Origin of the sequence: Enterovibrio paralichthyis, assembly GCF_019209835.1 — a bacterium.
In the GTDB taxonomy this organism is placed as follows: Bacteria; Pseudomonadota; Gammaproteobacteria; order Enterobacterales; family Vibrionaceae; genus Enterovibrio; species Enterovibrio paralichthyis.
The window spans coordinates 1-46,526 of sequence record NZ_JAHUTS010000031.1 but is presented as its reverse complement, the minus strand read 5'-3'; the positions used below and the strand labels follow the sequence as shown (position 1 = coordinate 46,526).

At 53.0% G+C, this 46,526-nt stretch carries 42 protein-coding genes; 28 read left to right on the top strand and 14 right to left on the bottom strand.

Going from position 1 to position 46,526, the window contains the following annotated elements:
* The coding region (locus tag KU854_RS22310; RefSeq protein ID WP_218360507.1) for a hypothetical protein at positions 1–200 on the top strand (200 nt) is incomplete at its 5' end.
* Between the two features lie 403 nt (positions 201–603).
* On the opposite strand, the gene groL is transcribed toward KU854_RS22310, so the two are convergent.
* Both groL and KU854_RS22300 read right to left on the bottom strand, forming a co-directional pair.
* Positions 604–2,238 carry a chaperonin GroEL gene (gene groL, locus KU854_RS22305; RefSeq protein ID WP_054780181.1) on the bottom strand — a complete coding sequence of 545 codons (1,635 nt, stop codon included), beginning with the start codon at positions 2,236–2,238 and terminating at the stop codon, positions 604–606.
* A 42-nt stretch (positions 2,239–2,280) separates the two neighbouring features.
* Positions 2,281–2,571, bottom strand: a complete 291-nt coding sequence (locus tag KU854_RS22300; RefSeq protein WP_218360506.1) for a co-chaperone GroES — start codon at positions 2,569–2,571, stop codon at positions 2,281–2,283.
* A 307-nt stretch (positions 2,572–2,878) separates the two neighbouring features.
* Here KU854_RS22300 and KU854_RS22295 point away from each other — a divergent pair, with 307 nt between their 5' ends.
* Positions 2,879–4,234 carry an MATE family efflux transporter gene (locus tag KU854_RS22295; protein ID WP_218360505.1) on the top strand — a complete coding sequence of 452 codons (1,356 nt, stop codon included), beginning with the start codon at positions 2,879–2,881 and terminating at the stop codon, positions 4,232–4,234.
* Here KU854_RS22295 and KU854_RS22290 read toward each other — a convergent pair.
* The 4 genes from KU854_RS22290 to KU854_RS22275 are packed head-to-tail and all read right to left on the bottom strand — an operon-like array spanning position 4,228 to position 7,560.
* Positions 4,228–4,692 carry a MarR family winged helix-turn-helix transcriptional regulator gene (locus KU854_RS22290; RefSeq protein WP_054780182.1) on the bottom strand — a complete coding sequence of 155 codons (465 nt, stop codon included), beginning with the start codon at positions 4,690–4,692 and terminating at the stop codon, positions 4,228–4,230. The genes KU854_RS22295 and KU854_RS22290 overlap by 7 nt on opposite strands.
* Before the next feature lie 29 nt (positions 4,693–4,721).
* On the bottom strand, positions 4,722–6,023 hold the full coding sequence (locus KU854_RS22285; protein WP_218360504.1) for a TRAP transporter large permease: 1,302 nt from the start codon (positions 6,021–6,023) through the stop codon (positions 4,722–4,724).
* Positions 6,023–6,526, bottom strand: a complete 504-nt coding sequence (locus KU854_RS22280; protein ID WP_218360503.1) for a TRAP transporter small permease — start codon at positions 6,524–6,526, stop codon at positions 6,023–6,025. Before KU854_RS22280 ends, KU854_RS22285 begins: the two co-directional genes overlap by 1 nt.
* Positions 6,527–6,531: 5 nt before the next feature.
* Positions 6,532–7,560: a TRAP transporter substrate-binding protein gene (locus KU854_RS22275; protein ID WP_218360502.1), complete on the bottom strand. Its 1,029-nt coding sequence runs from the start codon at positions 7,558–7,560 to the stop codon at positions 6,532–6,534.
* Between the two features lie 253 nt (positions 7,561–7,813).
* Between KU854_RS22275 and KU854_RS22270 the strand changes: the two genes are divergently transcribed.
* From KU854_RS22270 to KU854_RS22255, 4 genes are read left to right on the top strand one after another with little or no spacing between them, the layout of a single operon-like run.
* Entirely contained in the window at positions 7,814–8,950 is a 1,137-nt protein-coding gene (locus KU854_RS22270) for a homogentisate 1,2-dioxygenase (protein ID WP_218360501.1), read from the top strand.
* Between the two features lie 31 nt (positions 8,951–8,981).
* The gene (locus KU854_RS22265; protein ID WP_218360500.1) at positions 8,982–9,965 is read left to right on the top strand and encodes a fumarylacetoacetate hydrolase family protein; all 984 of its coding nucleotides are present in this window, start codon (positions 8,982–8,984) and stop codon (positions 9,963–9,965) included.
* Positions 9,966–9,994: 29 nt separating this feature from the next.
* A complete protein-coding gene (gene maiA, locus KU854_RS22260) occupies positions 9,995–10,615 on the top strand; it encodes a maleylacetoacetate isomerase (protein ID WP_218360499.1) in 621 nt (206 codons plus the stop codon).
* An 8-nt stretch (positions 10,616–10,623) separates the two neighbouring features.
* The gene (locus tag KU854_RS22255; protein WP_218360498.1) at positions 10,624–12,579 is read left to right on the top strand and encodes an acetoacetate--CoA ligase; all 1,956 of its coding nucleotides are present in this window, start codon (positions 10,624–10,626) and stop codon (positions 12,577–12,579) included.
* Positions 12,580–12,644: 65 nt separating this feature from the next.
* Here KU854_RS22255 and KU854_RS22250 read toward each other — a convergent pair whose 3' ends face one another.
* Complete coding sequence (locus tag KU854_RS22250) at positions 12,645–13,145, bottom strand: FxsA family protein (protein WP_218360497.1); 501 nt, start codon at positions 13,143–13,145, stop codon at positions 12,645–12,647.
* A 416-nt stretch (positions 13,146–13,561) separates the two neighbouring features.
* On the opposite strand from KU854_RS22250, the gene aspA reads away from it, so the two are divergent.
* From aspA to KU854_RS22215, 7 genes are all read left to right on the top strand, one after another.
* Positions 13,562–15,022 (top strand): aspartate ammonia-lyase, encoded by a 1,461-nt coding sequence (gene aspA / locus KU854_RS22245; RefSeq protein ID WP_218360496.1) that lies wholly within the window; start codon positions 13,562–13,564, stop codon positions 15,020–15,022.
* Between the two features lie 183 nt (positions 15,023–15,205).
* Positions 15,206–16,513: an anaerobic C4-dicarboxylate transporter gene (locus KU854_RS22240; protein ID WP_054780185.1), complete on the top strand. Its 1,308-nt coding sequence runs from the start codon at positions 15,206–15,208 to the stop codon at positions 16,511–16,513.
* Between the two features lie 138 nt (positions 16,514–16,651).
* Positions 16,652–18,481: a protein-disulfide reductase DsbD gene (locus tag KU854_RS22235; protein WP_218360495.1), complete on the top strand. Its 1,830-nt coding sequence runs from the start codon at positions 16,652–16,654 to the stop codon at positions 18,479–18,481.
* Positions 18,482–18,625: 144 nt separating this feature from the next.
* Complete coding sequence (locus tag KU854_RS22230) at positions 18,626–19,264, top strand: response regulator transcription factor (RefSeq protein WP_218360494.1); 639 nt, start codon at positions 18,626–18,628, stop codon at positions 19,262–19,264.
* Positions 19,265–19,592: 328 nt separating this feature from the next.
* Positions 19,593–19,865, top strand: coding sequence for a DUF4212 domain-containing protein (locus tag KU854_RS22225; RefSeq protein ID WP_218360493.1), 273 nt, complete (start codon positions 19,593–19,595; stop codon positions 19,863–19,865).
* Between the two features lie 12 nt (positions 19,866–19,877).
* Positions 19,878–21,605 carry a sodium:solute symporter family protein gene (locus KU854_RS22220; protein ID WP_218360492.1) on the top strand — a complete coding sequence of 576 codons (1,728 nt, stop codon included), beginning with the start codon at positions 19,878–19,880 and terminating at the stop codon, positions 21,603–21,605.
* A 140-nt stretch (positions 21,606–21,745) separates the two neighbouring features.
* Complete coding sequence (locus KU854_RS22215) at positions 21,746–22,231, top strand: hypothetical protein (RefSeq protein WP_218360491.1); 486 nt, start codon at positions 21,746–21,748, stop codon at positions 22,229–22,231.
* A gap of 30 nt (positions 22,232–22,261) precedes the next feature.
* Here KU854_RS22215 and KU854_RS22210 read toward each other — a convergent pair whose 3' ends face one another.
* The 3 genes from KU854_RS22210 to KU854_RS22200 all read right to left on the bottom strand — a co-directional run bounded on the left by KU854_RS22210 (position 22,262) and on the right by KU854_RS22200 (position 27,251).
* Positions 22,262–22,480, bottom strand: a complete 219-nt coding sequence (locus tag KU854_RS22210) for a hypothetical protein (RefSeq protein ID WP_218360490.1) — start codon at positions 22,478–22,480, stop codon at positions 22,262–22,264.
* 2 nt (positions 22,481–22,482) lie between these two features.
* Entirely contained in the window at positions 22,483–25,932 is a 3,450-nt protein-coding gene (locus KU854_RS22205) for a PAS domain-containing hybrid sensor histidine kinase/response regulator (protein ID WP_218360489.1), read from the bottom strand.
* Positions 25,933–26,096: 164 nt separating this feature from the next.
* The gene (locus KU854_RS22200) at positions 26,097–27,251 is read right to left on the bottom strand and encodes a 3-phenylpropionate MFS transporter (RefSeq protein WP_218360488.1); all 1,155 of its coding nucleotides are present in this window, start codon (positions 27,249–27,251) and stop codon (positions 26,097–26,099) included.
* 189 nt (positions 27,252–27,440) lie between these two features.
* Here KU854_RS22200 and KU854_RS22195 point away from each other — a divergent pair, with 189 nt between their 5' ends.
* The 11 genes from KU854_RS22195 to fis all read left to right on the top strand — a co-directional run bounded on the left by KU854_RS22195 (position 27,441) and on the right by fis (position 39,121).
* A complete protein-coding gene (locus tag KU854_RS22195) occupies positions 27,441–29,243 on the top strand; it encodes a DUF294 nucleotidyltransferase-like domain-containing protein (RefSeq protein ID WP_218360487.1) in 1,803 nt (600 codons plus the stop codon).
* Position 29,244: 1 nt separating this feature from the next.
* Positions 29,245–29,868 (top strand): 3'-5' exonuclease, encoded by a 624-nt coding sequence (locus tag KU854_RS22190; protein ID WP_218360486.1) that lies wholly within the window; start codon positions 29,245–29,247, stop codon positions 29,866–29,868.
* 246 nt (positions 29,869–30,114) lie between these two features.
* The gene (gene acs, locus KU854_RS22185; RefSeq protein WP_218360485.1) at positions 30,115–32,064 is read left to right on the top strand and encodes an acetate--CoA ligase; all 1,950 of its coding nucleotides are present in this window, start codon (positions 30,115–30,117) and stop codon (positions 32,062–32,064) included.
* A 402-nt stretch (positions 32,065–32,466) separates the two neighbouring features.
* The gene (aroQ, locus tag KU854_RS22180; protein ID WP_218360484.1) at positions 32,467–32,922 is read left to right on the top strand and encodes a type II 3-dehydroquinate dehydratase; all 456 of its coding nucleotides are present in this window, start codon (positions 32,467–32,469) and stop codon (positions 32,920–32,922) included.
* Positions 32,923–32,948: 26 nt separating this feature from the next.
* Positions 32,949–33,413 (top strand): acetyl-CoA carboxylase biotin carboxyl carrier protein, encoded by a 465-nt coding sequence (accB, locus tag KU854_RS22175; RefSeq protein ID WP_218360483.1) that lies wholly within the window; start codon positions 32,949–32,951, stop codon positions 33,411–33,413.
* Between the two features lie 12 nt (positions 33,414–33,425).
* Entirely contained in the window at positions 33,426–34,772 is a 1,347-nt protein-coding gene (gene accC, locus KU854_RS22170; RefSeq protein ID WP_218360482.1) for an acetyl-CoA carboxylase biotin carboxylase subunit, read from the top strand.
* Between the two features lie 171 nt (positions 34,773–34,943).
* The gene (locus tag KU854_RS22165; protein WP_218360481.1) at positions 34,944–35,222 is read left to right on the top strand and encodes a YhdT family protein; all 279 of its coding nucleotides are present in this window, start codon (positions 34,944–34,946) and stop codon (positions 35,220–35,222) included.
* Entirely contained in the window at positions 35,215–36,669 is a 1,455-nt protein-coding gene (panF, locus tag KU854_RS22160) for a sodium/pantothenate symporter (RefSeq protein WP_218360480.1), read from the top strand. Before KU854_RS22165 ends, panF begins: the two co-directional genes overlap by 8 nt.
* A 135-nt stretch (positions 36,670–36,804) precedes the next feature.
* Entirely contained in the window at positions 36,805–37,689 is an 885-nt protein-coding gene (gene prmA, locus KU854_RS22155) for a 50S ribosomal protein L11 methyltransferase (protein ID WP_054780189.1), read from the top strand.
* Positions 37,690–37,836: 147 nt separating this feature from the next.
* Positions 37,837–38,802, top strand: a complete 966-nt coding sequence (gene dusB / locus KU854_RS22150; RefSeq protein WP_218360509.1) for a tRNA dihydrouridine synthase DusB — start codon at positions 37,837–37,839, stop codon at positions 38,800–38,802.
* A gap of 22 nt (positions 38,803–38,824) precedes the next feature.
* Positions 38,825–39,121, top strand: a complete 297-nt coding sequence (gene fis, locus KU854_RS22145; RefSeq protein ID WP_002542007.1) for a DNA-binding transcriptional regulator Fis — start codon at positions 38,825–38,827, stop codon at positions 39,119–39,121.
* A gap of 170 nt (positions 39,122–39,291) precedes the next feature.
* On the opposite strand, the gene ppnP is transcribed toward fis, so the two are convergent.
* Positions 39,292–39,570 carry a pyrimidine/purine nucleoside phosphorylase gene (ppnP, locus tag KU854_RS22140; protein WP_218360479.1) on the bottom strand — a complete coding sequence of 93 codons (279 nt, stop codon included), beginning with the start codon at positions 39,568–39,570 and terminating at the stop codon, positions 39,292–39,294.
* Between the two features lie 254 nt (positions 39,571–39,824).
* Here ppnP and tpx point away from each other — a divergent pair, with 254 nt between their 5' ends.
* Entirely contained in the window at positions 39,825–40,328 is a 504-nt protein-coding gene (gene tpx / locus KU854_RS22135) for a thiol peroxidase (protein WP_218360478.1), read from the top strand.
* 21 nt (positions 40,329–40,349) lie between these two features.
* Here tpx and zntR read toward each other — a convergent pair whose 3' ends face one another.
* Positions 40,350–40,769: a Zn(2+)-responsive transcriptional regulator gene (zntR, locus tag KU854_RS22130; protein ID WP_218360477.1), complete on the bottom strand. Its 420-nt coding sequence runs from the start codon at positions 40,767–40,769 to the stop codon at positions 40,350–40,352.
* A gap of 180 nt (positions 40,770–40,949) precedes the next feature.
* Here zntR and purH point away from each other — a divergent pair, with 180 nt between their 5' ends.
* Both purH and purD read left to right on the top strand, forming a co-directional pair.
* A complete protein-coding gene (gene purH / locus KU854_RS22125) occupies positions 40,950–42,542 on the top strand; it encodes a bifunctional phosphoribosylaminoimidazolecarboxamide formyltransferase/IMP cyclohydrolase (protein ID WP_218360508.1) in 1,593 nt (530 codons plus the stop codon).
* A 53-nt stretch (positions 42,543–42,595) separates the two neighbouring features.
* Positions 42,596–43,885: a phosphoribosylamine--glycine ligase gene (purD, locus tag KU854_RS22120; RefSeq protein WP_218360476.1), complete on the top strand. Its 1,290-nt coding sequence runs from the start codon at positions 42,596–42,598 to the stop codon at positions 43,883–43,885.
* Between the two features lie 66 nt (positions 43,886–43,951).
* Here purD and KU854_RS22115 read toward each other — a convergent pair whose 3' ends face one another.
* Entirely contained in the window at positions 43,952–44,569 is a 618-nt protein-coding gene (locus KU854_RS22115) for a DUF1481 domain-containing protein (RefSeq protein ID WP_255555689.1), read from the bottom strand.
* 112 nt (positions 44,570–44,681) lie between these two features.
* Entirely contained in the window at positions 44,682–44,954 is a 273-nt protein-coding gene (gene hupA, locus KU854_RS22110; protein ID WP_002542017.1) for a nucleoid-associated protein HU-alpha, read from the bottom strand.
* Positions 44,955–45,189: 235 nt separating this feature from the next.
* Here hupA and KU854_RS22105 point away from each other — a divergent pair, with 235 nt between their 5' ends.
* Positions 45,190–46,371: a hemolysin family protein gene (locus KU854_RS22105; RefSeq protein ID WP_218360474.1), complete on the top strand. Its 1,182-nt coding sequence runs from the start codon at positions 45,190–45,192 to the stop codon at positions 46,369–46,371.
* Positions 46,372–46,526 lie beyond the last annotated feature (155 nt).

The window sequence follows — 46,526 nt, the reverse complement described above, 5'->3', positions numbered from 1 at the left end:
ACTCTTCAATTAGAATTTTGGCTCAACGAATACTGTTTTGTTTTGTCTCCGCTTTTAAAAAAGCAGAAGCAAAACGAATTGACTGTGCCGATAACTCCGAAGAGTTTCGTTTGGTCACTCAGTTCGTCGATAAATCTTTTTGTCTATCAATGACGAGTGCCCACACAGATTGCATTGGTCAAATTGTTAAAGAACGTTGACTTGGTTCGCTTGCTTCGTGAGCCGCTTGCCGTGTCGATGTGGCGCAGTATAGGGACTTCGAGATTTGGCACAAGTGCTTTTTTGAAAAAAATCACACTTTCGCGTTCAAGTGTTCAAATAACACTCAAAACCTGCGTTTTTGGCTATTTTGCCTACAGAGAAAGTGATGATCATTGTCGATCAAGATCCCATGCTTGGATCCAAAACTTGCTAGATAGAAGTCTTCGCGCCGTTTAAATCCCACAAGACTATTGAGTAAAGCACATCTCCACACATTCGTATGATTATTTTTGCGCCATCATTGCTACTCGCTAGCCCAATAAATTTGGCGGATCTAATAACCCTTTATTTAGATACAAAAAAGCCCGCTTGCGCGGGCTTCTTCTTTTTTACGTGGGATGATTACATCATACCCATACCGCCCATGCCGCCCATATCAGGCATTGCAGGACCGTCTTGTTTTGGCAGCTCAGTCACCATAGCTTCTGTAGTGATCATCAGACCTGCTACAGATGCTGCGAACTGAAGTGCTGAACGGGTAACTTTGGTTGGATCCAGGATACCCATCTCAATCATGTCACCGTATTCACCGGTCGCTGCGTTGTAACCGTAGTTACCTTCGCCAGATTTAACCTGGTTTGCCACTACAGAATCTTCGTCGCCAGCGTTCAGTGCGATTTGACGGATTGGTGCTTCCATAGCGCGCAGTGCAACGCGGATACCAACGTTTTGCTCTTCGTTGTCACCTTTCAGGTCTACAACTTTGCTTGCCGCGCGGATCAGTGCAACACCACCACCAGCAACCACGCCTTCTTCAACTGCTGCGCGAGTCGCGTGCAGTGCGTCTTCTACGCGGTCTTTCTTCTCTTTCATTTCAACTTCAGTTGCTGCGCCAACTTTGATTACCGCAACACCGCCTGCCAGTTTCGCAACGCGCTCTTGCAGTTTCTCTTTGTCGTAGTCTGAAGTTGCATCTTCGATTTGCTGACGGATTTGAGCAACACGGCCTTGGATAGATGCTTCGTCACCCGCGCCATCGATGATGGTGGTGTTTTCTTTAGTAATAGAAACACGCTTCGCTTGACCCAGATCTTCCAGCGTCACTTTCTCCAGTTCCATACCGATCTCTTCAGAGATAACAGTACCTGCAGTCAGTGTCGCGATGTCTTGCAGCATCGCTTTACGACGGTCACCGAAACCTGGTGCTTTAACAGCAGCCACTTTCACGATGCCACGCATGTTGTTCACCACCAGCGTTGCCAGTGCTTCACCTTCTACGTCTTCTGCAATGATCAGCAGTGGACGAGAAGATTTCGCTACTGCTTCCAGCGTAGGCAGCAGTTCGCGGATGTTAGAGATTTTCTTATCAACCAGCAGGATGAATGGGCTTTCCAGATCAACAGAACCAGACTCTTGGTTGTTGATGAAGTATGGAGACAGGTAGCCACGGTCAAACTGCATACCTTCAACCACATCCAGCTCGTCTTGCAGAGACTGACCTTCTTCAACAGTGATGACACCGTCGCGGCCTACTTTTTCCATCGCTTCTGCAATGATGTTACCTACGGTTTCATCAGAGTTTGCAGAGATAGTACCAACCTGCGCGATAGCTTTGGTGTCGTTACACTCAACAGACAGCGCTTTCAGTTGCTCAACCGCAGCAACCACTGCTTTGTCGATACCACGCTTCAGATCCATTGGGTTCATACCCGCAGCCACTGCTTTCAGACCTTCAGTAATGATTGCCTGAGCCAGTACAGTTGCGGTAGTGGTACCGTCACCCGCTGCGTCGTTTGCTTTAGACGCAACTTCTTTCACCATCTGTGCGCCCATGTTCTGGAATTTGTCTTCCAGTTCAATTTCACGCGCAACAGACACACCGTCTTTGGTGATAGTTGGTGCACCGAACGATTTGTCCAGAACCACGTTGCGGCCTTTAGGGCCCAGAGTCACTTTTACCGCGTTTGCCAGAACGTTTACACCTTCCAGCATTTTTGTGCGTGCATCATTGCCAAACTTAACGTCTTTAGCTGCCATTTCTCTCTTCCTTTTTAAATCTGTTTTTCAGTGAAATAGAAATTACTCAACGATAGCCATGATGTCGTTTTCAGACAGGATCAGGACTTCTTTACCGTCAATTTTTTCGGTCTTGGTGCCGTAGCCTTCTGAGAAGATAACAGTGTCGCCAACTTTAACGTCCAGTGGCTGCACATTGCCGTTTTCAAGAATACGGCCTTTACCTACCGCCAGCACAACGCCACGGGTAGATTTCTCTGCAGCTGAACCAGTCAAAACGATGCCGCCAGCAGATTTAGATTCAACTTGTTGGCGCTCAACGATTACTCGATCATGTAATGGACGAATGTTCATCGGTCGTCTCCTGATAAATGTAGTGATCCGTGTGATAAAGGAATTGGAACTTGCCACACAAAGCAGGTTCCGAAGTTTTGAATCCCTGAAAGACGCGTCATTTCAAGGTTCAAGTTGATTTGCGTATAACGTGGGGATGGGTTATCTCAATCCCAAGGGGCGGAACGCAAATTTTTTCTTTTTTTTGCTCAATACCTTTTGCCCCATCACATTCTATGAATTAGGGTAGCGCTGCCTTTGCAATTAACACGATATGCAACTTTGCATCTTCGTCGTCTTCCCAGCAGTACCTCTTATCGAGATTGGAATGAAGGATAAACACGGCCTGCTCTCCGGCCCTATCGATCAAACGCTGAAAAACATGACCATCCCTATGGTGTTTGGCCTTGTGGCGATCCTGGCGTTTAACCTCGTCGATACCTTCTTTATTTCCCTGTTGGGAACCGATGCACTGGCTGCTGTCAGTTTTACCTTTCCCATCACCTTTGCAGTGAACTGCATCACCATGGGAATTGGCGTTGGGATCTCGACCGGCGTTGCACGTCTTCTCGGGCAGAATGCCCAAATCAACGCGGCGCGGCTCTCAGGTCATGGTCTTTTGCTGGCTGTGATACTGGTGATTGGTGCTAGCGCATTAGGTCTTGCCACCATCGACCCACTTTTCCGTCTGCTCGGCGCGCAGGACAACCTGCTGCCTTTAATCCATGACTATATGTCAGTCTGGTATCTCACCATTCCGCTATTGGTGATCCCGATGGCGGGCAACTCGGCCATCCGTGCCACGGGCGATACCAAGACGCCAGCCAAAATCATGGTTGTCGCCGGCTTTATTAATGGCCTTCTCGACCCATTACTGATTTTCGGCTTGGGCCCAGTTCCCGCCCTTGGTGTGAAAGGCGCCGCTATTGCAAGCGCGATTAGCTGGGCGGGCGCCTTGGTCTGCTCGCTGTACGTGTTAATAAGAAGGGAAAAACTGCTGGCCTGGCCTTCGCCGGGCAAGATAGCGCAGGACTGGAAAGACATTCTGGCTATCGGCACCCCGGCTGCATTGTCCAATGCACTTAACCCGATTTCCGGTGCGATATTGATGGCGATGCTGGCCGCGCAAGGTACCGCAGCAGTTGCAGCTTATGGCGCAGCGCAGCGTGTTGAGTCATTGCTGTTAATTGTGATGATGGCGCTGACATCAGCCCTCACGCCTTTGATGGCGCAAAACTTTGGAGCTGATAACCCATCGCGGGCTTTTGAAGGCCTGTTCCGCGCAATGCGTTTTTCCATTTTGTTTCAGTTCATCGTGTTTATCGCCATGGTGCCACTCAGCCTGCCGATTGCCGCACTGTTCAGCCAAGAACCTGCGGTGCAGGATAAACTCTGGCACTACCTGATTGTGGTACCGGTGAGTTATGGCACGCAGGGCGTGATGATGATGCTGGTCAGTGCATTGAACGCGATGAAAAAACCGGTTCATGCTTTTGCCATGAACCTGGTGCGCCTGTTTGTATTGCTGCTACCTATGGCCTGGATCGGCCGTTATCTGGATGGCACGGAAGGGATGTTTATCGGCATCGCAGTCGCCAACGGGATTGCCGGTGTCTTGGCCTATCTCTACGCACTCTCACTTCGGCGCAGCATCCCGCTGCTCGCCCAGAAAGCCGGTCAGTAGTCCAGACCATCATCTGCCAGTTGGCGCGTTCGCAGTTGCAGCGCATCAAGAGCCTGATACAAATCACGGTACTGAGAGCCCGTCAGGCCATCCAGCATGGAACGCTCCCACTCCAATACCCGCGGCACAATACGGTCGTAAAGCGCCTTGCCGTCATCGGTCAACCGAACCAGTGCCGCACGCTGATCGGTAGCATGCGCTTCCCGACTAACCCAGCCGCGCTCTTCCAGCTTGGATAAAATGCGCGATACCTTCACTTTATCCAGGCTGGTTTCGCGGGCTAAATCCCTCGACATCACCCCATCCCGCGCGCCCAGAGACGCGAGTATGCGCCATTCCGGCCGGGATATTCCAAACTCATTCTCATAAATGGCCGCCATGCTGTCAGCCACCTTTTCCGCGGTTTGCACCAGCTTATAAGGAAGGAAATTATCAAGAGAAAGATCAGGCTTAACCATGTGAATCCTTTTACTGCATTAACGCGGGGTCAGGCATAAAGCCAGTGAGGAAGCGCGAGGGAAATCGCCGGTATAAAGGCGATAAGCGCCAGCCTGACCATGTCTGCCACCCAAAACGGGACGATACCACGAAAGATAGTTTTGGTGCTGATGTCCTTGATCACCCCTGAGAGCACAAACACATTCATCCCCACCGGCGGGGTGATAAGGCTGATTTCCGTCACCACCACGACCAGAATGCCAAACCAAATCAGGTCAAAACCCAGACTCTGCACCAGTGGAAAGAAAATCGGCACGGTAAGCAGCAACATCGACATACTTTCAAACACACAGCCGAGCAGCAGGTAAACCAGAATGATAATGCCCATCACCGCAAAGGGTGACAACTCCATGCCTGTTACCCACATCAGGAGTTCATCAGTAAACCCGGCGCGGTTGATAAAGTTGGAAAAAATCAGGGCTGAAATCACCACGCTGAACAATACCGAAGAGGTAATGGCCGTATCGACCAATACTTCTTTTAGTACCGGCAGGCTGAGCTGTCGCTTAAGCAAAGCAATGACAAATGCACCCGCCGCACCAATACCCGCCGCTTCTGTGGGCGTAAATACCCCGGCATAGATACCGCCCATCACCAGAACAAACAGCACCAATGTCGACAACACGCCTTTGAGCGCCGCAAATCGCTCCGGCCAACTCAATGCTTTCAACGGAGGGGCACTTTCCGGATCGCGGGAGACCGCCCATTTCACAGCCAGTAAGTAGAGGACGACCCCAAGCAAACCGGGAATTAACCCTGCCGCGAACAGCTCGCGGATACTGCTTTCAGTCAGCAAGCCATACACCACCAGCATCACACTGGGGGGAATAAGGATACCCAGCGTGCCGCCAGCGGCAATCGAAGCCGATGCCAGAGAGTCGCGGTAGCCGTACTGGCGCATTGGGGGCATCGCGACTTTCGACATGGTCGCCGCTGTTGCCAGACTAGAACCGCAAATGGCCGAAAAACCGCCACAGGCCAGAATGGTCGCCATCGACAAACCACCCTTGCGATGACCGACAAAGGCATTGGAGGCACGGTAAAGCTCACTGGAAATACCGGCCTTGTTCACCAGGTTTCCCATCAGGATAAATAGCGGGATCACTGACAGGCTGTAGTCCTGCCCGGTATCCACAATGCGGCGCGCCGCCATAGACAAGGTGGCATTCCAGTTAAAATCAATCAGCCAGGCAAAGCCGACAAATCCCACGATCCCCATGCTGTAAGCCAGCGGAAACCGTGCGAGCACCAAAAGAAGAAGGACTGCAAATCCAATCAGGGTTTCCGTCATCAGTTATGCTCCGAAGGTGAAGGGGAAACAGCAGGATGGCGAAGCACTAAGGCGACAACCAACCCCAAAGCGGCCAGCATAGAAAACCAGCTCATCGCTGAAATGAAATAGACCAGATAGGCAGTGGGAATGGCCAGCACATCGGTTTCATCACCGTAACCCAGAGCGCGGTCAGCAAGCAGCCAAACTTTATTCGCCACCAGCCCAAGAGCTGCCGCACTGACAAGGTTAATCACCACTTCACGCCAGCGCACCCAACTGTCCGGCACATAGTCATCCAGCAAATCGACACAGATATGCGCGCGCCGCCAGGTCACCAGGGGATAGGCACCAAACACCACCACGGCCAGTGTCAGTTCAATGATCTCCACCCCGCCGCTCAGCGGGGCATTGAAAAAGTAGCGGCCGACAACATCCACTGTCGTGGCAACCATCATCAGCATCAGCGCCAGGGCGATAATACCTTCCAGCAGAAGGCCGCTAAAACGAATCAAAGCAGTCATGATGCTCACTGCCCATTAAACGATGAGACTTGTTCGCGGTAGTAATCGAGGGCTGCCTGGGGATCTTTTATGCGCCCGTCGGCCTGTTTCAGCCATTGCGCTTCGATACCCTCAGCCAAAGTTTTCGCTTCAGCCACCATCTGAGCATCCGCTTCAACCACAGGTGTGCCTTTAGCGAGGTTGTCGGCGACGCCGGCAGCGTCAGCCTCATCCATCATCTGGCCAAAAAGTTGGGACAGTTTTTCACCGGATACGCTCAGCACCGCTTCCCTGTCTTGATCTGACAAACTGTCCAGGGTGTCGCGGTTCATCAGGATACTGAAGCTGCCGCGGTATAAGCCGCCAGGGAATGACACCGTATACGGTGCCACTTCGTTTAAACGGAAGCTTTTCAGGGTTTCCAGCGTAAAGAACGCGCCATCCACTACCCCTTGCGACAACGCTTCATACACCTTGTTGGGTGGCAGTGCGACAGGCACAACGCCCATGCGTTCAGCCAACGTGGTCATCACATCCCCGGCCACACGCATCTTTTTGCCTTTCAGATCAGCAAAGCTGTTTATGGGTTCGCGGGAGATAATGGCACCCGGGCCATGAACGCCCACCGCCAGCACTTCCAATCCTTTATGTTCCTTACCTTTTTTCAGGTATTTATCAAAGGTGCGCCAGTAAGCTACTGAGGCATCTTCCGAAGAAAGTGTGTTATCAAAAGTGGGAATTTCAGGGAGTTTGGTCAGCTCAAAACGTCCTGGCTTAAACCCATGGAAGAACCAGGTGACATCCGCCACGCCATCTAACACCAAATCAGCCTGAGCCGGTGGTGGGCCCATGTTGTATTCCACTTTGACATCGACCCGTCCGTCGGTCGCTTCTTCTACCCACTTGCCCCAAGTCGGCCACACCTTGGCGTTAATACCATGGTTGGGTGATGCCCAGGAGCTGATGCGAAGAGTTGTCTCGGCAGCCTGAAGGGTGAAGGAGAAACTGAGAACGACAGCGGCCAAAGACCAGGAAATTGCTTCACGTTTCCACATGTTAACGACTCCATATTTGTTTCAAATGCAACCAAAAGGTTACACAGAAGGTTCCTGTATCCGATGCACACGAAAGCCGTGCGCCTTAGAAATACAAGCATGAGAATGGGATGATGGCAACATATTTTTAACATTAAGGTAAATTTATTGTTGCAATGAGAGAGATTATGTCGATACTAAAACGACAATTTAGTTTCAATTGAAACGATATTGCTGTTTCAGTTGATACCATTTTCATACTCAGGAGTGAGCTATGCGTAAGTGGTTTTCATTTCCCATCACCGAAGGGAAAGCATCCAGACAGGCACATTGTGATTTACCCGAAGGGACGTACGAGCGTGAATGCGGTAAGGAAGGTTTTTTCGGGCCTGCGACCCACATGTACCACCAAAATGCCCCAACAGGCTGGACAGAATGGGAAGGTGACCTCCGTCCCCACGCCTTTGATACCAACCGGATTGAAGAGGCGGGCGACAACCCGTTAACCGCCGCATTATTGATGTCCAACGCCAACATCAAAGTGCGCTTGTGGCGCTGTGATACCGCCATGGATTATTTGGTCCGCAATGGCGATGGCGATGAATGCCTGTTTATCCATGAGGGCACCGGGTCACTGTATTGTGATTACGGCCATCTGCGCTTTCGAGATGGCGACTACCTGATCCTGCCCCGCTCCACCAACTGGCGTATTGAACCGGACACGCCCGTTACTATGCTGATGATTGAGGCGACTTATGGATCCTATATGTCGGCAGAACGGGGGATCGTCGGCGATCACGCCATCTTTGATCCGGCCGTGCTCGAATACCCGCAGATCGATGACGCATTTATGGCGCAACAGGCGGAAGAAAAGCCGTGGCAGGTCTACCTCAAGTCCCGCGACGCATTAAACCGCATCACTTACCCGTTCAACCCACTCGATGCCGTCGGCTGGAAAGGCAACCTCACAGTATTCCGCCTCAACTGGCGCGATATCCGCCCATTGATGAGCCACCGTTATCACCTGCCGCCTTCGGCGCATATCACCTTTGTCGCCAATGGTTTTGTGATTTGTACCTTTGTGCCACGGCCGATCGAGTCTGACCCGGGCGCACTCAAAGTGCCCTTCTACCACAACAATGATGACTATGATGAAGTGATCTTCTATCACAAAGGGGAGTTCTTCAGCCGCGACAACATCCATCCCGGCATGGTGACACTGCATCCTTGCGGCTTCCCCCACGGCCCGCACCCCAAAGCCTTTGCTACCGGGGCGAAAGCGGCCAGAGCCGAAACCGATGAAGTGGCGGTGATGATTGATACCCGTATGCCGCTCGATTTGGGGGATGCAGCGAAACAGACCGAGCTTGACGATTATGTCCAGTCCTGGCGCACACCAGCACGCAGTTAAATAACGCGGACAACAGAATAAGGAATAGAGAATGAAACTGGCTTCCCTGAAACACCGCCGAGACGGAAAACTCATACTGGTCTCCCGTGATTTGACCCAGGCTGTCGACGCGTCCGATATCGCCCTCACTCTTCAAGATGCGCTGGATGAGTGGGAAACCCTGTCGCCACTTCTTCAGGCACGTTATGAAGCGCTCAATGATAACCGCGCCGCCGGTCGCTTCCCCTTTATCCCAGCCGATTGTGATTCGCCGCTGCCGCGCGCGTTCCAGTGGGCGGATGGAAGTGCCTACGTAAACCACGTAGAGCTGGTGCGCAAAGCCCGCGGCGCCGAGATGCCGGAAAGTTTCTGGACTAACCCCCTGATGTATCAGGGTGTCTCTGACAAATTTATCGGCCCACGTGATGATATTGAGCTGTGTGACGAAGCGTGGGGCTGTGACTTTGAAGCAGAAGTCGCCGTGATCACCGATGACGTCCCTATGGCGACACCAGCCGGAGAAGCCGCTGGCCACATCAAACTGCTGATGCTGGTCAATGACGTTTCGCTGCGTAACCTCATTCCGGGTGAACTGGCCAAAGGGTTTGGCTTCTTCCAGTCCAAACCCGCCTCCTCTTTTTCTCCCGTCGCAGTGACACCGGACGAACTCGGTGATGCCTGGCAGGGCGCAAAAGTGCACCTTCCGTTGAAAGTCACCCTTAACGCAAACCTGTTCGGCGCACCGGATGCCGGGGTAGATATGACCTTCGATTTTGCCCAGCTGGTCGCCCACGCCGCCAAAAGCCGTCACCTGGGTGCAGGCACCATTGTTGGGTCAGGGACGGTATCCAACCTCGACCGTTCAAAAGGCTCATGTTGCATTGCTGAAAAGAGAATGTTGGAAATTTTGGATCATGGTTCTCCAAACACCGGTTTTCTCCGCTATGGTGATAAGGTCAGTATTGAGATGCATGACAAGGAAGATCGTTCAATCTTCGGAAGGATTGAGCAGAAGGTGGTGCCTTACCCGCGATAACGGCAACGGACGAAGAAAGGAAGCGCGTCGTGAAACTCTATGACTACAGTAAATCGTCAGCGTCATACCGTGTCCGTATTGCGCTGAACCTAAAGGGACTGGCCTATCAGTCACAAACCGTTTCCCTGCTGGACGGTGACCAGCGGGGCGACAGCTATCTGGCACTGAACCCCAGCGGTTTGGTGCCGGCGTTGATTGATAACGGCAAGGTGCTGACCCAGTCGCTCGCCATCATTGAGTATCTGGAAGAGGCTTACCCCTCTCCGTCGATATTGCCGGCGGATCCCGTTACCCGCGCCCGTTGCCGGGCAATCGCCCTCGACATTGCCTGCGACATCCATCCCCTGAACAACCTTCGCGTGCTTAAACACCTCACTGGCACAATGGGCCACAGTGAGGAAGAAAAACTGGACTGGTATCTTCACTGGCTCAGGCTTGGTCTCGCCGCGGTGGAAAAGAAAGTGGAAAGCAGCCAAACCACCTTTTGCTGCGATGAGATCCCGACTCTTGCCGATATATGCCTTATCCCACAACTGTTTAATGCCCGTCGTTTCTCACTCGATCTGACCCCTTACCCCACTTTGAAAGAGATAGAACAGCGCTGCCAGGCATTATCCGCTTTTGAGCAAGCGCACCCTGACAACGTGTAGGAGAAAGCATGCCGCAACAGCCACTTTGGCGACCAGACGCAAAGCGTCTCGCCAATGCCAACCTCACGGCATTCATCCATGAGGTCAATCGGGAATACGCACTGAACCTTGACGGTTATGACCAACTCTATAACTGGTCGGTCGCGGAGAGTGAACACTTCTGGGACAGCCTTTGGCGTTTCGCCGGTGTGGTCGGAGACCGCGGGGAGCGAGTAATCGCGCGCTCCCCATCCGCTCCCAATAAAGAAAGCCGCTGGTTTCCCGATGCCAGGATCAATTTTGCTGAAAACGTAATGCGCTGGGCAGCAACCCGCGCCGATGAAGACGCCATTGTCTTCTCCGGGGAGGATGAAACGGCCACACACCTGACTTGGCGGGAGCTGGAGCATCAGGTCAGTTGCATTGCCGCTTACCTCAAAGCGTGCGGCATTGAAAAAGGCGACGTGGTGGCGGGCTACCTGCCCAATATTGCCGAAACCGTTATCGCCATGCTGGCCACCTCCTCACTTGGGGCGATATGGACATCAACCTCTCCGGACTTTGGCGTCGACAGCGTGCTCGACCGTTTCGGCCAGACCCAGCCCAAGGTGCTGTTTACCACGGATGCTTACCACTACAACGGGAAAAGTCACGACTGCCTGAGCAAAGCCCGCGCAATTCGAGAAGGCGTGGAAAACATCGCCCACATGGTGGTGATCCCCTATGTCGGCGGCACGCCGCCAGGCAGCGGCGAGACCTGCTGGAAAGCCATTGTTTCCAAACCTGCCGAGCCATTGACCTTTACCCGGGCCGGCTTCAACGACCCTATGTACGTGCTCTATTCCTCGGGCACTACGGGCAAGCCAAAATGCATTATCCACAGTGTCGGCGGCATGTTGCTTAACCACATCAAAGAGCACCAATTGCACTCGGATGTGAAAGCCGGCGATCGCTTCTTTTATTTCACCACCTGTGGCTGGATGATGTGGAACTGGCTGGCCAGTGGCCTGCTGAGTGGAGCCACTCTGGTACTGTTCGACGGCTCACCGTTTTACCCTGACGCGGGCGTGTTGTGGCGCCTGACCGACAAACAACAAGTGACGCTTTTCGGCACCTCAGCCAAATACCTTGAAGCGCTGGAAAAGCATGGTTACAACCCCAAAGAACATCATAGCCTGACCACCTTGAAAACCCTGTGTTCAACTGGCTCAGTGCTGGCGCCGGAGCAGTTTGACTGGGTGTACAGTCAGGTAAAACCGGACTTGCAGCTTAGCTCGATTGCCGGGGGCACCGATATCTGTGGCTGCTTTGTCCTTGGCAGCCCAATCTCTCCTGTGTACCGGGGTCAAAGCCAGGTAAGAGGCCTTGGGCTGGATGTCGAGGTGTTTAATAATGAAGGGAAAGCGGTTCAGGGAGAAAAAGGCGAACTGGTGTGTTGCAACAGTTTCCCCAACCAACCCGTCGGATTTTGGGGCGATGACGACGGCCAGCGTTACCACAATGCCTACTGGGATAAGATTGAGGATATCTGGTTCCATGGCGACTACGTAGAACTCACCAGCCAGTGTGGCATGGTGTTCTTTGGCCGCTCGGATGCCATTTTAAACCCCGGCGGTGTGCGTATCGGTACCGCTGAAATCTACCGCCACGTTAATCAACTCGACGAAGTGCTCGATTCCGTGGTGATTGGGCAAGACTGGAACAATGATGTCCGGGTGGTGCTGTTTGTGAAACTCAGACCCGGCCAAGTGCTGGATAGCGAACTGGAACAGAAAATCCGCACCACCATCCGCACCAGTTGCACCCCACGGCATGTCCCGGCCAAAATCCTGACTATCACCGATATCCCGCGCACCAAATCCGGCAAACTGGCGGAGCTTGCGGTACGTGATGTGGTGCATGGCAGGGAGGTTGCCCAGCTCAGCGCGCTGGATAACCCCGAATCACTGGAGCAATACAAGGCACGTCCTGAGCTCCAGCATTAACATACCGTCTGTCAGAAACAACAAAGCCATCCCTCGGGATGGCTTTGCTTTAGATAATGCGGCGATCAGTTCAGGCGGTCGCGGTCTTCATCCTTACGCTGGTACTCACCTTCAAAGGTGTTACCGCCTTGCTGGCTGTCATAAGGGCCACGCTGAAAAGGGTCCTGGCCATACGGGCCCTGTTGGCCGCCAAACCCCGTCTGGATATTGGCCACCTTGATTTTGCCCATCAATTGTTTGGCCAGCCACGCACGTGGCCAAGGCAACAGCACGGCCATGCCCATGGCATCTGTCATAAAGCCTGGCGTCAAAAGCAGTACACCCGCCACTGCCAGCATTACGCCTTCCACAATTTGTTGCGCCGGCAATTCGCCTTTCTGCATACGCTGCTGCACCGTAACCAGAGTCTGCAAGCCCTGACTTCTCACCAACGATGCACCGACAATCGCTGTGATCAGGATAAGCGCCACCGTTGGCCAAAGCCCCAGAATGCCACCGACCTGAATAAACAGGGCGATTTCAATTACAGGTACAGTAATGAACATCAACAACAAAATTGGAAACACGGTAAACCCTCATGATGGTGTCTGACTTCATAGTAACATCACCGGCAACCGGCATGACATCCGCCAATGTTACGCAACGTTGATTAACGGGCAATATGTCGCGAAGTTTTAAACGACATGGGCATGGATTGTACAGAAATTAACGGTATCAATACGTTTCTGACAAGCAAGAAAACAAAGAGAAACAACGGGTAACAGAGGCATTAGCGATCAAGATCACAGATCCATGCAAATCGTGGTACTTAGTTTTGAATGGTGATCTCACTCATGTTTTTACCGAAACGTCGGTGTACAATCTTGCAGCATGAATAGGGTATAAGTTCCTAGATACCCAGCCAAAATCTCTGATGAATGGACTCTACAGCGAAATCATTGGCTACAGAATAACCAATATATATTTCATTTAGGGCCAAATCATGTCTCAGACGATCGACTTCGAAAACAACCTGAACAACCCTCAACTTGCTACCCGTATTGAAGAAGATCTGCTTGGCGAACGCCACGTTCCTGCAGATGCTTACTATGGTGTTCACACCCTGCGCGCTATCGAGAACTTCAACATTTCCCGCACTACCATCTCTGACGTTCCTGAAATGGTTCGCGGCATGGTATTCACCAAAAAAGCGGCAGCGATGGCGAACAAAGAGCTGGGTGTTATCCCTGCAGAAGTCGGCGACTACATCATCAAAGCGTGTGATGTGATCCTGGAAACCGGCAAGTGCATGGACCAGTTCCCGTCTGACGTTTACCAAGGCGGCGCAGGCACTTCTGTAAACATGAACGCCAACGAAGTGATCGCAAACCTGGCACTTGAGCTGATGGGTAAAGACAAAGGCGAGTACGACATCGTCAACCCTAACGATCACGTGAACAAGAGCCAGTCTACCAACTGTGCATACCCAACCGGTTTCCGTATCGCGGTATACAACAGCATCCTGAAACTGATTGAATCTATCGAATACCTGCAAGGTGAATTCGATGCGAAAGCAGTAGAGTTCAAAGGCATCCTGAAAATGGGCCGTACCCAGCTGCAGGACGCTGTACCTATGACTGTAGGTCAGGAATTCCGCGCATTCGCAGTACTTCTGAAAGAAGAAGTGAAGAACCTGAAATACACTGCAGAACTGCTGCTGGAAGTGAACCTGGGCGCGACCGCTATCGGTACCGGCCTGAACGCAGCCGCTGGCTACCAGCAACTGGCAGTACAACGTCTGGCAGAAGTGACCGGCCTGAACTGCACCCCAGCAGAAGACCTGATCGAAGCAACCTCTGACTGTGGTGCATACGTGATGGTTCACGGCGCGCTGAAACGTCTGGCAGTGAAACTGTCTAAGATCTGTAACGACCTGCGTCTGCTGTCTTCTGGCCCACGCGCTGGCTTCAACGAAATCAACCTGCCAGAAATGCAGGCGGGTTCTTCTATCATGCCAGCAAAAGTAAACCCGGTTATCCCAGAAGTGGTAAACCAGGTGTGCTTTAAAGTGATCGGTAACGACACCACGGTAACCTTCGCGGCAGAAGCAGGCCAACTGCAGCTGAACGTGATGGAGCCAGTGATTGGCCAGGCGCTGTTCGAATCTATCGAAATCCTGGGCAACGCATGTGTGAACTTGGGTGAGAAGTGCATCAACGGTATCACAGTAAACAAAGAAATCTGTGAAGCGTTCGTTTACAACTCAATCGGTATCGTGACTTACCTGAACCCGTTCATCGGCCACCACGAAGGTGACATCGTTGGTAAGATCTGTGCAGAAACCGGTAAGAGCGTACGTGAAGTAGTGCTGGAGCGCGGCCTGTTGACCGAAGAGCAGCTCGACGATATTTTCTCTGTCGAAAACCTGATGCACCCTCAGTACAAAGCAAAACGCTATAACTAAGCAAAGCATCTAAAGGGTACTCATTACGAGTACCCTTTTTTACGTTTTGAAATACCAAACCAAGAGACTTTCATCACCGACAGTGACCTGACCATCCAACTCAGCGACAGACGCAGGGTAGCGTCACGGACGAAAGTAGCTTCGTTTGGTTTTTCTTTTTTTAAGATGTTTAAGGAGTTACCTATGGTAGCAGTAGAGTTGTTCGTCGTTCTCGCGTTCATCTATATGGGTGCACGAATTGGCGGTATCGGGATCGGCCTTGCCGGTGGCGCGGGTGTTATCGCCCTTTCTCTTATTTTGGGTATGCCAACCAAACAAAGCTTTATCCCTATCGATGTTATTCTGATCATCATGTCAGTGATCACCGCAATTGCAGCCATGCAAGTGGCCGGTGGTATGGACTGGCTGGTTGAAAAAGCAGAAAACTTCCTGCGTAAGAACCCAAAACAAATTACCTTCTATGCCCCAATCGTGACCTACCTGATGACTCTGATGGCAGGTACAGGCCACACGGCATTCTCTACCCTGCCAGTGATTGCAGAAGTAGCGAAAGAACAAGGTATCCGTCCTTCACGCCCGCTTTCTATCGCCGTTGTCGCATCCCAAATCGCGATCACTGCGTCCCCAATTTCAGCGGCGGTGGTGTTCTTCTCTGGCATCCTTGAGCCTTTGGGCATCGGTTACCTTACCCTGCTGGCTATCTGTATCCCAACCACTTTTGTTGCCTGTATGGTTGGCGCATTTGTCGCAAACTTCATGGGCTGTGAACTGAAAGATGACCCTGAGTACCAGGACCGTCTGGCAAAGGGTCTGATCAAACTGCAAGGCACCAAGAAACGCGAAATCGCCCCAACGGCAAAAACCGCGACTTACATTTTCCTGGCAGCGATTGCACTGGTTGTGACCTACGCAGCGGCAATTTCAGACTCTATCGGCCTGATTGACAACCCAACACTGGGCCGTAACGAAGCCATCATGACCTTTATGCTGGCAGCGGCAGCGCTGATCGTGTTCTTCACCAAAATCGATGCTTCCGACATTCCATCTGCACCGACATTCCGCTCAGGTATGACTGCGTGTGTGTGTGTACTGGGTGTGGCATGGCTGGGTTCAACGTTCGTAAACGGCCACGTTGACGGCATCAAGGAAGTGGCAGGCAGCCTGCTGAAAGACTACCCATGGATGCTGGCGCTGGTACTGTTCTTTGCGTCTATGCTGCTGTACTCACAAGGTGCAACCACCGTTGCCCTGATGCCTGCGGCGCTGGCAATCGGCGTGGCACCACTGACAGCCATCGCGTCTTTCGCAGCGGTAAGCGCACTGTTCGTTCTGCCGACTTACCCAACCCTGCTGGCGGCGGTAGAAATGGATGACACAGGCTCAACCCGCATCGGTAACCTGGTCTTCAACCACCCGTTCTTTGTTCCAGGTGTTGTGACCATCGCAACGTCAGTAGCCCTGGGCTTTGTGGTTGGCGGCATCATGCTGTAATCGCAGCGCCGGTTAAAACGACCAAAATTTGAGGACGCTTCGGCGTCCTCTTTGTTTTTGTAAACAATCGGGAAACGAATTCGGGCTTTCCCGGTCTCAGTGATATAGTTCAACCAACCCTTTGAAGTAACCGATTTGATGAAGGCCATGACCAGAATAGGCTCACGACTTTTTGCTCTTTTTGCGCTGGCACTGCTAAGTGCCCTCCCCGCGAAAGCGGAGTTTACCCTGTTCAACTCACCTGCCCCGGCGGCAAACAGCGCACCGGGCTTTGTGCCGGTTGATCAGGCGTTTCCATTTAACTTCACCCAACAGGGCGATCGGGTCTACCTCGACTGGCAGGTCACCCCCGGTTACTACCTCTATCAGGACAAAATTGAGGTAAAACCTGGCGAAGGTACCCGGATTGGCGCGCTTGAAATGCGTCGCGGACAGCCGTATCACGACGAATTTTTCGGTGAAGTTTCGATCTTCAAAAAGCCGCTGACCGTGACCGTGCCTCTGCTTGAGGCGACCAACAATTCAGAGCTTCGTGTGACCTACCAAGGCTGCGCAGAAGCCGGGTTCTGTTACCCGCCGGAAACAGTCACCGTACCGCTGGCAGCCGTCACAGCATCAACTGGGGATTTGTCTTCACAGCCAACCGACAGTCCCTCTTCTATGGCAGAACAAAGCGCACCCGCTTCGGTATCAAAAACACCGGCAGGTAGCAGCAGCTCAAACACGGAAGTCAGTAGCCTAAGCGACAACTGGTGGCAGCCACTGCTGTTTTTAGGGCTGGGAATTGGCCTTGCCTTTACCCCATGTGTCCTGCCGATGTACCCGATCCTGACCGGTATCGTGCTGGGCGGCGGTAAGAAATCCCACGGCCAGACTTTCCGCCTTTCCATGCTGTATGTGCAGGGTATGGCGCTGACCTACACGCTGCTTGGCCTGGTTGTCGCTTCGGCTGGCCTGCAGTTTCAGGCTGCTTTCCAGCACCCGTATGTCCTTATTGGTTTGAGTGCTGTCTTTGTCTTACTGGCGATGTCGATGTTTGGCGTGTTCAATCTGCAGCTTCCGGCCAGCCTGCAGACCAAACTGAGCGAACTCAGTAACCAGCAGCAGGGCGGCAGTAGCCTGGGTGTGTTCACCATGGGTGCGATTTCCGGCCTGATTTGCTCGCCTTGCACCACGGCACCGCTGTCCGGTGCTCTGTTGTACGTGGCACAAAGTGGCGACCTGCTAACCGGCGCTGTCACTCTGTACGCACTGGCACTGGGTATGGGGATCCCACTGATTGTGGCCGCCATGTTCGGCAACAAACTGCTGCCAAAAGCCGGCGCCTGGATGGACAGGGTCAAAGTCTTCTTTGGTCTGGTATTGCTTGCCGCACCAATCTTCCTGCTCGAGCGCCTGTTGCCAGAAACCGTCAGCGTCTGGCTTTGGGCGGCGTGGGCGCTGGTTTCCCTGGGTTGGCTGTATCATATCAGCCGTACACTGCAGCCAGGTAAATTCGCAAGCGTGCTGGGTATCATTGCCATTTTGGGACTGAGCGGCACATCGGTGTACACCTACAACGCCGTCTTTACGCCGGCAGCCAAAGCAGAACTGCCCTCGGTGGAATTTATTAAAATCGCTGATATCGACGATTTGAACCGTGAACTGGCAGCAGCCAAAGCGGCTGGCAAGCCTGTGATGCTGGATTTTTATGCCGACTGGTGTGTGGCCTGTAAGGAGTTTGAAAAGTACACCTTCCATAACGCCGAGGTTGCTCCCGAGCTGCAAAACTTCGTGCTGCTGCAAGCAGATGTCACGGCAAACCGCCCACAGGACATCAAAATGCTGACATCATTGAACGTACTTGGACTGCCTACGATTGATTTCTGGGATGCCAGCGGTAACCCACTTCCGGATGCCCGCCTGACCGGGTTTATGGAAGCCGCACCTTTCCTGACACATCTTGAACAAAATCAGCTGATTAAATAAAAACGTCAGTTGCAACCAAACTTGATCCCCACGACATTGCCCACAAATGGCGGGGGATCAAGCTCTTACTTCCCGGCGAAGCAAATTGATCAATCCCCGTCGCGGTGTTAGCGTTTTTGTTAAACGGGTATTAATGAATTTGCCATGGACGCTCAATACACCATCGTTATCGCAGACGACCATCCTCTCTTCCGCAATGCACTTTTCCAGTCTGTGCATATGGCGATCAGTGGCGCTAACCTGCTCGAAGCCGACTCTCTCGACAGTCTCACCGCCCTGCTCGACAAAGAGCCTGATATCGATCTGCTGCTGCTCGATCTGAAAATGCCCGGAGCCAACGGCATGTCTGGTCTTATTCACCTTCGTGTCCAATACCCTGAATTGCCGATTGTAGTAATTTCCGCCAGTGAAGAGCCCAGCGTCATCCGCCAGGTCAAATCCAATGGTGCGATTGGCTTTATCCCCAAATCCAGCGACATGCGCGAGCTTATCAGCAGCCTGAACCGGGTATTGGAAGGAGAAACCTGCTATCCAAGCGGCATTGATTTCAGTGAGGAAAGCGATGAAGAGTCGCTGATGGACAAGATTTCCTCCCTGACCCCACAGCAATATAAAGTGCTAAACATGCTCAACGATGGCCTGCTCAACAAGCAGATTGCCTACGAGTTGGATGTGTCCGAAGCGACCATCAAGGCGCACATGACAGCTATCTTCCGCAAGCTCGGCGTTAAAAACCGCACTCAGGCGGTTATCCTGCTGCAACAAACGGATCAGGATATCTGACCCCTCCCCAAGCCAGCCTCGCGCTGGCTTTCTTGTTTTCACCAAACCTGATCGCTGACGCCTTTCACTGCGTGGCTTTCAATTGTTACATCCTGCAATTTGACCGCGGATTAAAACCATCTCTCACCTTCGCCTAAAGCCTATTAGACCTTTGGCTAGGTTAATAAATTGTTAATGCCACCAAAGATTGCCTCACATCACAGAAACCCCTTAAAAGCAGACAGTTAACGACTTTTGTCGCTCGACTAAAGTTGCAGTGTTTAGTTGCACACCTACTGCTATTGTCGAAGCGTAACAATCCGTTAACTCGTCACTTAAGGAGATGGTGATGTCTGAGGAACAGAAACAAGATAACGCCAAAGCCTATTGGGCTAAAAACGTCCGGTTGATGGTAGGTCTGCTGGTCATTTGGTTTGTGGTGTCGTTTGGATGCGGCATCCTGTTTGTTGATCAACTCAACGAATTCCGTATTGGCGGCTACAAGCTCGGCTTCTGGTTCGCACAACAAGGGTCAATTTACACCTTCTTGGCCATCATTTTTGTATATGCCTTTCAGATGCGCAAACTCGACAAAGAGTTTGGCGTCGATGATGACGAGTAAGGAGTCGTAATCATGGATTTGAAAACCGTTACTTACCTTGTCGTTGGTTTTACGTTCGCGCTCTACATTGGTATCGCGATCTGGGCCCGCGCTGGTTCTACGAAAGAGTTCTATGTTGCCGGTGGTGGCGTTAACCCGGTAGCCAATGGTATGGCAACAGCCGCAGACTGGATGTCTGCTGCATCGTTCATTTCAATGGCAGGTCTTATCGGCTTTATGGGCTACGGCGGCTCTGTATTCCTGATGGGCTGGACCGGTGGTTATGTACTGCTGGCTCTGTTGCTTGCCCCTTACCTGCGTAAGTTTGGTAAGTTCACCGTACCTGAGTTTATCGGCGAACGTTTCTACTCCAACTCCGCACGTGTGGTCGCTGTCATCTGTCTTATCATCGCATCGATCACCTACGTTATCGGTCAGATGAAAGGTGTGGGCGTGGCATTTGGCCGCTTCCTGGAAGTGGACTATGACACAGGCCTTTACATCGGTATGGCGATTGTATTCATGTACGCAGTACTCGGCGGCATGAAAGGCATCACCTACACCCAGATTGCACAGTACTGTGTACTGATTCTGGCATACACCATCCCAGCTATCTTTATCTCTTTGCAGCTGACCGGTCACCCACTGCCACAAATCGGCTTGGGCAGCACCATGACTGGCACCGACACCTATTTGCTGGACCGACTCGATCAGGTGGTTTCTGAGCTTGGCTTTACCGAATACACCACACAGGTGCGCGGCGATACACTGAATATGTTCGTCTACACCATGTCCCTGATGATCGGTACTGCGGGTCTGCCACACGTTATCATCCGCTTCTTCACCGTACCGAAAGTACGTGATGCGCGTATCTCTGCGGGTTGGGCACTGTTCTTCATCGCGATTCTGTACACCACTGCCCCTGCAGTAGCGGCAATGGCACGTCTGAACCTGATGGATACAGTAAACCCTGCGCCTGGTCAGAACCTTGCGTATGACGAACGTCCACAGTGGTTTAAAAACTGGGAAAAAACCGGCCTGCTTGGTTTTGACGACAAGAACAATGACGGCATCATCAACTACACCTCAGACGCTGCAACTAACGAGCTGAAAGTTGACCGTGACATCATGGTGCTGGCAAACCCAGAGATTGCGAAACTGCCTAACTGGGTTATCGCTCTGGTTGCAGCAGGCGGTCTGGCAGCGGCACTGTCAACGGCTGCGGGTCTACTGCTGGCCATCTCGTCAGCGGTATCGCATGACTTGTTGAAAGGTATACTCAAGCCTGATATCTCTGAGAAGAACGAGCTGATGGCGAGCCGACTTGCCATGGTGGTTGCGATTGGTCTTGCAGGTTACCTCGGCCTCAATCCGCCAGGCTTTGCAGCCGGTACGGTGGCCCTGGCCTTTGGCTTGGCAGCTTCCTCCATCTTCCCGGCTCTGATGATGGGTATCTTCTCGAAAACCATCAACAAGGAAGGCGCAATCGCAGGTATGATTGCAGGTATTACTGTCACCCTGTTCTACGTATTCCAGCACAAAGGGATCCTGTTTGTTGCAGACTGGAAATTCCTGCAGAGCTGGGGCAGCGACTGGTTCTTCGGTATTGAACCAAACGCCTTCGGTGCGATTGGTGCATTGGTGAACTTCATCGTGGCGATTGCAGTATCCCGCGTGACTGAAGCGACACCGCAACACGTGAAGGATTTGGTTGAGCACGTCCGTATTCCGGGCGGCGCAGGCCAGGCACACGACCACTAAGTAACAAGCGCCTGTACCATTGCGCTATAGGCATCACGTTACGATGAAAAAGCCCCACCACGGGGCTTTTTTTATCCTCGCTGAGATACCGCGTGTGGTAAGGTATCTCTCAGCTCAAGGACGAAAAAGAACAGATTATTATGTTTAAAAACAAACACATCATTGCGGCAATGCTCATTGCCCCTATTCTTGCCATCATTGCTTATTTCGGTGTTGATCTGGCTGTCAGTGAAAAACCCCACGTCGCGAAAGAAGGGGCAACCTACAAGCTCGCTGCTGATTCAAACTGCCGTTATACCAGTGGTTTATGTACGCTGGAAAACGGTGACTTCGAAGTGAAGTTGCGCTCTGAACGCCTGACAGATAACGAAGTGGTACTTAAGCTGACATCGGCTTTTCCGTTGGAAGGCGCCAAAATCAACTTGGTACAGAAAGAGGGACTATCAGCTGAGCCTGTGGACATGGCACAGAACAGTGAAGACAACAAAGAGTGGATGGTCAGCTTACCAGCCCCGACCACGGAAGAGAGTAAAATCCATCTGGTGGTGAAATCGGACGGCACCTTTTACTACGCGGAGGCGCCCGCCCTGTTTGTTGAATATAAAACCCTGTTTACCGATCAATAACGGCGCGCCTCTCGGCGCCCGTTTTCTTCATTACTGACGTACAAGATAACGCTTGGCAGCCACCAGCACCGCCTCAATACGTGCTTCATGCTCTTGCTCTGTCAGCCAGAAAGATACGTCCATCCAGCCATCAGTTCCCATCAGATCCAGTTCCGTCAACTGGATCTCAGCCGTTAACGGATCCCAGTCCCCCGAGGCACGGATAAGTCCGGCTTCGGTGTCGAGTCGTGGAATAAAAAACGCTTCCATTTTCAATGCGCTCCTTGCTGAAGCAATGCCCGCAGCTTCAGCGGTTTAACCGGTTTGGCGATATAGCCAAAGCCCAGTTCCCTAACCATTAAACGGGTTTCCTGCGTCCGGTCAGCGGTAATAACCGCGCCGATAAAGCCCTCTCCCAGCACTTCGCGGCAACGCTGGAGTACATCAATACCCGTCAGTGAAGGCGCCAGATGGTAATCACTCAAAATCGCATCCGGCCTCAGTCCCTGCCTCAGTTTTTCCAGCACTTCATCCAAATCCTCTGCCAGTTCAACCTGACAACCCCAGCGGGTCAACAGGCTTTCCATTCCGGCAAGGATGTCTTTTTCATTATCAACGCATAACACACGAACCCCAGCCAGCGGCTCGCTATTTTTTGCCTGATCGTCAGTCGCAATGCCAGTGTCGCAGTGCTGAGGCGCAGCCTCAATATTGGCCGTAATGGAAAAGACAGTCCCCTGTCCCGGCCAGGACCTCAGGTTAAGTGGCTGATTGAGAATACGGCTGATCCCGCGTGCGATCGCAAGGCCAAGCCCCAGGCCAAGTTCAGCGCCTTTTCGATCAATGCGGGTGAATTCGTTGAAAATATCCTGCTGGCGATCTTCCGGGATCCCCGGGCCGTTATCCCACACTTCGATCCTGCACTGGGATCCACGGCGACGAACCCCCAGCAACACCCGGCCACCGGGGTTGTAGCGAAAGGCGTTGGTAAGGAAATTCTGCAAAACCCGGCGAAGTAACCGGCGATCGGAACGGATACTCAGCTTGGAGGGCTGAACCCGGAAATCGACGCCCTGTGCGTTGGCAATCACCCCGAACTCCGCCGCCAGGGTGGAGAACACTTCATCCAGTTCAAAATGGGTGATCTTGGCTTTCATTTTGCCTGACTCGATACGGGAGATATCGAGCAGATCGCCGATCAGATCCTCTGCCGCCCCAAGGGCACTTTCAATGTGGGAGGCCATTTTTTGCACCTCTTTTTCTTCCGCCATTTCACTGAGGGAAGAGGCAAACAGACGCGCGGCATTCATCGGCTGCATCAAGTCATGGCTTACCGCAGCCAACAGACGGCTTTTTGACTGCGACGCCTGTTCGGCTTTGGCCGTGGCGCTGATCAGCCGGCGGTTAAGGGTTTCCAACTCCCGTGTTCTTTCCACAACCCGTGCTTCGAGGGTTTCATTGGACTGTTTCAGGGCATCTTCCGCATCACGGAAGGCGGTAATGTCGGTAAAACTCATGACAAAGCCGCCGCCCGGCATGGGGTTGCCCTGCACTTCAATCACCCGTCCGTCAGGATGAACACGGGATGAGGTGTGCGGCGAGCCTCTGCGCAAATAAGCGACCCGTTTTTGCACATGCTCATCGATATCACCGGGGCCACACAGGCCAAGCTCCGCGTTGTAGCGCACCACATCCGCAATCGGCCGGCCAACCTGGATCAAATCTGGCGGGAAGTTGAAAAGCTCGACATACCGCTGGTTCCAGGCCACCAGCCTAAGCTGTTTGTCCACCACGGAAATGCCCTGGCTGATATGCTCAATCGCCCCCTGCAACAGGCCGCGGCTGAAGTCGAAAAGCTCCGAGGCTTCATCGACAATGGTGGCAATTTCTTCCAGCTGCATATTGCGCCCCTGCAGCGCAGAGGTCAGTACCAGCTTGGCCGAGGAAGCACCGAATACACCGGCCAATACACGTTCGGTATGGCGGATCAGTGCGGCACTGGCCTGCTGTTGCGGTAACAGGGTTTCACCACGCTGCTCACCGAAGGTGCGGAACGTCTGGCGCATGCGTGTCCGGCCCACAAAGCGCGCCGCCAGCATTTCCAGTTCAGCCACTGTCACACGGCTTTGATACAGGCTGGAATCATCCCCTTCCGGCAGTGGCGTGCCGACAAAGCTCGCCGCCTGCAGGCGTTCACTCAACGAAGGCCGGGTCGCCATGGACACCACCACAAAGCAGGCGGTATTCACCATAATGCTTAACACCATGCCCCAGTCGACCGGGCTCAACGTGGCGAAAAAGGGCAGTTCCGGCGGCGACAACAGCCACAACACCACGTTGGTGTCTTCCGTTCCCGCCAGCATGCCGGTTTGCATCATCAGCGCCATTAACCAGACGATAAAGCCGGAGAATAACCCCGCATACACCCCTTTCTTGTTGGCCTGACGCCAGTAAATTCCGGCAACCAGAGGTGGCGCAAACTGGGCAATGGCGGCGAACGAGAGAAAGCCGATGGCTGACAGCGATGGAACTTCAAGGATCAGCTGATAAAAGCCCCAGGCTCCAATAAGAAGCAGGAAAATCAGGGCGCGGCGAACATTAAGCAAAAGACCCGAGAACTGGGTAAAGTTGCGGTTGGAAACCCGCATGCGGCGGAGCAACTGTGGTAGCACCAGATCGTTGGAAACCATGATTGCGAGGGCGATGGTTGAGACGATCACCATGCCACTGGCAGCCGATGCGCCGCCAAGAAATGCCAGCAACGCAATGCCTTCATTGCCCGTCGACAGCGGCAATTGGATAACATGGGTATCTGCCGAGACGTCCGGCAGGAATACCTGCCCGGCATACGCCAGTGGCAACACAAACATCCCCATCAACAACAGATAGAGCGGGAAAACCCAGCGCGCCGTATGCAGATCCTGCGCCCGGGCGTTTTCCACCACCATGGTGTGGAACTGGCGTGGCAGACAGATAATGGCAGCCATGGTCAGCAAGGTGTGGACAAACAAAGCGCCCCAGTCCGGCGCTCCGACCACATGGGCTTCGGTTAACGACGGCAGTGGCCCCGGCGCGTCCAGCAGCATGAAAACAGCAAAAAAGCCCACAACAAGAAAAGCCACCAGCTTGACGATAGACTCAAAAGCCACGGCCATCATCATGCCGCGGTGGTGTTCCGTTGAATCTATATGGCGGGTACCGAACAGTACGGTAAACATGGCCAGGGACATACAGACCAGCCAGGCGATTTGCCCCTGGTTCAGCCCTGCGCTCTGCCCGATATCCGGAGCAATGACATCCAGCCCCATGGTAATACCACGCAACTGAAGCGCGATATACGGCAGGATACCGACCACGGCGATAATGGTCACCATGACAGCCAGACCCTGCGATTTACCGTAGCGGGCAGCGATAAAGTCAGCAATAGAGGTGATGTGCTCGCGCTTGGCAATCATGATGATGCGTGCGAGGAACCGCCACCCCATGGTGAAGACCAGGATTGGCGCCAGATAGATAGGCAGGAATGACCAGGGTTGGCTTGCCGCCTGCCCCACCGTGCCGAAGAAGGTCCAGGAGGTACAGTAAACGGCGATGGAAAGGCTGTAGATCCAGGGACGCCAACCCCGCAACCAGCGTGGGCGGCTGTCGCCATACCAGGCAATAAGAAACAGGACTCCAAGGTAGGCAAGCGCCACCGGCACCACGATCCATCCAGCCGACATAATCCCTTCCATTATAAGGCGTTAACTTTTTAAAGGTGCGCCCTTATCACCCTGAACCGCAGCGCACCTATCTGTTGGACATTGTTTACCACGCTCCCCATTGAACAACAATTCGCCGCCCCAGCACCGTGAGCAATCTCTCCCTCAAGACATCTCCCTGCAGATCAGCCAAGGTTGCAGAAACGCCGGGAAGTTAAGACCAGCGCAGGTACGCCAAGCAGCGCCATAATAAAAAAGCTGTGCCCCCCGAACAGGTGATAAAGCTCACCGCTCAACATGGTCAGTGCCGCCATCACGATACCCATGGGGATAGCGCTGTAAAGCGCCTGCAAAGCCATCATGTTGTCAGCCTCCTGCTGCTGGATGTAGCGCATCGCGGCAATATGGGCAACGCCGAATGTGATGCCGTGCAGGGACTGGGAAAAAACGAGAGCCCACACATCTGTGGTCAGGCCGGTAATTGTCCAGCGCACCATGACAGCCACCGCAGCGAGGCGAAACAGGGATGCCACACGCCAGCCGCCAAAGAGCTTCTGGCTGATGGCAAACATCGCCACTTCCACCACCACCCCGAGGCTCCACAGATACCCCACCACCACATCAGAGATACCAGATTGAGTCCAGTGAATAGCGCTGAAGGCGTAATACGCGGCATGACTGCCCTGAATGAGCGCCACCAAGGATATAAACACGCCCACGCCGGGCAGACGCAGAACTGAGAGCAGGGGTTTGCGTGTTCTCCCCTGTCTTTCCTCGTTGGCAGGAAGCGGGTTAGGCGAGGTCAGACTCCATCCAAATGCAATCGCCAGCGCCCCTGCCGCCACGGGAACGATGACACCTTCACCAAAGCGCTCAACCAATCCGCCGGTCAGGGTAGAGCCCACCACAAATGCCAGCGAGCCCCACAGCCTCGCCCTGCCATAGTCCACCAAACGGCGGCGGGTGTAGTGGTTCGCAAGCGCATCGGATATCGGGATGGCCGGGCCCAACGCCATGTTGATGGCCACGGACAACGCCGTCAGCCAAAGCAGATCCGGCGTGGCAAGCAGATGGGTAAACCCCACGACCGCCGCCAGGGCGGAAAGCCAGCGGATGGCAGGCAGGAGCTGTTCGGGCAGGTGAAATCTTGGGGTGACCAGCAGGTTGACCACAAACCTCGCCAAAACCCCCGCGCCGAGGACTATCCCGATATCGTTGGCAGGAAGACCAAGCCAGGCCAGCCACACAGACCAAAAAGGCAGATAGACGCCAAAAGCAAAAAAGTAGCTGCTGTAATAAATAGAGAGCCAACGAAATGGCGATGATGGTAGAAAGCTCACGCAGGCAGTTCCTTTTGCCGGGTCAAGAGATCAATCTGGCACCAGAGCAGTGCCGCCCATGTCACGAACCACGCAGTTTAACAGCCGGAATTCATAGACTAAAGTCGGCTGGCAAGGTCAGGGGTGGTGAGACACACTGAGTTAAATCAAGGCGCTTTGTGCGCATGCGAAAACACGGAGTTTACTGCCATGCCTGAACCGTTTGATACCTCCTCCCCCCCGTTTGACCGCCTCGACAGCAAACAGGCCAAACACCTGCTTTCGGCACTGGATGTCGCCTATTACCGGCGCGGCGATGTATTGATTGAGAAAGGGGAATCCAACGACGCCCTGTATATCGTGATCAAAGGACGCGTGCAGGAAGTCAATCCGGACACCAAAGAGGTACAGGCACAGTACATCAAAGATGACATTTTCGATGCGCGGGCTCTGCTCAAAGGCTTTAACCACCACAGATACCGTGTCGTGGAAGACACCCTATGTTACGTATTGCCCAAGGATGTCTTCCTGGAACTCTATAACGAAAACCAGGCCTTTGCTGACTATTTCAATACCAGTTTCAGCAAACGCAAGAAGATGCTGGAAAAAGCGCAGCAGCAACAAAATCTGGCCGAGTTCATCCTGACCGAAGTGGATGAAAATAACATCCAGCCTATTATGACCCTCGACCATGACACCTCAATTAAAGAGGCTACCCTAAAACTTCGCAGCGAGCGTCAGGATTGCGCATTGGTCGCCCTGAAAGGACGTGAACACGATATCGGCATCATTACCCGGACCAACCTGCTGCATGCACTGGTCGAAGACGGCTGTCACCTTGAGTCCCCGATTGGTGATGTAGCAACGTCGCCGGTTATCGGTGTCGAACTCGGGGACTACCTGTTCAACGTGATGATCCTCATGACCCGCGACCGGGTAAAACGGGTCCGGGTGAGCCAAAAGGGTGAAACCGTCGGCATGCTTGACATGACACAGGTGCTAAGCCTTTTTTCCACCCACTCCCACGTACTGACACTGCAAATCAACCGCGCCCACACTATTGAAGAGTTGTCGCTGGCGGCCAACAACCAACAACAACTGGTGGAGAACCTCACGAATAACGGTATCCATACCCAGTTTGTGATGGAGCTGATTTCCGCCGTTAATGAACAGATCATCGAAAAGGCGTTCCGCCTGACTATCCCGGAGGGCTTCCAGCAAAAATGCTGCCTGTTTGTGATGGGTTCAGAAGGCCGTGGTGAGCAAATTCTCAAAACCGATCAGGACAACGGCCTGATCCTGGCCGATGATGCTAATTGGCCGGATGTTCAACACTACATGGAGAGGTTCAGCGAAGTATTGAGCCGTCTGGGTTACCCACCCTGCCCCGGTAATGTAATGGTGAACAACCCACGTTGGGTGAAAACCCAGTCCGAATGGCTGAAAGAAATGACGGCACTGAGCCGTATTTCCGATGAACGCAGCCTGATGGATTTGGCCATTTTCGCAGACAGCCATGCGGTAGCTGGCAACAAGGCGTTACTTGAACCCGTAATGGGAAAACTCCGTACCACCATGAAAGGCAATATGCTGGCGCTCAACACCTTTGTCCGTCCATGTCTGGCTTTTCGTGTGCCACTTACCCTGTTTGGCAGCCTGAAAACCGACAAGGAAGGGCTGGACGTGAAAAAAGGCGGGATATTCCCGTTAGTGCATGGTGTGCGCACGCTGGCACTGGAAAACGGCATTGTACCGAGCAACACCTTTGAACGGCTCGATGCCCTTGCCCAGTGCAATGCGCTGGATTCGGAAACTGCCAGCAACCTGACGGAAGCGCTCAAACTGTTTGTGAAAATCCGTCTGCGCCAGCAACTGGACTCCGATGCCAGCAGTGGCAACTTGCTCGATGTCAGCCGCCTGCCGCGCACCGAGCGGGACTTGTTGCGCGATTGCCTGAGCGTAGTGAAAAAATTCAAAGAGCGGCTGGCATCCCACTATCAGGTGAGGGATTAGGATGAATCCGATATCGCGTTACTGGCACAAATACAAATGGCGAAACACGCCCTATGCGCCGCTGTTTAACGCGCCAACATCGGAAGAACTGGTTTCGCTCGACTGCGAAACCACCAGCCTGGATCCGCACAAAGCGGAGATCGTCACCATTGCGGCCACCAAGATCCGGGGCAACACGATTATTACCAGCGAGCCGTTCAACGTTTCGCTGCGGGCACCTGTATCACTCAGCGCCCAGTCAGTGAAAGTGCACGGTATCCGGCATCAAGATCTCAACGATGGCCTGACAGAAAAAGATGCCATGCACCGCCTGATTGACTACATCGGCAACCGTCCCATCGTGGGGTATTACATTCAGTACGACAAAGCGATCCTCGACCGCTACGCCAAGCGCTACCTCGGTTTCAAACTACCAAACCCGACAATTGAAGTGAGTGATATTTACCGGCGTAAACTGGAGCATATCTTGCCCAATGCCTACTATGATTTGAGTATGGAGGCGATAGGACACCATCTGGAATTACCACTGTCTGGACGACATGATGCACTTGATGATGCCATCAGTGCGGCGCTTATCTATGTGCGGCTGAAATACGGTGACATCAGCATGCCAAGTTATGTCTGACAGGTTCCAGTGGTACCAGCACGCAACAGGCAGGCTGGAAATGAGAGCCATCGCTCACTGTGGGGGTGGTGAGGTCACAAAATCCAGAGAAATCCGCCCCGTCATCCTAAAGTCTAATTGTCGAGAATCCCTATCTGTCCGACCTTATTGTGACAAGACCGCATTACCGTACCCTATTCTTATGCCAAGCGGTCACCCATCGCCAGTGCCAGAGCGCACCACGCAGGAAACACAAGGAGAAAGAGAATGAGTGAGGTTAACCTGCACCCGGTCATGCCGGAGATCGAAGCAAAAGCCCATGCCAACAACGACACGTACCGTGAGATGTACCAACAGTCTGTCGTTAACCCAGAAGGGTTCTGGCGTGAGCATGGCCAGATCGTTGACTGGATCAAGCCCTTCACCAAAGTCAAACAAACCTCGTTTGATACCGGACACGTCAACATCAAGTGGTTTGAAGACGGTACACTCAACGTTTCCGCGAACTGTATTGACCGCCACCTGGAAACCCGTGGCGATGAAGTTGCCCTGATTTGGGAAGGCGATGATCCGAATGAAGACAAAACGCTGACCTACAAAGAGCTGCACAAAGAAGTGTGTCAGTTTGCCAACGCACTGAAAGGCCAGGGCGTACGCAAAGGCGATGTGGTGTGTCTGTACATGCCAATGGTGATGGAAGCGGCAATTGCGATGCTGGCCTGTACCCGTATCGGCGCCGTTCACACTATCGTATTCGGCGGCTTCTCTCCAGAAGCGCTGGCGGGCCGTATCATCGACTCCAATGCCAAAGTGGTTGTGACTGCAGACGAAGGCGTCCGTGGCGGCCGATCCGTACCGCTGAAGAAAAACGTCGACGAAGCACTGACCAACCCAGCCGTGAAATCGGTTGAGAAAGTGGTGGTCTACAAACGCACTGGCGGCGAGATTGCCTGGCATGAGCACCGCGATGTGTGGTGGCATGAAGCAACGGCAGTGGCTTCAGACAACTGTCAGCCAGAAGAGATGAACGCCGAAGATCCACTGTTTATCCTTTACACCTCAGGCTCAACCGGCACACCAAAAGGTGTCCTGCACACTACTGGCGGCTACCTGGTTTACGCCACCATGACCTTCAAATACGTCTTCGACTATCAGGAAGGCGAAGTGTTCTGGTGTACCGCTGACGTGGGTTGGATCACCGGCCACAGCTACTTGATTTACGGACCGCTGTCGAACGGTGCGAAAACCATCCTGTTCGAAGGTGTGCCTAACTATCCATCGACTGCACGCATGAGCGAGGTGGTCGACAAACACCAGGTCAATATCCTGTATACCGCACCGACTGCCATCCGCGCACTGATGGCAAAAGGCGACGAAGCCGTTCAGGGCACATCACGCTCATCCCTGCGCATCATGGGTTCTGTGGGCGAGCCAATTAACCCTGAAGCTTGGGAGTGGTACCACAAGACCATCGGTGACAGCCGTTGTCCAATCGTTGATACCTGGTGGCAAACCGAAACCGGCGGCATTCTGATCACCCCATTGCCAGGCGCAACTGCGCTGAAGCCAGGTTCTGCAACCCGCCCATTCTTTGGTGTGCAACCGGCACTGGTGGACAACATGGGTAACCTGATCGACGGTGCTGCGGAAGGCAACCTGGTGATGCTGGATTCATGGCCAGGCCAGATGCGTACTGTATTTGGTGACCATGAGCGCTTCGAGCAGACCTATTTCTCGACCTTTAAAGGCATGTACTTTACCGGTGACGGCGCGCGCCGCGACGAAGACGGCTATTACTGGATCACCGGCCGTGTGGATGACGTGCTAAACGTATCCGGCCACCGTATGGGTACCGCTGAGATCGAATCGGCACTGGTTGCTTTCGACAAGATTGCAGAAGCGGCGATTGTCGGTGTTCCACACGACATTAAAGGTCAGGCGATTTATGCCTACATCACCCTGAATGCCGGTGAAGTGCCAAGTGCGGAGCTGACCAAAGAAGTGAAAGACTGGGTACGTAAGGAAATTGGTCCTATTGCGACACCAGATTTCATTCACTGGACAGATGCCCTGCCGAAAACCCGCTCCGGTAAAATCATGCGCCGTATCCTGCGTAAGATTGCCACCGGTGACACTGGCAGCCTGGGTGATACCTCAACGCTGGCGGACCCAAGCGTGGTTGACAAGCTGATTGCAGAGAAGTCCAGCGTGGTGTAATCCGCGTGAACCTTTTCCCCCTATCGAGGCTGCCAATGGCAGCCTTTTTCACCCCTATACGGCAGCATCGATAACGGTTCAGCGTGTATCTAACTTCGTGGAATTCACCGCAATTTTCGCCAACTCCAGCCCCAATGAGATCTAAGTAACACTTTGGTAGCTAAGTGTGGTTATTTCGTGAACTCCTGCCCTGAAATCCCTGTCCTAAGTGCATAATCTGTGTTCTCGAATGTCAGATTTTGGCTGATTAGACCAGTATTTTGCTGCCATTTGCGGTGAATTCTCTATAATTGCGATCCAGCAAGTGGCAGGAGTGCCATTTTTTAGGTTCTCGCACCCTTGGGTGCTGAAAAGCAAAAGTTACGGTCTTTTCGCAACAAGAACAGGAACAAAGCGATCAATATGACGACAAATCGCAAAGTTTTACTTATCAACGGCCCCAACCTCAATATGCTGGGCGTCCGGGAACCTGGTCACTACGGACAGAAGACGCTGGATACCATTGTCGCCGATCTGACGGCGATCGCCGCATCTCTCAATATTCAACTTGAGCACGTTCAATCCAATGCAGAGCATGTATTGATTGATACGGTTCACCAAGCGATGGGCAAGGTGGATTTCATCATCATCAACCCAGCCGCTTTCACCCACACCAGCGTTGCCTTGCGCGATGCCATTCTTTCGGTGGGCATTCCGTTTATTGAGGTGCATCTGTCAAACGTTCACGCCCGTGAGCCATTCCGCCACCACTCCTACTTTACTGATAAAGCGGTAGGCGTGATTGCGGGCCTCGGTGCTGACGGATACGAATTTGCGCTGAAGGCAGCGGCTCGCCGCCTGCAGTCAGCAGCCAACTGAACAATAATTTTAAAGAGATAGTCATCATGGATATTCGTAAAATCAAAAAACTGATTGAGCTTGTTGAAGAGTCGGGCATTGCTGAGCTGGAAATCTCTGAAGGTGAAGAATCAGTACGCATCAGCCGTGCTATCGCACCTGTAGCTGCACCGGCACAAGTTTACGCATCTGCACCTGTCGCAGCAGCGCCTGCACCTGCGGCACCAGTTGCAGCGGCACCAGCAGCAGAAGCGCCAGCCGCTGCACCGGTAGAAACTGGTCACAAAGTCCTGTCTCCAATGGTAGGTACTTTCTACCGTTCTCCAAGCCCAGACGCGAAAGCATTCGTTGAAGTCGGCCAATCAGTCAATGTTGGCGATACCCTGTGTATCGTTGAAGCGATGAAGATGATGAACCAAATCCAAGCTGACAAAGCGGGTGTGGTAAAAGCTATCTTATGTGTAGACGGTCAAGCGGTTGAGTTTGACGAAGCCCTTGTGATCATCGAGTAATCGAGGACCGTTATGTTAGATAAAATTGTCATCGCTAACCGCGGTGAAATTGCCCTTCGCATCCTGCGCGCGTGTAAAGAGCTCGGCATCAAAACCGTCGCTGTGCACTCGACTGCAGACCGCGATCTGAAACACGTTCTGTTGGCAGACGAGTCTATCTGTATCGGTCCAGCATCGAGCGTTGAAAGCTACCTCAACATCCCTCGCATTATCAGTGCAGCGGAAGTCACCGGTGCGGTGGCTATTCACCCTGGCTACGGCTTCCTGTCTGAAAACGCTGATTTTGCTGAGATGGTAGAAAAATCAGGCTTTATCTTTGTTGGCCCTCGCGCAGAAACCATTCGCCTGATGGGTGACAAAGTGTCTGCGATCAGCGCAATGAAGAAAGCTGGCGTGCCATGTGTACCGGGTTCAGATGGCCCACTGGATAACGATGAAGCGAAAAACAAAGCTTTCGCAAAACGCATCGGTTACCCAGTGATCATCAAAGCATCCGGTGGCGGTGGCGGCCGTGGTATGCGTGTGGTTCGCTCTGAAGCAGAGCTGACTTCAGCGATTGCCATGACCCGCGCAGAAGCAAAAGCTGCATTCAACAACGACATGGTTTACATGGAGAAATTCCTGGAAAACCCACGTCACGTTGAAGTACAGGTTCTGGCTGACGGCCAGGGCGGTGCAATCCACTTGGGTGAGCGCGATTGTTCTATGCAACGTCGTCACCAGAAGGTGGTTGAAGAGGCACCAGCGCCGGGTATTACTGCAGAAATGCGTAAATACATCGGTGAGCGTTGCTGCCGTGCATGTATCGAAATCGGTTACCGCGGTGCGGGTACGTTTGAGTTCCTGTACGAAAACGGTGAGTTCTACTTCATTGAGATGAACACCCGTATTCAGGTTGAACACCCAGTGACTGAAATGGTTACCGGCATTGACCTGATCAAAGAGCAGCTGCGCATTGCGGCAGGCCAGCCACTGTCATTCACGCAAGATGATATCCAAATCCGCGGTCACGCGATTGAGTGTCGTATCAATGCGGAAGATCCAGAACGCTTCCTGCCAAGCCCAGGTAAGATCACCCGCTTCCATGCCCCTGGCGGTATGGGTGTGCGTTGGGAATCCCATGTGTACGCCGGTTATACCGTGCCGCCACACTATGATTCGATGATCGGTAAGCTGATCTGTTACGGTGAGAACCGCGATGTGGCCATTGCCCGAATGCGCAATGCACTGAAAGAGATCATTATCGACGGCATCAAAACCAACATTCCTCTCCAGCTGGAAATCATGAAAGATGAGAACTTCCAGCACGGTGGTGCGAACATCCACTACCTGGAGAAGAAGCTGGGTTTGCATAAATAACCCACCTCCTGATTTGGTCAAAGGCTGCGCATGCGCAGCCTTTTCTTTTCCCGCCATTTGCCAATCGCTGTCACTCTCCCGCCACATTTGTCACAATATCCCTCTTTTTTCATACCGTATTACTGAGAACAGACACCGTTTTTCGGCATAACTCTGTTTCGGAGGCTTCTTATGAAGACACTTAGCAGCCGGTATCGCCAGGCACACAAGGAAGCCAAATGGGCAATTGGGTTGGCTCTCGCTTATTTTGCGTGGTGGTATGGCTCCGCCTATGGGCTGGCACCGGACAACATTGAGCAAGCACCGGTGCTCTATTTCGGCTTGCCTCTTTGGTTTTTGATGGCCTGTGTGATTGGCCCGCTTGTTTTTACCCTGCTGTGCGCCCTGATGGTGAAATACCTCTACAAGGAGATGCCATTGGACATTGAGCCGGAGAGTAAGCATGAATAGCCAACTTCTGATCCCGATGGCGTTGTATCTGGCGGCCGTGTTTGCGCTTGCGCTCTATTCGCGTAAGCAGGGCGACCGCAGCGGCGGCTTCCTGAATGAATACCTTCTGGGCAACCGCAGCATGGGCGGCTTTGTGCTGGCAATGACACTGGCCGCGACCTATGCCAGCGCCAGTTCGTTTATCGGTGGCCCTGGAGCAGCCTACAAAATGGGATTGGGCTGGGTATTGCTGGCGATGATCCAGCTCCCTGCCGCCTGGCTGACCCTCGGCGTGCTGGGCAAGAAATTTGCCATTGAATCACGCCGCCACAATGCGCTTACCCTCAATGACATGCTTTACGCCCGCTATAAAAACCGTGCCGTGGTGATTTTTGCCTCACTGGCGCTGCTGCTGGCCTTTTTCGGCACCATGGTGGTGCAGTTTGTCGGTGGTGCCCGTCTTCTTCAGACTGTCACAGGGCTTTCATACACCCATGGTTTGATGCTGTTCGCCTTTACTGTCGGCCTTTACACCACCATTGGCGGCTTCCGTGCTGTAGTGATGACGGACACGGTACAGGGCACCATGATGATTGTCGGCACCATTGCCCTGCTCGTTGGCATCGTCCACGCCGGCGGCAGCGTGGGGGAAATGATCACTAAGCTTCATGACATTGACCCGGCGCTTGTCTCACCCTATGGCCCGAATAACTTCCTCTCTGAACCCTTTATGCTGAGCTTCTGGGTATTGGTCTGTTTTGGCGTGATTGGTCTTCCCCATGCGGCAGTGCGTTGTATGTCTTACAAATCCAGCGCATCGCTGCACAAAGGCATGGTGATCAGTACCGCCATGGTGGCGGTACTGATGTTGGGGATGCACCTGGCAGGGGCGCTCGGCCGCGCGATTGTGCCGGAAATGGATAACCCGGATCAGATCATGCCAACCCTGATGATGACGGTATTGCCGCCTGTGGTGGCCGGTGTGTTTCTGGCAGGCCCGATGGCGGCCATTATGTCGACCATCGACTCGCAGCTTATCCAGGCTTCTGCAACCTTGCTGAAGGATTTGTACCTTAACTACATCAACCCGAATGCAGCGAAAGCGCCGGACGCAGAAAGCAAACTGCCCAAGCTTTCACTTTGGGTGACCGGTATTTTCTCCCTGCTGGTGTTTGTTGCCGCCACCAACCCGCCGGACATGATCATCTGGCTCAACCTGCTGGCTTTTGGCGGTATGCAGGCGGTTTTCCTCTGGCCTTTGGTACTCGGCCTTTACTGGAAAAAAGCTACCGCAGGCGGCGCACTGGCCTCCATGCTGACCGGCCTTTGCAGCTATGCGGCGCTGTCCACTTTCAAACCGGATATTGGCGGTATCCATGCAATAGTCCCATCGCTGACAATCAGCCTGCTGGCCTTCCTGCTGGTGAGCAGTTTGCAACACCGCCGGGCACAAACCGCCATCGCATAATCCTTCCGGGCAGCATTCGCTGCCCTTTTTTCACCTTTCTTAACCCCTGACCATGCTAAGGCTATGCGGGCTGACTACTTTTTATGCTAGACTCCGCCCCCTTAAATCGTCGTTAAACGAAGAAGTGAAGAAACCATGCCTTGGATTCAAATCAAACTGAACGCAACCGCAGAAACAGCCGAAGCCATCGGTGATGTGCTGATGGAAGACGCGGGTGCATTGTCAGTCACTTTCCTTGATGCCAAAGACACCCCAGTGTTCGAGCCAATGCCAGGTGAAACCCGTCTGTGGGGCGAAACCGATATCGTCGCGTTGTATGACGCAGAAACCGATATGGACGCTGTGGTCGCCATTTTGAAGACCAGCCCACTGCTGGGTGAAGACTTCACCCACAAAATTGAGCAGCTGGAAGACAAAGACTGGGAACGCGCCTGGATGGATAACTTCAAGCCAATGCGTTTCGGCCAGCGTCTGTGGGTATGCCCAAGCTGGTGTGAAGCCCCAGAGCCAGAAGCGGTGAACATCATGCTTGATCCGGGTCTGGCATTCGGTACCGGTACCCACCCGACCACCGCATTGTGTCTGGAGTGGCTGGACGGTTTGGATCTGGCAGGCAAAACCGTGATCGATTTTGGTTGTGGTTCAGGCATCCTGTCTCTGGCCGCACTGCTGCTTGGCGCAGAGAAAGTGATTGGTATCGATATCGATCCACAGGCGCTGCAAGCATCCAAAGCCAACGCTGAGCGAAACGGTGTGGCCGATCGCCTTGAGCTATACCTGCCAAAAGATCAGCCAGCAAACCTGCAGGCAGAAGTGGTGGTTGCCAACATTCTGGCAGGCCCGCTGCGTGAGCTTTCTCCAATCATCAAAAGCCTGATCGCACCTCAGGGTGTACTGGCGATGTCTGGTGTTTTGGATAGCCAGGCCGAGTCTGTCGCGGATTGCTACCGCGATGAACTGACGGTAGATGCCATTACCGAGAAAGAAGAATGGTGTCGTATCACCGCGCACAGAGCGTAACCCAGCGATAAATGGACAATTTTTGTACTAAAAAATTGAAATAGCTGGATTTTTGAAAAATCAAGACAAAACGCTCAAATATTGGCCTTTTCAGCGTCGGAAAAAATGCGTAAAATGCGCGCCCTTGCTGACATAGAAGGTATTCCCTTGCAAATCGGACCATACAAACTGGAAAACAACCTCATCGTGGCACCTATGGCAGGTGTGACTGACAGGCCCTTTCGCGAACTCTGTTTGCGCTATGGGGCAGGCATGGCGGTCAGCGAGATGATGTCTTCCAATCCGGCGATGTGGCGCACCGCCAAGTCGATGAACCGGATGGTTCACCTTGATGAAAAGGGGATCCGTTCTGTACAGATCGCCGGCGCTGAACCGGCCCTGATGGCAGATGCCGCACGCTTTTGTGTTGAGAACGGCGCACAAGTCGTCGATATCAACATGGGCTGCCCGGTAAAAAAGGTCAATAAGAAACTGGCTGGCTCAGCCTTGCTGACCCGACCGGATATCATTGAGCAAATCCTGAAAGCAGTGGTTTCTGCGGTGGACGTTCCTGTCACCCTGAAAACCCGGACAGGCTGGGATCCGGACAACAAAAACTGTGTCCATATCGCCAAACTGGCCGAAGACTGCGGCATTCAGGCACTGGCCCTTCACGGCCGCACCCGTGCCTGCATGTATAAAGGGGAAGCTGAGTACGACAGCATTAAAGCGGTTAAAGAAGCAATTTCGATCCCGGTGATTGCCAACGGGGATATCGATTCGCCTCAGAAAGCCAAATTCGTGCTTGATTACACTGGCGCTGATGCCTTGATGATTGGCCGCCCTGCACAAGGGCGTCCGTGGATTTTCCGCGAAATCCAACACTACCTCGAAACGGGTGACGTTTTAGCGACGCCGCCACAGGAAGAGGTCAAAACTATTTTGTTGGGTCATGTTCAGGAGCTTCATCAGTTTTATGGTGAGCTTAAAGGGCTGCGTATCGCGCGCAAGCACGTGGGCTGGTACCTGAAAGAACATGACCAAATTGGCGATTTTCGCCAGGCTTTCAACGCAATCGAAGACGCTCACGAGCAGATCGATGCGCTGCAAGATTACTTCGAAAACGTTGCATAAATACGAGAAGAGCTGACAGAGTATGTTCGAACAAAACCTGACTTCAGAAGCATTGACAGTGACTACTGTGACTTCACAAGATCAAATCACCCAGAAGCCACTGCGTGACTCAGTAAAAGCCTCCCTGAAAAACTACCTAGCGCAGTTGAATGGCCAGGAAGTCAATGACCTGTACGAGCTGGTACTGGCAGAAGTTGAGCAGCCACTGCTGGACACCATCATGCAATACACCCGCGGTAACCAAACCCGCGCTGCAACCATGATGGGTATCAACCGTGGTACTCTGCGCAAGAAACTGAAAAAGTACGGCATGAACTAATCATCCGAACTTAAGTTTCTGTCAAAAAAGGCAAATCATCTCCGGTGGTTTGCCTTTTTTGCGTTTTATGTTCACGCCTATATACACAGGTTCACTGGCTACAAGGTTCGTGGTAAACGTCCAGAAACGCAAAAAGCGCCCTCGGGCGCTTTTTTCATATCAGGAGGCGATTACAGGTATTCGCACAGGTAGGCAGTGGTTTGCTCTACTTTGACCTGGAAGGAAGATTCCCCAGGCACTTCAAAGTCATCACCGGCACCAAAGGTTTCCCAATCGATGTGGCCAGGGCGCTTCACCGTCAGTTCCCCTTTGATCACTTTCATGCGCTCTGGCGCTGCAGTACCAAACGTGTATTCGCCTGCTTCCATCACGCCTACGCTGACAGGCCCTTTGTTTTCAAAGCCGATCGACTTAACGTTACCGTCGAAGTATTCATTAATTTTAAGCATCTTTGTCCTTTTTCTTCCAACTACCACGCTCACCGGACGCCAACTCACTGGTTTTACGGACTTATTCTTGGATGCGTGTTTTCCTTTCGATGCTCCTGACGCTATCACACTCTTATCACGTTCCCAACTACTATTTTCCGGGGTTGTGGTCGTCTCAACTCTCGGCATCGTATACCACTATTTGTACATGGCGCAGTATCAGATTGTGCCAGACTCTTAGGTGACCATATTCATTCCAGACAAGGAGAGCTCACATGTCACAGACTCATTTTCAAGGGGAACCGGTTCCTCTCGTCGGCAATCTGCCAAAGGTAGGCGATCACGCCCCGGACTTTTCACTGACCAAAGCAGACCTCTCTGACGTCTCCCTCGCCGATTTCCGTGGCCGAAAGCTGGTGTTGAATATCTTCCCCAGCATCGACACCCCTACCTGTGCCGCAAGCACCCGGGCGTTTAATGAAAAAGCCGGCTTGCTGCCCAATACCCAAGTGGTGTGTGTATCGGCAGATTTGCCTTTTGCCGCCAGCCGATTCTGCGAAGTGGAAGGCTTGAAAAACGTCATGCATGCTTCAACCTTCCGCGATCCTTCATTCCTGCGAGACTACGGCGTGGCGATTGCTGAGGGGCCACTGGTGGGTTTGGCCGCCCGTGCTGTGGTGGGCATAGATGAAGATGGCGTCGTTCTGCACGTTGAACTGGTTAACGAACTGACCAACGAGCCGGATTACAACGCCGTGATTGCCGAACTGGCACGATAAAAAACGTAAAGGGGAGATGGCTTAGTCTTCCCTTTCTGATGCCAGCGCTTCCAGGATAGAGCAGTGACTGGCATCATCATCTACATGACCGCAACAGGCATCGTTGATCTTTTTCAGCGCGACACGAATACGGGAAAGCTCGGCAATCTTCTCGTCAATTTCATCCAGTTTCTTCTGGGTGATCCCTTTTACCTCCGCACAGCTGTGTTGACTCGCTTCTAGGCGGATCTCAAGCAGCTCCTGGATTTCTTCCAGTGTCAGTCCTACCCGCTTCCCTTTCATAATGAAATGTACGCGGGACACCGCATCACTGTCATAGAGCCGGTAACCACTGTCACTGCGTGAGGCCGGGGTCAGCAAGCCCACTTTTTCATAAAAGCGCAGCGTATCCCCTGAAACACCGGAGAGTTTGGCCAGTTGTCCTATCTGTAACATCTTCATTTGTTCACCGTTACGCCGTTTTGTGACAAAACCACAAAAGCAATCGATTGCGTCAGTAATTTAGGTTAGAATATGCGCCAATTCAATCAAGGCTTCGCCGTGTCGGGTATTTGGCAAAGCAGCCCTCATTGCGGCGGTTTTGCCAAATATCCTATCCCCACAGTTAAAGAGATGGTAGCAATGGAAAACGCTCGTCCTATTCGTCGCGCATTGATTAGCGTATCTGACAAAACCGGCATTGTAGAATTTGCCAAAGCTCTCGCAGAAAAAGGTGTCGATATCCTGTCGACTGGCGGTACCGCTCGCCTGCTGGCGGAGCAGGGTCTGGCCGTGACAGAAGTGTCTGACTACACCGGTTTTCCAGAAATGATGGATGGGCGCGTAAAGACCCTGCACCCGAAAGTACACGGCGGCATTCTCGGCCGTCGTGATACTGACGATGCCATCATGAGCGAACACGATATCTCCCCGATTGACATGGTTGTCGTCAACCTGTACCCATTCGCGGAAACAGTGGCAAAAGAAGGCTGTACGCTGGAAGATGCGGTAGAAAACATCGATATCGGTGGCCCAACCATGGTGCGCTCTGCCGCGAAAAACCACAAAGACGTCACCATCGTGGTGAATGCCTCTGACTACGGCCGCGTGCTGGCGGAAATGGATGCCAACAACGGTTCACTCACACTGCAAACCCGTTTTGATCTGGCCATCTCTGCATTTGAACATACTGCCGCGTACGACGGCATGATCGCCAACTACTTCGGTACCATGGTGCCATCATACGGTGACAACAAAGAAGGTGACGAAGAGTCAACATTCCCTCGTACCTTCAACCAGCAGTTCATCAAAAAGCAGGACATGCGCTACGGCGAAAACAGCCACCAGGCTGCTGCTTTCTACACCGAAGCCAACCCGCAGGAAGCGTCTATTTCCACTGCAACCCAGCTTCAGGGCAAGGCGCTGTCTTACAACAACATCGCCGATACCGATGCCGCCCTTGAGTGCGTGAAAGAGTTCATCGAGCCTGCGTGTGTGATTGTTAAACACGCTAACCCATGTGGTGTGGCGCTGGGTGAAAATATTCTGGAAGCGTATGACCGCGCCTACAAGACCGACCCAACCTCTGCGTTTGGTGGCATCATCGCGTTTAACCGTGAACTGGATGCACCAACAGCACAAGCCATCGTTGACCGTCAGTTCGTCGAAGTCATCATTGCGCCAAGCGTGTCTGATGCGGCTGCAGAAGTGGTCAGCGCGAAGAAAAATGTCCGCCTGCTGGTTTGTGGCGAGTGGAGCACCAAAACCACCGGCTTTGATGTGAAGCGCGTGAATGGCGGCCTGCTGGTTCAAGATCGCGACCAGGGTATGGTGTCCCTGGATGACCTGAAAGTGGTTTCCAAGCGCCAACCATCGGCCGAAGAGCTGCGTGATGCCCTGTTCTGCTGGAAAGTGGCAAAGTACGTGAAATCCAACGCGATTGTGTACGCTAAAGGCAACATGACCATCGGTGTGGGCGCAGGCCAGATGAGCCGTGTGTACTCGGCGAAAATCGCCGGTATCAAAGCCGCTGACGAGAACCTTGAAGTGGCAGGCAGCGTCATGGCGTCGGATGCTTTCTTCCCGTTCCGCGACGGTATTGATGCTGCTGCAGAAGCGGGCATCACCTGCGTTATCCAGCCAGGTGGCTCAATGCGTGACGACGAAGTGATCGCTGCAGCCGACGAGCATGGCATGGCGATGGTCTTTACCGGCATGCGCCACTTCCGCCACTAAGCATTTTTCACAGCCCAGCGTCACTCTGGGCTGATTTGATTGAAGGATTGAAAATGGACGTATTGGTTATTGGTAATGGTGGCCGTGAACACGCTCTGGCCTGGAAAGCAGCGCAATCACCAAAGGTGAACAAGGTGTTTGTTGCTCCAGGCAACGCGGGCACTGCGTTGGAACCGGCGCTGGAAAACGTGGCCATCGGTGTGGAAGATATTGCTGCACTGGTAGCATTTGCTAAAGAAAAAAGCATCGGCCTGACCATTGTTGGCCCGGAAGCACCGCTGGTAATTGGTGTGGTTGACGCCTTCCGCGAAGCCGGTCTGCCTATATTCGGCCCAACCGCTGCTGCCGCGCAGCTCGAAGGTTCAAAAGCGTTTACCAAAGACTTCCTAGCCCGTCACCAAATCCCCACAGCGGAATACCAGAACTTCACCGAAATTGAGCCAGCATTGGCATATGTGCGCGAAAAAGGCGCTCCAATCGTGGTGAAAGCGGACGGCCTGGCTGCAGGTAAAGGCGTTATCGTTGCAATGACGCTGGAAGAAGCAGAAAACGCCATTCGTGACATGCTGGCAGGCAACGCGTTTGGCGACGCAGGCAGCCGTGTGGTTATCGAGGAATTCCTTGATGGCGAAGAGGCGAGCTTCATCGTAATGGTCGATGGTGAAAACATTCTGCCAATGGCCACCAGCCAGGATCACAAGCGCGTTGGTAGCGGCGATACCGGCCCGAATACCGGCGGCATGGGCGCATACAGCCCGGCACCTGTAGTGACACCGGAAATCCATGACCGCGTGATGAACGAGGTGATTTTCCCCACCGTGCGCGGCATGGCGGCCGAGGGTAACCCTTACACCGGTTTTCTGTACGCTGGCCTGATGGTCATGGCCGATGGCACACCGAAAGTGATTGAGTACAACTGCCGCTTTGGCGACCCGGAAACCCAGCCAATCATGCTGCGCCTGCAATCTGATCTGGTTGAACTGTGTGAAGCTGCGGTAGCGGGTAAGCTGGATACCGTGGAATCCAAATGGGATCCACGCGCCTCTATCGGTGTTGTTCTGGCTGCGGGCGGCTACCCCGCGTCTTACCACAAAGGTGATGTCATCTCCGGCCTTCCAACGGCAGAGCTGGACGCGGCGAAAGTGTTCCATGCAGGTACCGCTGAAAAAGACGGTAACGTGGTGACGGCGGGTGGGCGAGTACTCTGCGCCACTGCGCTGGGCAACACGGTGTCAGAAGCGCAGAAGCGTGCCTATGAGCTTGCGTCACAAATCAGCTGGGATGGCATGTTCCACCGTGATGACATTGGCTACCGCGCCATTGCACGCGAGGAAAAGCAGTAATTACACACTGCTTGGAAAGGAAAAACGCGCCAGCGGGCGCGTTTTTTCATGGTTTAAAAACAGAGCTTAAGACTTAAAGCTTGGTCGGGTAAAACACTCAGCACTGTCGCTGTCGAGGGCTATCACCTCTTCAACCACATTGAGGTTGCGCCCTACCTTTCCCGCAGCGGCCAGAAAGTTATCTTCCTGACTCAGGCGTTGCACGATATAACCCGGCAAATCGCTTTCAAACTCCAGCGCCTTTTCTTTGCCGCTGCCACACTCTTCAAACTGCCCTTCGTTCCAGTAGCCCTGGAAAAAATCCCTGCCATTGCTGTGCAGTTCACGCGCCATCGCCAGTGACTGCTCTGCTTCGCGGGAGTAACGCACCAGTTCGGTGCCGCGTACTGGCAGCAAATCACCATTTAAACGGTATTGCTGATACACCGCCTGACCTTCAGAGTCGTAGCGGATCAACAGGGAAATTGGCTGAACCTTGCCATCGACCAGGATATTGCCGTCACGCTGGATCTCGCGAACCACGCCTTTGCGGAAACGGTATTCGGAAGCATAGCTGCCATAGTCGCCCATCATAACGCGCTCAGTCAGCGTTTCAGGGAACCCTTGGCGTTCATCAAGCCAATAGATTGCCGTGCTGTCGCCTTTAACGTCAGCCGTGATGGTTTGGGTCAGGGGGGTAATCATCTCTGTCGAGCCACAGCCCGTCAAAGACAATAGAGTCAAAACAGTGAGGAGGGACGCTTTAACGCGCATAAATATCCGCCAAAACAAAAGTGATGTTTTGGCGGATTATAACTTACTTAACTGCGTCTTTAAGTGCTTTACCTGCAACAAACGCTGGAACGTTCGCCGCAGCAATTTGAATTTCCTGGCCAGTTTGTGGGTTACGGCCAGTGCGCGCAGCACGGTGGTTAACTTTAAACGTACCGAAACCGATCAGTTGAACCTGGTCACCGTCTTTCAGTGCACCCTCGATACCCGCCAGAGTTGCTTCCAGTGCAGCTTTCGCTTGTGCTTTAGACAGGTCTGCTTTTTCAGCAATCAGGTCGATCAAGTTGGTCTTGTTCATTAGGTCTTCCCTTCTTAGGTTTTCTTGAGACAAGGCAACTCTAATTCAAAAGAAGCCCGACTGGCAAAGGTTTGTGGCGCCACAAGTGACTGTATGCAGAGTCTTTAACCATAAACTGAGCGCATCCTCACAAAATATTGGGTATATTTCCTCCTGAACACTTGTATTTACTGCGTTCATGCCCGATCTTTGGCGCTAGTATTACCCCCATTCACCACTATTACGCTGGAAAACAATGATCCTGCTTATCATGTTTGTGGCACTGTCTATCGGTGTCTCATTTATTTGTTCGGTACTTGAAGCGGTTCTTCTGAGTATTACCCCCAGTTATCTGGCCCAAATGCGACAACAAGGCCACCCTGCGGCAGGTCGCCTGCAACAACTGAAAGATGATATCGACCGTCCACTGGCGTCAATCCTGACCCTGAACACCATTGCGCACACCGTGGGTGCTGCTGCATCCGGTGCCCAGGCGGCAAAAGTGTTTGGTGATGCCTGGCTGGGCGCGTTTTCTGCGGTACTGACACTGGCTATCCTGCTGCTGTCGGAAATCGTACCGAAAACCATTGGTGCAACATACTGGCGTCAGCTGGCTCCGGGTGCGGCGTCGGTTCTGCGTTGGATGGTATGGGCGCTGACGCCATTCGTCTGGGCTTCAGAGCAACTGACCCGCCGCCTGGCTCGTGGTAAAGAACAACCTAAACTGCGTGACGAGATTTCAGCCATGGCGCTGCTGGCAAAAGAAAGCGGAGAGCTGGCAGATGATGAATCCACCATGCTGACCAACCTGCTGAACCTGCGTGATGTTGCGGTCACCAAGCTGATGACACCGCGTCCGGTGCTGTTCCGTGTCGATGCCACCATGACTATCGAAGATTTCCTGCGTGAGCACCACGACACGCCGTTTTCACGCCCGCTGGTCTATGCTGAGTCACGTGACAATATCCTCGGCTTTGTGCACCGTCTGGAGCTGTTTTCTGCCAACCAGCATGGCAGAGGCAAACAGCCACTGAGCAGTGTGATGCGCCCTATTCCGGTTGTGCACGATTCCATGATTGTGACCAAGGCATTTGACCGCATGATGGCACAGCGCTCCCAACTGGCACTGATTGTCGACGAATACGGCGATGTGCAAGGCATCATCACGCTGGAAGATATCTTTGAGCACCTGGTGGGCAAAGAGATCCTCGACGAAGCGGACAAGACCACCAGCATGCAAGCGCTGGCACACGAGCGTTGGGAAGACTGGAAAGAAACCCACGGCGTGATTGAAAGCAAGGACGACGAAGCGGAAGAAGCAGAAAAAGCGGCTGAACAGGCAGCGCATGAGGCAGAGGCTGCAGACGAATCGCCAAAGGACAAAGGCGACGACGAAAACACACAGTCGGCGGGTGAAAACGACAAGACGTCGAAATAAACCACCAGCGACAAAAAACGGGCCATCTGGCCTAATGCCGATCAGTTAAGAGATAAATGATCGGTTGAACGATCCAACAGATGGCTTATAAAGGCTCTAAGTCCCCATACTTAGAGCCTTTTATTTTGCAATTGACCACAGCCCTTACCCTCGCG

Excerpts from the sequence above, each read along its gene's own strand:
- groL (WP_054780181.1), bottom strand. The coding sequence starts at position 2,238 with ATGGCAGCTAAAGACGTTAAGTTTGGCAATGATGCACGCACAAAAATG.
- KU854_RS22235 (WP_218360495.1), top strand. The coding sequence starts at position 16,652 with ATGAAGGCCATGACCAGAATAGGCTCACGACTTTTTGCTCTTTTTGCG.
- aroQ (WP_218360484.1), top strand. The coding sequence starts at position 32,467 with ATGACGACAAATCGCAAAGTTTTACTTATCAACGGCCCCAACCTCAAT.
- panF (WP_218360480.1), top strand. The coding sequence starts at position 35,215 with ATGAATAGCCAACTTCTGATCCCGATGGCGTTGTATCTGGCGGCCGTG.
- KU854_RS22165 (WP_218360481.1), top strand. The coding sequence starts at position 34,944 with ATGAAGACACTTAGCAGCCGGTATCGCCAGGCACACAAGGAAGCCAAA.
- tpx (WP_218360478.1), top strand. The coding sequence starts at position 39,825 with ATGTCACAGACTCATTTTCAAGGGGAACCGGTTCCTCTCGTCGGCAAT.
- aspA (WP_218360496.1), top strand. The coding sequence starts at position 13,562 with ATGTCTCAGACGATCGACTTCGAAAACAACCTGAACAACCCTCAACTT.
- acs (WP_218360485.1), top strand. The coding sequence starts at position 30,115 with ATGAGTGAGGTTAACCTGCACCCGGTCATGCCGGAGATCGAAGCAAAA.
- KU854_RS22195 (WP_218360487.1), top strand. The coding sequence starts at position 27,441 with ATGCCTGAACCGTTTGATACCTCCTCCCCCCCGTTTGACCGCCTCGAC.
- KU854_RS22290 (WP_054780182.1), bottom strand. The coding sequence starts at position 4,692 with ATGGTTAAGCCTGATCTTTCTCTTGATAATTTCCTTCCTTATAAGCTG.
- KU854_RS22275 (WP_218360502.1), bottom strand. The coding sequence starts at position 7,560 with ATGTGGAAACGTGAAGCAATTTCCTGGTCTTTGGCCGCTGTCGTTCTC.
- KU854_RS22300 (WP_218360506.1), bottom strand. The coding sequence starts at position 2,571 with ATGAACATTCGTCCATTACATGATCGAGTAATCGTTGAGCGCCAACAA.
- KU854_RS22215 (WP_218360491.1), top strand. The coding sequence starts at position 21,746 with ATGTTTAAAAACAAACACATCATTGCGGCAATGCTCATTGCCCCTATT.
- KU854_RS22270 (WP_218360501.1), top strand. The coding sequence starts at position 7,814 with ATGCGTAAGTGGTTTTCATTTCCCATCACCGAAGGGAAAGCATCCAGA.
- fis (WP_002542007.1), top strand. The coding sequence starts at position 38,825 with ATGTTCGAACAAAACCTGACTTCAGAAGCATTGACAGTGACTACTGTG.
- KU854_RS22295 (WP_218360505.1), top strand. The coding sequence starts at position 2,879 with ATGAAGGATAAACACGGCCTGCTCTCCGGCCCTATCGATCAAACGCTG.
- prmA (WP_054780189.1), top strand. The coding sequence starts at position 36,805 with ATGCCTTGGATTCAAATCAAACTGAACGCAACCGCAGAAACAGCCGAA.
- KU854_RS22115 (WP_255555689.1), bottom strand. The coding sequence starts at position 44,569 with ATGATTACCCCCCTGACCCAAACCATCACGGCTGACGTTAAAGGCGAC.
- KU854_RS22105 (WP_218360474.1), top strand. The coding sequence starts at position 45,190 with ATGATCCTGCTTATCATGTTTGTGGCACTGTCTATCGGTGTCTCATTT.
- accB (WP_218360483.1), top strand. The coding sequence starts at position 32,949 with ATGGATATTCGTAAAATCAAAAAACTGATTGAGCTTGTTGAAGAGTCG.
- purH (WP_218360508.1), top strand. The coding sequence starts at position 40,950 with ATGGAAAACGCTCGTCCTATTCGTCGCGCATTGATTAGCGTATCTGAC.
- KU854_RS22240 (WP_054780185.1), top strand. The coding sequence starts at position 15,206 with ATGGTAGCAGTAGAGTTGTTCGTCGTTCTCGCGTTCATCTATATGGGT.
- accC (WP_218360482.1), top strand. The coding sequence starts at position 33,426 with ATGTTAGATAAAATTGTCATCGCTAACCGCGGTGAAATTGCCCTTCGC.
- zntR (WP_218360477.1), bottom strand. The coding sequence starts at position 40,769 with ATGAAGATGTTACAGATAGGACAACTGGCCAAACTCTCCGGTGTTTCA.
- purD (WP_218360476.1), top strand. The coding sequence starts at position 42,596 with ATGGACGTATTGGTTATTGGTAATGGTGGCCGTGAACACGCTCTGGCC.
- KU854_RS22285 (WP_218360504.1), bottom strand. The coding sequence starts at position 6,023 with ATGACGGAAACCCTGATTGGATTTGCAGTCCTTCTTCTTTTGGTGCTC.
- KU854_RS22230 (WP_218360494.1), top strand. The coding sequence starts at position 18,626 with ATGGACGCTCAATACACCATCGTTATCGCAGACGACCATCCTCTCTTC.
- KU854_RS22220 (WP_218360492.1), top strand. The coding sequence starts at position 19,878 with ATGGATTTGAAAACCGTTACTTACCTTGTCGTTGGTTTTACGTTCGCG.
- hupA (WP_002542017.1), bottom strand. The coding sequence starts at position 44,954 with ATGAACAAGACCAACTTGATCGACCTGATTGCTGAAAAAGCAGACCTG.
- KU854_RS22265 (WP_218360500.1), top strand. The coding sequence starts at position 8,982 with ATGAAACTGGCTTCCCTGAAACACCGCCGAGACGGAAAACTCATACTG.
- KU854_RS22255 (WP_218360498.1), top strand. The coding sequence starts at position 10,624 with ATGCCGCAACAGCCACTTTGGCGACCAGACGCAAAGCGTCTCGCCAAT.
- KU854_RS22210 (WP_218360490.1), bottom strand. The coding sequence starts at position 22,480 with ATGGAAGCGTTTTTTATTCCACGACTCGACACCGAAGCCGGACTTATC.
- KU854_RS22280 (WP_218360503.1), bottom strand. The coding sequence starts at position 6,526 with ATGACTGCTTTGATTCGTTTTAGCGGCCTTCTGCTGGAAGGTATTATC.
- KU854_RS22225 (WP_218360493.1), top strand. The coding sequence starts at position 19,593 with ATGTCTGAGGAACAGAAACAAGATAACGCCAAAGCCTATTGGGCTAAA.
- ppnP (WP_218360479.1), bottom strand. The coding sequence starts at position 39,570 with ATGCTTAAAATTAATGAATACTTCGACGGTAACGTTAAGTCGATCGGC.
- KU854_RS22205 (WP_218360489.1), bottom strand. The coding sequence starts at position 25,932 with ATGTCGGCTGGATGGATCGTGGTGCCGGTGGCGCTTGCCTACCTTGGA.
- KU854_RS22190 (WP_218360486.1), top strand. The coding sequence starts at position 29,245 with ATGAATCCGATATCGCGTTACTGGCACAAATACAAATGGCGAAACACG.